Annotated in this window: 49 protein-coding genes (2 of these 49 running past the window's edge); 27 read left to right on the top strand and 22 right to left on the bottom strand. The window is 61.2% G+C overall.

Translation table 11 applies throughout. The features are described from left to right. A protein-coding gene (gene betT / locus PFLQ2_RS01230; protein WP_172680645.1) for a choline transporter BetT crosses the window boundary here: on the bottom strand, positions 1-365 show its 5' end (the start). It extends 1,597 nt beyond the left edge of the window; 365 of the gene's 1,962 nt are visible here — the first part of the coding sequence; it begins with the start codon at positions 363-365; its stop codon lies beyond the left edge, outside the window. 489 nt (positions 366-854) lie between these two features. On the opposite strand from betT, the gene PFLQ2_RS01225 reads away from it, so the two are divergent. From PFLQ2_RS01225 to PFLQ2_RS01170, 12 genes are all read left to right on the top strand, one after another. Next, positions 855-1,847 (top strand): D-cysteine desulfhydrase, encoded by a 993-nt coding sequence (locus PFLQ2_RS01225; RefSeq protein WP_003186840.1) that lies wholly within the window; start codon positions 855-857, stop codon positions 1,845-1,847. A 309-nt stretch (positions 1,848-2,156) separates the two neighbouring features. Continuing rightward, the gene (gene tcyJ / locus PFLQ2_RS01220; RefSeq protein ID WP_003186841.1) at positions 2,157-2,951 is read left to right on the top strand and encodes a cystine ABC transporter substrate-binding protein; all 795 of its coding nucleotides are present in this window, start codon (positions 2,157-2,159) and stop codon (positions 2,949-2,951) included. Next, positions 2,951-3,616, top strand: a complete 666-nt coding sequence (gene tcyL, locus PFLQ2_RS01215) for a cystine ABC transporter permease (RefSeq protein WP_003186842.1) — start codon at positions 2,951-2,953, stop codon at positions 3,614-3,616. Before tcyJ ends, tcyL begins: the two co-directional genes overlap by 1 nt. Before the next feature lie 3 nt (positions 3,617-3,619). After that, positions 3,620-4,378, top strand: a complete 759-nt coding sequence (tcyN, locus tag PFLQ2_RS01210) for an L-cystine ABC transporter ATP-binding protein TcyN (protein ID WP_003186843.1) — start codon at positions 3,620-3,622, stop codon at positions 4,376-4,378. Positions 4,379-4,878: 500 nt separating this feature from the next. Then, positions 4,879-5,649 carry a hypothetical protein gene (locus PFLQ2_RS01205; protein ID WP_003186845.1) on the top strand — a complete coding sequence of 257 codons (771 nt, stop codon included), beginning with the start codon at positions 4,879-4,881 and terminating at the stop codon, positions 5,647-5,649. Positions 5,650-6,025: 376 nt separating this feature from the next. Further along, positions 6,026-7,267, top strand: coding sequence for an SfnB family sulfur acquisition oxidoreductase (locus tag PFLQ2_RS01200; protein WP_003186846.1), 1,242 nt, complete (start codon positions 6,026-6,028; stop codon positions 7,265-7,267). A gap of 23 nt (positions 7,268-7,290) precedes the next feature. Further along, positions 7,291-8,484 (top strand): SfnB family sulfur acquisition oxidoreductase, encoded by a 1,194-nt coding sequence (locus tag PFLQ2_RS01195; protein WP_003186847.1) that lies wholly within the window; start codon positions 7,291-7,293, stop codon positions 8,482-8,484. Further along, positions 8,484-9,899, top strand: coding sequence for an LLM class flavin-dependent oxidoreductase (locus PFLQ2_RS01190; protein WP_003186848.1), 1,416 nt, complete (start codon positions 8,484-8,486; stop codon positions 9,897-9,899). Before PFLQ2_RS01195 ends, PFLQ2_RS01190 begins: the two co-directional genes overlap by 1 nt. A 29-nt stretch (positions 9,900-9,928) precedes the next feature. Beyond that, on the top strand, positions 9,929-10,738 hold the full coding sequence (locus PFLQ2_RS01185) for a MetQ/NlpA family ABC transporter substrate-binding protein (protein ID WP_003186850.1): 810 nt from the start codon (positions 9,929-9,931) through the stop codon (positions 10,736-10,738). A gap of 2 nt (positions 10,739-10,740) precedes the next feature. Continuing rightward, a complete protein-coding gene (locus PFLQ2_RS01180) occupies positions 10,741-11,865 on the top strand; it encodes a methionine ABC transporter ATP-binding protein (protein WP_003186851.1) in 1,125 nt (374 codons plus the stop codon). Then, on the top strand, positions 11,855-12,499 hold the full coding sequence (locus tag PFLQ2_RS01175) for a methionine ABC transporter permease (protein WP_003186852.1): 645 nt from the start codon (positions 11,855-11,857) through the stop codon (positions 12,497-12,499). The genes PFLQ2_RS01180 and PFLQ2_RS01175 overlap by 11 nt, the downstream gene beginning before the upstream one ends. A 100-nt stretch (positions 12,500-12,599) precedes the next feature. Next, positions 12,600-13,226: a class I SAM-dependent methyltransferase gene (locus tag PFLQ2_RS01170; protein ID WP_003186853.1), complete on the top strand. Its 627-nt coding sequence runs from the start codon at positions 12,600-12,602 to the stop codon at positions 13,224-13,226. Between the two features lie 192 nt (positions 13,227-13,418). On the opposite strand, the gene PFLQ2_RS01165 is transcribed toward PFLQ2_RS01170, so the two are convergent. Continuing rightward, positions 13,419-13,994: a transporter substrate-binding domain-containing protein gene (locus PFLQ2_RS01165; RefSeq protein ID WP_003186854.1), complete on the bottom strand. Its 576-nt coding sequence runs from the start codon at positions 13,992-13,994 to the stop codon at positions 13,419-13,421. 133 nt (positions 13,995-14,127) lie between these two features. Between PFLQ2_RS01165 and PFLQ2_RS01160 the strand changes: the two genes are divergently transcribed. Beyond that, the gene (locus PFLQ2_RS01160) at positions 14,128-14,553 is read left to right on the top strand and encodes a DUF4399 domain-containing protein (protein ID WP_003186855.1); all 426 of its coding nucleotides are present in this window, start codon (positions 14,128-14,130) and stop codon (positions 14,551-14,553) included. 180 nt (positions 14,554-14,733) lie between these two features. Here PFLQ2_RS01160 and serA read toward each other — a convergent pair whose 3' ends face one another. Continuing rightward, the gene (gene serA / locus PFLQ2_RS01155; RefSeq protein ID WP_003186856.1) at positions 14,734-15,963 is read right to left on the bottom strand and encodes a phosphoglycerate dehydrogenase; all 1,230 of its coding nucleotides are present in this window, start codon (positions 15,961-15,963) and stop codon (positions 14,734-14,736) included. 204 nt (positions 15,964-16,167) lie between these two features. Between serA and PFLQ2_RS01150 the strand changes: the two genes are divergently transcribed. The 4 genes from PFLQ2_RS01150 (at position 16,168) to PFLQ2_RS01135 (ending at position 20,459) form a co-directional block, all read left to right on the top strand. Continuing rightward, positions 16,168-17,562 carry an FAD-binding oxidoreductase gene (locus PFLQ2_RS01150; protein ID WP_003186858.1) on the top strand — a complete coding sequence of 465 codons (1,395 nt, stop codon included), beginning with the start codon at positions 16,168-16,170 and terminating at the stop codon, positions 17,560-17,562. A 23-nt stretch (positions 17,563-17,585) separates the two neighbouring features. Continuing rightward, positions 17,586-18,251 carry a fumarylacetoacetate hydrolase family protein gene (locus PFLQ2_RS01145; protein ID WP_003186859.1) on the top strand — a complete coding sequence of 222 codons (666 nt, stop codon included), beginning with the start codon at positions 17,586-17,588 and terminating at the stop codon, positions 18,249-18,251. A gap of 238 nt (positions 18,252-18,489) precedes the next feature. After that, a complete protein-coding gene (locus PFLQ2_RS01140) occupies positions 18,490-19,422 on the top strand; it encodes an SdiA-regulated domain-containing protein (RefSeq protein ID WP_003186860.1) in 933 nt (310 codons plus the stop codon). Between the two features lie 119 nt (positions 19,423-19,541). Further along, positions 19,542-20,459 (top strand): SdiA-regulated domain-containing protein, encoded by a 918-nt coding sequence (locus PFLQ2_RS01135; RefSeq protein WP_003186861.1) that lies wholly within the window; start codon positions 19,542-19,544, stop codon positions 20,457-20,459. A 168-nt stretch (positions 20,460-20,627) separates the two neighbouring features. On the opposite strand, the gene rpiA is transcribed toward PFLQ2_RS01135, so the two are convergent. Continuing rightward, positions 20,628-21,299: a ribose-5-phosphate isomerase RpiA gene (rpiA, locus tag PFLQ2_RS01130; protein WP_003186862.1), complete on the bottom strand. Its 672-nt coding sequence runs from the start codon at positions 21,297-21,299 to the stop codon at positions 20,628-20,630. Positions 21,300-21,436: 137 nt separating this feature from the next. On the opposite strand from rpiA, the gene ilvA reads away from it, so the two are divergent. Both ilvA and PFLQ2_RS01120 read left to right on the top strand, forming a co-directional pair. Further along, positions 21,437-22,951, top strand: a complete 1,515-nt coding sequence (ilvA, locus tag PFLQ2_RS01125; protein ID WP_003186864.1) for a threonine ammonia-lyase, biosynthetic — start codon at positions 21,437-21,439, stop codon at positions 22,949-22,951. Between the two features lie 178 nt (positions 22,952-23,129). Beyond that, positions 23,130-23,558 (top strand): DUF2269 family protein, encoded by a 429-nt coding sequence (locus tag PFLQ2_RS01120; protein WP_003186865.1) that lies wholly within the window; start codon positions 23,130-23,132, stop codon positions 23,556-23,558. A gap of 103 nt (positions 23,559-23,661) precedes the next feature. Here the strand turns inward: PFLQ2_RS01120 and PFLQ2_RS01115 are convergent, their stop codons facing one another. Continuing rightward, positions 23,662-24,318 carry an HAD family hydrolase gene (locus tag PFLQ2_RS01115; protein ID WP_003186866.1) on the bottom strand — a complete coding sequence of 219 codons (657 nt, stop codon included), beginning with the start codon at positions 24,316-24,318 and terminating at the stop codon, positions 23,662-23,664. 154 nt (positions 24,319-24,472) lie between these two features. Between PFLQ2_RS01115 and PFLQ2_RS01110 the strand changes: the two genes are divergently transcribed. Together PFLQ2_RS01110 and ptsP are read left to right on the top strand one after the other, a co-directional pair. Continuing rightward, positions 24,473-24,952 (top strand): RNA pyrophosphohydrolase, encoded by a 480-nt coding sequence (locus PFLQ2_RS01110; protein ID WP_003186867.1) that lies wholly within the window; start codon positions 24,473-24,475, stop codon positions 24,950-24,952. Between the two features lie 22 nt (positions 24,953-24,974). Further along, positions 24,975-27,254 (top strand): phosphoenolpyruvate--protein phosphotransferase, encoded by a 2,280-nt coding sequence (gene ptsP / locus PFLQ2_RS01105; RefSeq protein ID WP_003186868.1) that lies wholly within the window; start codon positions 24,975-24,977, stop codon positions 27,252-27,254. A 149-nt stretch (positions 27,255-27,403) separates the two neighbouring features. Here ptsP and PFLQ2_RS01100 read toward each other — a convergent pair whose 3' ends face one another. Continuing rightward, positions 27,404-28,150 carry an NRDE family protein gene (locus PFLQ2_RS01100; RefSeq protein ID WP_003186869.1) on the bottom strand — a complete coding sequence of 249 codons (747 nt, stop codon included), beginning with the start codon at positions 28,148-28,150 and terminating at the stop codon, positions 27,404-27,406. A 337-nt stretch (positions 28,151-28,487) separates the two neighbouring features. Here PFLQ2_RS01100 and PFLQ2_RS01095 point away from each other — a divergent pair, with 337 nt between their 5' ends. From PFLQ2_RS01095 to PFLQ2_RS01085, 3 genes are all read left to right on the top strand, one after another. After that, positions 28,488-29,270: a sulfite exporter TauE/SafE family protein gene (locus PFLQ2_RS01095; RefSeq protein WP_003186871.1), complete on the top strand. Its 783-nt coding sequence runs from the start codon at positions 28,488-28,490 to the stop codon at positions 29,268-29,270. Between the two features lie 68 nt (positions 29,271-29,338). After that, positions 29,339-30,148: a prolipoprotein diacylglyceryl transferase gene (lgt, locus tag PFLQ2_RS01090; RefSeq protein ID WP_003186874.1), complete on the top strand. Its 810-nt coding sequence runs from the start codon at positions 29,339-29,341 to the stop codon at positions 30,146-30,148. Between the two features lie 50 nt (positions 30,149-30,198). Then, positions 30,199-31,170, top strand: coding sequence for a thymidylate synthase (locus tag PFLQ2_RS01085; RefSeq protein WP_003186876.1), 972 nt, complete (start codon positions 30,199-30,201; stop codon positions 31,168-31,170). 150 nt (positions 31,171-31,320) lie between these two features. Here PFLQ2_RS01085 and cadR read toward each other — a convergent pair whose 3' ends face one another. Then, the gene (gene cadR, locus PFLQ2_RS01080; protein WP_003186877.1) at positions 31,321-31,767 is read right to left on the bottom strand and encodes a Cd(II)/Pb(II)-responsive transcriptional regulator; all 447 of its coding nucleotides are present in this window, start codon (positions 31,765-31,767) and stop codon (positions 31,321-31,323) included. 84 nt (positions 31,768-31,851) lie between these two features. Here cadR and PFLQ2_RS01075 point away from each other — a divergent pair, with 84 nt between their 5' ends. Further along, positions 31,852-34,071: a heavy metal translocating P-type ATPase gene (locus PFLQ2_RS01075; RefSeq protein ID WP_003186878.1), complete on the top strand. Its 2,220-nt coding sequence runs from the start codon at positions 31,852-31,854 to the stop codon at positions 34,069-34,071. A gap of 247 nt (positions 34,072-34,318) precedes the next feature. On the opposite strand, the gene PFLQ2_RS01070 is transcribed toward PFLQ2_RS01075, so the two are convergent. The 11 genes from PFLQ2_RS01070 to PFLQ2_RS01020 all read right to left on the bottom strand — a co-directional run bounded on the left by PFLQ2_RS01070 (position 34,319) and on the right by PFLQ2_RS01020 (position 46,241). After that, positions 34,319-37,366, bottom strand: coding sequence for an efflux RND transporter permease subunit (locus PFLQ2_RS01070; protein ID WP_003186879.1), 3,048 nt, complete (start codon positions 37,364-37,366; stop codon positions 34,319-34,321). Then, on the bottom strand, positions 37,363-38,427 hold the full coding sequence (locus tag PFLQ2_RS01065) for an efflux RND transporter periplasmic adaptor subunit (RefSeq protein ID WP_003186880.1): 1,065 nt from the start codon (positions 38,425-38,427) through the stop codon (positions 37,363-37,365). Before PFLQ2_RS01065 ends, PFLQ2_RS01070 begins: the two co-directional genes overlap by 4 nt. Beyond that, the gene (locus PFLQ2_RS01060) at positions 38,424-39,527 is read right to left on the bottom strand and encodes an efflux RND transporter periplasmic adaptor subunit (protein ID WP_003186881.1); all 1,104 of its coding nucleotides are present in this window, start codon (positions 39,525-39,527) and stop codon (positions 38,424-38,426) included. Before PFLQ2_RS01060 ends, PFLQ2_RS01065 begins: the two co-directional genes overlap by 4 nt. A gap of 219 nt (positions 39,528-39,746) precedes the next feature. Further along, positions 39,747-40,628, bottom strand: a complete 882-nt coding sequence (locus PFLQ2_RS01055) for a transporter substrate-binding domain-containing protein (protein WP_003186883.1) — start codon at positions 40,626-40,628, stop codon at positions 39,747-39,749. Next, positions 40,625-41,407 carry an amino acid ABC transporter ATP-binding protein gene (locus tag PFLQ2_RS01050; protein WP_003186884.1) on the bottom strand — a complete coding sequence of 261 codons (783 nt, stop codon included), beginning with the start codon at positions 41,405-41,407 and terminating at the stop codon, positions 40,625-40,627. The genes PFLQ2_RS01055 and PFLQ2_RS01050 overlap by 4 nt, the downstream gene beginning before the upstream one ends. Then, the gene (locus PFLQ2_RS01045) at positions 41,404-42,063 is read right to left on the bottom strand and encodes an amino acid ABC transporter permease (RefSeq protein ID WP_003186885.1); all 660 of its coding nucleotides are present in this window, start codon (positions 42,061-42,063) and stop codon (positions 41,404-41,406) included. Before PFLQ2_RS01045 ends, PFLQ2_RS01050 begins: the two co-directional genes overlap by 4 nt. Further along, complete coding sequence (locus PFLQ2_RS01040) at positions 42,044-42,709, bottom strand: amino acid ABC transporter permease (RefSeq protein ID WP_003186886.1); 666 nt, start codon at positions 42,707-42,709, stop codon at positions 42,044-42,046. The genes PFLQ2_RS01045 and PFLQ2_RS01040 overlap by 20 nt, the downstream gene beginning before the upstream one ends. Before the next feature lie 588 nt (positions 42,710-43,297). Further along, on the bottom strand, positions 43,298-44,080 hold the full coding sequence (locus tag PFLQ2_RS01035; RefSeq protein WP_003186887.1) for a MetQ/NlpA family ABC transporter substrate-binding protein: 783 nt from the start codon (positions 44,078-44,080) through the stop codon (positions 43,298-43,300). Positions 44,081-44,266: 186 nt separating this feature from the next. After that, positions 44,267-45,202 carry a sigma 54-interacting transcriptional regulator gene (locus PFLQ2_RS01030; protein WP_003186888.1) on the bottom strand — a complete coding sequence of 312 codons (936 nt, stop codon included), beginning with the start codon at positions 45,200-45,202 and terminating at the stop codon, positions 44,267-44,269. A gap of 59 nt (positions 45,203-45,261) precedes the next feature. Beyond that, positions 45,262-45,843, bottom strand: coding sequence for an alpha/beta hydrolase (locus PFLQ2_RS01025; RefSeq protein ID WP_003186889.1), 582 nt, complete (start codon positions 45,841-45,843; stop codon positions 45,262-45,264). Positions 45,844-45,995: 152 nt separating this feature from the next. Beyond that, positions 45,996-46,241, bottom strand: coding sequence for a DUF2789 domain-containing protein (locus PFLQ2_RS01020; RefSeq protein WP_003186890.1), 246 nt, complete (start codon positions 46,239-46,241; stop codon positions 45,996-45,998). 147 nt (positions 46,242-46,388) lie between these two features. On the opposite strand from PFLQ2_RS01020, the gene PFLQ2_RS01015 reads away from it, so the two are divergent. Continuing rightward, the gene (locus PFLQ2_RS01015) at positions 46,389-46,910 is read left to right on the top strand and encodes an NfeD family protein (protein ID WP_003186891.1); all 522 of its coding nucleotides are present in this window, start codon (positions 46,389-46,391) and stop codon (positions 46,908-46,910) included. A gap of 1 nt (position 46,911) precedes the next feature. Continuing rightward, complete coding sequence (locus PFLQ2_RS01010) at positions 46,912-47,673, top strand: slipin family protein (RefSeq protein ID WP_003186892.1); 762 nt, start codon at positions 46,912-46,914, stop codon at positions 47,671-47,673. A gap of 131 nt (positions 47,674-47,804) precedes the next feature. On the opposite strand, the gene PFLQ2_RS01005 is transcribed toward PFLQ2_RS01010, so the two are convergent. The 4 genes in view from PFLQ2_RS01005 to PFLQ2_RS00990 are tightly spaced (at most 39 nt apart) and all read right to left on the bottom strand, a layout consistent with a single transcriptional unit that may run on beyond the window. Beyond that, on the bottom strand, positions 47,805-48,749 hold the full coding sequence (locus PFLQ2_RS01005) for a sulfotransferase family protein (protein WP_003186893.1): 945 nt from the start codon (positions 48,747-48,749) through the stop codon (positions 47,805-47,807). Next, complete coding sequence (locus PFLQ2_RS01000) at positions 48,737-49,522, bottom strand: aspartyl/asparaginyl beta-hydroxylase domain-containing protein (protein WP_003186894.1); 786 nt, start codon at positions 49,520-49,522, stop codon at positions 48,737-48,739. Before PFLQ2_RS01000 ends, PFLQ2_RS01005 begins: the two co-directional genes overlap by 13 nt. A 12-nt stretch (positions 49,523-49,534) precedes the next feature. Continuing rightward, positions 49,535-51,049 carry a TolC family protein gene (locus PFLQ2_RS00995; RefSeq protein ID WP_003186895.1) on the bottom strand — a complete coding sequence of 505 codons (1,515 nt, stop codon included), beginning with the start codon at positions 51,047-51,049 and terminating at the stop codon, positions 49,535-49,537. Between the two features lie 39 nt (positions 51,050-51,088). After that, a protein-coding gene (locus PFLQ2_RS00990; RefSeq protein WP_003186897.1) for an Ig-like domain-containing protein crosses the window boundary here: on the bottom strand, positions 51,089-57,230 show its 3' portion. It continues 1,094 nt past the right edge of the window; only the last 6,142 of its 7,236 coding nucleotides appear in the window; its start codon lies off the right edge, out of view; the stop codon is at positions 51,089-51,091.

Consider the following 57,230-nt stretch of genomic DNA (forward strand, 5'->3'; position numbering starts at 1 on the left):
GCCTCGGCGGTGCCGGCCTCGCCCTGGGGCGGTTGCACCATGTGGGTCAACGGCTCGGAAACACAGAAGAAAAACAGGGTGATGCTGATCCCGGCGGCGAACAGCATGCCGGCCCAGGACAGATAGCTGAATTCGGGCTCGTCGTGGTCGGCACCGAGCTTGATCTTGCCGTAGCCGGACAAGGCGGTGACCACCACGAAGACCAGATACAGGGTCATCGCCAGCATGTAGTACCAGCCGACCGTATTGGCCGCCCAGTTCTGCGCCGCCAGCAGCCAGGCGCCGGCCTGCTCCGGCACGGCAATGACCACCAGGCCAAACAGCAGGATGAAGGTCGCGGCGAAGTAAAAGACCGGCGGGTTCATGCGGACCAGGCCGCTGGCGGGAAGAGACGAGGCACTCATGGGCAGTGCACTCGGGAAAACATAAAAATGACGATCGAAAACGGACTCGGCAAAAGCAAGCCTCCTGTTGTGAGCGGGCAGCAAACCGGCGGTTTAACTTGAATGAACGTTCAATTTAAACATAGATAGGCAGCTAAGGACTAATCGCAGGGCTCGACGGTACGTTTCCTACGCTAGTCCATGGGGAGGTATGACGTTGCCTGGAGCGTATTCGTTCATTAGCGACACGAACCCTGTGGGAGCGGGCTTGCTCGCGAAGAGGCCGTCACATTCACCATAGTGTCGATTGAAAGTCCGCTTTCGCGAGCAAGCCCGCTCCCACAGGTTTTTCGTGACGAGCTGGGTATCCAATCCTCTGTCCGGTTCACTGTCTCAACCAACGATTGGCGGTTGCCCACAAATAAGCGCATGCCTATAGTCCAGGCATCTCCTACAACCAGTACGGCCCCCATGATCAAACAACAACTGGCGCGTTTTAATCGTCTCGACTTGCTCGGCCACCCGACGCCGCTGGAAAAACTCGACCGCCTCTCTACCTGGCTCGGTCGTGACATCTATATCAAGCGCGACGACCTGACTCCGTTGGCCCTGGGTGGCAACAAACTGCGCAAGCTCGAATACCTCGCTGCCGATGCCCTGGCCCAGGGCGCCGACACACTCATCACCGCCGGCGCGATCCAGTCCAACCACGTGCGCCAGACCGCTGCATTGGCCGCGAAGCTGGGCCTGGGCTGCGTGGCGCTGCTGGAAAACCCCATCGGCACCCAGGACGGCAATTACCTGGGTAACGGCAACCGCCTGCTACTGGAACTGTTCGACGCCAAGGTCGAACTGGTCGAGAACCTGGACAATGCCGACGACCAACTCCAGGCCCTCGCCGATCGTCTGCGCAACAATGGTAAAAAACCTTATCTGGTGCCGATTGGCGGTTCGAACGCCTTGGGCGCGCTGGGCTATGTACGCGCCGGCCTGGAACTGGCCGAGCAGATCAAGGACACCGGGCTCGATTTTGCCGCCGTGGTGCTGGCTTCCGGCAGCGCCGGGACCCACAGTGGCCTGGCGCTGGCCTTGAGCGAAAGCCTGCCGACGCTTCCCGTGATCGGCGTGACGGTTTCGCGCAGCGAGGAAGACCAGTTTCCGAAGGTCCAGGGCCTGGCCGAGCGCACCGCGCAGTTGCTGGACATCGCCCTTCCGGAAGCCTTCAAGGTGAACCTGTGGGACGAATATTTCGCGCCCCGTTACGGCGAGCCCAACGCCGGGACGCTGGCAGCGGTCAAGCTGCTGGCGAGCCAGGAAGGCGTGTTGCTGGATCCGGTCTACACCGGCAAGGCCATGGCTGGCCTGCTCGACGGTATCGGTCGCGACCGCTTCGATGAAGGCCCGATCATTTTCCTGCACACCGGCGGCGCGCCGGCGTTGTTTGCCTATGACACAGCGTTTTAGGATGTTTAAAGATTCCCATGTGGGAGCGGGCTTGCTCGCGAAGGCGGCGGTACATTCAACATCGATGTGTCCGACAATACGCCTTCGCGAGCAAGCCCGCTCCCACAGAACCATCATTCCAATTAAGTATATGCAATTGATTTAATATTATTTTCCAATCTATAGACGCCGTCTTATAGTCTCGCCGCAGGCGCATTTGCCGCGAGACGTCCAGGCTGCTTTAAGGCAGGATGTTGCAGATTTTTCCAATCGCGGCTACGCCTTTCTCATCCAAAATAACGTCTTCATAAGAAAACACAGGGGCTTGTCATGAATTTTTCCGCATTACGTCGCAACCTGTTGGTGGGTTCGCTGGGCCTGGCATTGAGCGCCGGTCTGTTGGGGCAAGCGGTTGCCGGTGAGCAGCTGCAAAAAATCAAGGACGCGGGCGTGATCAACGTCGGCCTGGAAGGCACTTATCCGCCGTTCAGCTTCGTCGACGCCGACGGCAAGCTGGCTGGTTTCGAAGTGGAATTTTCCGAAGCCTTGGCCAAAGAGCTGGGGGTGAAGGTCAAACTGCAGCCGACCAAATGGGACGGCATCCTTGCAGCGCTGGAATCCAAGCGCCTGGACGCAGTGATCAACCAGGTGACCATCTCCGAAGAGCGCAAGAAGAAGTATGACTTCTCCCAGCCCTACACCGTTTCCGGTATCCAGGCGCTTGTGCTGACCAAGAACCAGGGCGCCATCAAGACCGCCGCCGACCTGGCCGGCAAGAAGGTCGGGGTAGGTTTGGGCACCAACTACGAGCAATGGGTCAAAGCCAACGTGCCCGGCGCTGACGTGCGCACTTACGAAGACGATCCGACCAAGTTCCAGGACCTGCGCGTCGGCCGCATCGATGCCATCCTGATCGACCGCCTCGCTGCGCTGGAATACGCCAAGAAAGCCAAGGATACGACGGCCGCTGGCGAAGCGTTTTCTCGCCAGGAATCGGGCATTGCCCTGCGCAAAGGCGAGCCAGAGCTGCTGGACGCGGTCAACAAGGCAATCGACAAACTGCGGGCCGACGGCACTCTCGCCAAGATCTCGCAGAAGTACTTCAACGCTGACGTCACTCAATAATGGAAGCAGCTTTTCAACTCGCGCTGGATTCCGCGCCCTTTTTGCTCAAGGGCGCGTACTACACGGTCATCCTCAGCCTCGGCGGCATGTTTTTCGGCTTGCTGCTGGGGTTCGGCCTGGCACTGATGCGCCTGTCGCGCTTCAAGCTGGTGAGCTGGATCGCCCGTATCTACGTGTCGTTCTTTCGCGGCACGCCGTTGCTGGTGCAGTTGTTCGTGATCTATTACGGCTTGCCGCAACTGGGCATCGAACTGGATCCACTGCCGGCGGCCCTGATCGGTTTTTCTCTGAACATGGCTGCCTATGCGTGTGAAATCCTGCGGGCCGCCATCAGCTCCATCGAGCGCGGTCAGTGGGAAGCAGCGGCCAGTATCGGCATGACCCGTGCCCAGACCCTGCGCCGGGCCATCCTGCCGCAAGCCGCACGCACGGCCCTGCCTCCGCTGGGTAACAGCTTCATTTCCCTGGTCAAGGACACCGCGCTGGCGGCGACCATCCAGGTACCGGAGCTGTTCCGTCAAGCGCAGTTGATCACCGCGCGCACCTTCGAAATCTTCACCATGTACCTTGCCGCCGCGCTGATCTATTGGGTTCTGGCCAGTGTGCTCTCGCACTTGCAGAACGTCCTGGAAGCTCGGGTCAATCGGCATGACCAGGAGGCCTGACCCATGATTGTCGTGGAAAAACTGACAAAACAGTTCAAGGGTCAGGTGGTCCTTAACGGCATCGACTTGAAGATTGAAGAAGGCGAAGTGGTTGCGATCATCGGCCCCAGCGGCTCGGGCAAGACCACCTTCCTGCGCTGCCTGAACTTCCTGGAGGAACCCACCAGCGGCCGGATCAAGGTCGGCGACATCGAGATCGATGGCAGTCGCCCGCTGAACCAGCAGCAGAACCTGGTGCGCCGTTTGCGCCAGCAGGTGGGCTTCGTGTTCCAGAACTTCAACCTGTTTCCCCATCGCACCGCATTGGAAAACGTCACCGAAGGCCCGTTGGTGGTGAAAAAAACACCGCGTGCCGAAGCCGAGGCTCTGGGCTGCAAGCTCCTGGCCAAGGTGGGGCTGGCCGGCAAGGAGGACGCCTACCCACGGCGGCTTTCCGGCGGTCAGCAACAGCGCGTGGCGATTGCCCGGGCGCTGGCGATGGAACCGGCGGTCATCCTGTTCGACGAGCCGACCTCGGCCCTCGATCCGGAACTGGTGGGCGAAGTACTGGCGACCATTCGTGGCCTGGCCGAAGAAAAACGCACCATGGTCATCGTGACCCATGAAATGGGCTTCGCCCGGGACGTGGCGAACCGCGTGGTGTTTTTCGACAAAGGCGTGATTGTTGAGCAAGGCGAAGCCAAGGCCTTGTTTGCAGCCCCTAAAGAAGAACGAACTCGGCAATTCCTCAGCAAGTTTCTCTCCGCTGGGCACGCTCAGTAAGTTATTCGCAGCACTGTCACTTCCAGGGATGGAAGTGCCGTTGTGATAACAAAGATCACCACACCGATCACTGAACTTTTAATATAGAAACAACTGGCAACTTCCCGCTGTCAATCTCTCGCAAACCTCCTCTAGCTCTATACATTTATTGCAACACTTCCCTCCGCGCCAAGCATGTATCAACCCTGGTCATCAGACCTCCTTAAAACCTGAGTCTCCCCGCATCCGAGCCGAGGAAAAAGGCGCTGAATGCCGCGCATTATTAACTTCAACATGTAGGAAATTTCTGAAGCCTTGCTTCAAGAATCAATAAGCAAGTAGCTCTATTGACACTGAAACTATTGAACCCTTATCTAGTGCCCAACAGGCGTCGCACATAAGTTTAATCCTGCGCTTTGATTCATCGTTATCCATTGCAACTGCGTAAGCGTATGTCGCGATTATCCAGCGCTTTGTTCTTCCCGAAACGGACTTCGTTTTCAAGCATCAAGGAGAGCACCATGACATGTATGTCGAATATTCCCGAACTGGCCGCGCCCACCCTGGTCAATGCCCACCCTACCGGCGTGAGCATCGCCAGCGCCGCTCACCTGGAAATCGCCATTACCCCCTACCCCGGCATGGACGCCGGCGATCTGATCGAGCTGTTCTGGGATGACTGCTACGCCGGCTCGCGCCAACTGTCCCAAGCGGACCTGCAAGGCCCCGTCACGCTGCGGGTTCCGGAGAGCTTCATTCTCAACGGCACCTCGCACATCCATTACCGCGTCATGCAGATTGGACGCGGGCCCGCGCTTTCGGCCAGCCAACAGGTTCAGGTGAAACTCGATTGCCCCGGCGGGCAGCCGTCAAGCCTGAGCGGCGATGAAAACCAGGGCCTGGCGCCGGTGGGCATTCCCGAGGCCATCCGCCGCCAAGGGGTGAACCCCAACCAGATCAAGCGCGGCGTGCCATTGACGATCGAACCCTACCTGAACATGGCTGCCGACGATGCAGTCACCCTACGCTGGGGCGATGTGCGCCTGGACCTGGCGCCGGTCAAACCGGAAGAAGTCGGCCAGCCGATCCATATCTGGGTGCCGCCGCACATCATTTTGGAAGCAGGGGAAGACCTGCGTTTGGAGGTGACCTATTGCATCCTTGACCGGGTGGGCAACAACTCCCTCTGGGCACCGCCACGAACGCTGAAGATCGGCTGCGCCAATCCCAATCTGAAAAAGCCTTCCATAGAACTGCCCATGGTCGCTGAACCGCGTCATCGAGTGTCTTGATACGCGAGACGCTATCGTGAGGATCGCTTTTGTGTGGCGAGGGAGCTTGCTCCCGCTTGGGTGCGTAGCGCCCACCGTCAAAAAAGAAGGGTCGCTGCGCAACCCAGCGGGAGCAAGCTCCCTCGCCACAAAAGCCGCCTTGTCCAAGAAGCCCAAGTCTCGGATTTAAATCCAACCTATGCATATTCCTAAAAGTTAGTTCATAAAAAATTTATACGCGTTTAGGGTATATACACCGGACCACCGGACATTCTTGATTTTCCTCGCCGCATTGCATCGCGGCGTTTTTCTTAAGATGTGAGGTGGGTATGGAACGCAACACAATCACCCCAGTGCAGTATGCCCAGGCACTGCCAGCCGCCACGGAGTGGCAGTAATGTCGGACCTGGCGCAAGCAAAGGTCCAGAGCGACCAGGACATCGCACCGCTGCTGCTACCTGCGCAGGTGCTGCGCAACGATGCCGAGGCGATCAAAGCCGCCCATGATCTGGCCCTAGTCGCCCGTCAGCAGGCGGCGCGGCGCGATCAACAGCGCAAGCTGCCTTGGTCGGAAATCGAGCAATTCACCCGCAGCGGATTGGGTAGCATCGCCGTCCCCCGGCAGTACGGCGGACCGCAGGTTTCGTTCGTCACCATCGCCGACGTGTTTGCAATCATTTCCGCTGCCGATCCAGCCCTCGGACAGATCCCGCAGAACCAGTTCGGCGTGCTCCAGCTTATCCTCGGCTGCGGCACCGAACGGCAAAAGAAAATTCTTTTACAGAGCGTGCTGGAAGGCTGGCGCATCGGCAATGCCGGGCCGGAACGTGGCGTTCGCAATACCCTTGAGCTCAAGGCCCGGATCACCTCCGATGGCGACAGGTATGTCATCAACGGTCAGAAGTTCTACTCCACCGGCGCGTTGTTCGCCCATTGGGTGGCGGTCAAGGCGCTGAATGACGACGGCCGGCAAGTGTTGGCGTTCGTTCGGCGCGGCACGCCGGGGCTGCGGATCGTCGACGACTGGTCCGGCTTTGGCCAGCGCACCACGGCCAGCGGTACCGTGCTGCTGAACAACGTGCGCGTCGACGCTGAACTGGTGCTGGATAACTGGCGCGTCAACGACACACCCGGTGTACAGGGTGCGATTTCACAACTGATCCAGGCCGCCATCGATGCAGGCATCGCCCGCGGCGCTATCGACGACGCCATCGCGTTTGTCCGCGAGCGGGCCCGGCCCTGGATCGACGCGAAAGTCGAGCGGGCCAGCGACGATCTCTACGTGATCGCCGACATCGGCAAGCTGAAAATCGAACTGCACGCCGCCGAGGCGCTGTTGCGCAAAGCCGGGCGGGTGCTGGACCAGGTCAGCGCTGCCCCCATTACCGCGCAGTCTGCCGCCCATGCCTCGATTGTCGTGGCCGAGGCCAAGGCGCTCACCACCGAGATCGCCCTGCAAGCCAGCGAAAAACTCTTCGAACTGGCCGGCAGCCGGGCCACCCTCGCCGAATTCAATCTCGATCGCCACTGGCGCAACGCGCGGGTCCACACCCTGCACGACCCGGTGCGCTGGAAGTACCACGCAATCGGCGCCTATCGCCTGAACGGCAGCCTGCCGGCCCGACATTCCTGGATCTGACGACCCGACCTCTGGAGCAGTACATGACGTTTTTCCAACACGTCGCGGTAATCACCAGCGATGAGCAAGCCCTGATCGTGGCCAGCGACCTGGCCGATGACTTCAAGCGCGACAGCGCCCTGCGCGACCGCGAACGCCGCCTGCCGCACCCCGAGCTGGAAGCCTTTTCCCGTTCCGGCCTGTGGGGTATCAGCGTGCCCAAGGCCTATGGCGGCGCGGGGGTTTCCAACATCACCCTGGCGAAAGTCATCGCCCTGATTTCCCAGGCCGACGGCTCGCTGGGGCAGATTCCGCAAAACCATTTCTACGCCCTGGAAGTGCTGCGAGTGAACGGCAGCGAAGCGCAAAAACAGCGCCTGTACGCCGAAGTGCTCGCCGGCCAACGCTTCGGCAATGCGCTGGCGGAACTGGGCACCAAGACCGCTCACGAGCGCACCACGCAATTGCGCCGCGACGGCGAGACTTATCGCATCAATGGGCGCAAGTTCTACGCCACGGGGGCGATTTATGCCCAACGCATTCCTACCTCGGTGGTGGATGAAAACGGCGTACAGCAGCTGGCGTTCGTCCCTCGCAAGAGCAAGGGGCTGACGGTGATCGACGATTGGAGCGGTTTCGGCCAGCGCACCACCGGCAGCGGCTCGGTGGTGTTCGAGGATGTCCAGGTCGCCGTCGAAGACATCGTGCCGTTCCAGAGCGCCTTCGAACGCCCGACCCCAGTGGGGCCGCTGGCACAGATTCTTCATGCGGCCATCGACACCGGCATCGCCCGCGCCGCCTATGAAGACACCTTGCATTTCGTGCGCAGCAAAACCCGGCCATGGATCGACGCCACCAGCGACGTCGCCGCCGAAGACCCGCACAGCCTCAAGAGTTTCGGTCAACTGAGCGTGCGCCTGCACGCCGCCGAAGCCCTGCTGGAACGCGCCGGCGAGTTTCTCGACCGGGCCCAGGCCGATACCAACGCCCAGACAGTCGCCGCCGCCTCGATTGCCGTAGCCGAAGCCCGGGCCATCAGCACTGAAATATCCCTGGCCGCCAGCAGCACTCTGTTCGAACTGGCCGGCAGCCAGGCGACCCTGGCCGAACATGGCCTCGATCGCCACTGGCGCAACGCCCGCGTGCACACCTTGCATGACCCGGTGCGCTGGAAGTACCACGCGGTGGGCAACTTCTACCTCAACGATGAAAAGCCGCCACTGCGGGGGACCCTCTGATGGCGTCCGACAAGAAAAAAATCCTGCTCAATGCGTTCAACATGAACTGCATCGGCCATATCAATCATGGCTTGTGGACCCATCCCCAGGACACGTCGACCCAATTCAATACGATCGAATACTGGACCGGCCTGGCGCAGTTGCTGGAGCGCGGACTGTTCGACGGGTTGTTCATCGCCGATATCGTCGGGGTCTACGACGTTTACCAACAATCAGTGGACGTCACCCTGAAAGAGTCGATCCAACTGCCGGTCAACGACCCGTTGCTGCTGGTTTCGGCGATGGCCGCCGTCACCCAAAACCTCGGGTTCGGCCTCACCGCCAACCTGACCTACGAACCGCCCTACCTGTTCGCCCGGCGCATGAGCACGCTCGACCATCTGAGTCGCGGCCGGGTTGGCTGGAACATCGTCACCGGCTACCTCGACAGCGCCGCCAAGGCCATGGGCCTGTCCGCTCAGGTGGAGCATGACCGTCGATATGACCAAGCCGACGAATACCTGCAAGTGCTCTACAAGCTCTGGGAAGGCAGTTGGGAAAACGACGCGGTGCTCAACGATCGCCAGCAGCGGATCTACGCGCAGCCAGAGAAAGTGCACAAGGTTCGGCACCAGGGCGAGTTCTACCAGGTCGAGGGTTATCACCTGTGCGAACCCTCACCCCAGCGCACACCGGTGCTGTTCCAGGCCGGCAGTTCGCAGCGCGGCCTGTTGTTCGCCGGGCGGCATGCCGAATGCGTGTTCATCAGCGGCCAGAACAAACCGGCTACCAGGGCCCAGGTGGACAAAGTGCGCGCCAGTGCCGTGGAAGCCGGGCGCAACCCTGCGGACATCAAGGTGTTCATGGGCCTGAACGTGATCGTCGGCGCGACCGAGGCCGACGCTTGGGCCAAGCATGCCGAGTACCGCAGCTACGCCAGCGCCGAGGCCGGAGTGGCGCATTTTTCCGCGTCGACGGGCATCGATTTTTCCCAGTACGAGCTGGATGAACCGATCCAATACGTGAAGAGCAACGCCATCCAGTCCGCGACCAAGACCTTGCAGAACAACGATTGGACCCGACGCAAATTGCTGGAGCAACACGCCCTGGGCGGACGCTACATCACCGTGGTCGGCTCGCCCGGGCAGGTGGCCGATGAGCTGGAGTCTTGGATCGCCGAAACCGGCCTCGATGGCTTCAACCTGACCCGCATCGTGACGCCGCAAAGCTACGTGGATTTCATCGACCTGGTGATTCCTGAATTGCAGCGACGCGGTTCGTACAAGACCGAATACGAAAACGGCACCCTGCGCGAAAAGCTGTTCCGCGAGGGGGCACATTTGCCCGAACAACACGCTGGTTCGAACTATCGACCGGGACAGAGGGACGCTTCGCGGCCCAGCGGGAGCAAGCTCCCTCACCACAAGAGCCTGTGACTCATCAATCAATGACTGGAATAACCGACATGACCCACCCACTCCTGACCCTGCCAGTCAAAGCCCTGGCCCTGGCCCTCGGCCTGTTCAGCTCGGCATTGTTCGCAGCCGATGCGCCGCTGAAAATCGGCACCACCGCCGCGTTCGCCATTCCCCTGGAAGCGGCCGTCGAAGAAGCCGGCAAGCAAGGCCTGAAGGTCGAATTGGTGGAGTTCACCGATTGGATCGCACCCAACGTCAGCCTGGCCTCCGGCGATATCGACGTGAATTACTTCCAGCACATCCCGTTCCTGGAAAACGCCAAGGCTGCCGCCGGGTTCGACCTGGTGCCCTTCGCTCCGGGGATCATCAACAACGTCGGGCTCTATTCGAAAAAGTACAAAAGCTTCGATGAACTGCCCGAAGGCGCGAGCGTCGCCATTGCCAACGATCCGATCAACAGCGGGCGCGGTTTGCAGCTGCTGGCCAAGGCCGGCCTGATCAGTCTCAAGCCGGGGGTAGGCTATAAGGCCACCGAGGAGGACATCATCGCCAACCCCAAGCACATCAAGATCCTGCAAGTCGAAGCCGTGCAGCTGGTACGCGCCTATGAAGACGCCGATCTGGTGCAGGGCTATCCCGCCTACATTCGCCTGGCCAAGACCTTCGACGCTTCGTCCGCCCTGCTGTTCGACGGCCTGGATCACAAGGAATACGTCATTCAGTTTGTGATCCAGCCCAAGAGCAAAAACGACCCGCGGCTGATCAAATTCGTCGATATCTATCAACACTCGCCAGTCGTGCGCGCGGCACTGGACAAGACGCACGGCAAACTCTACCAGGCTGGCTGGGAAGGCTGACCATGAACGCCGTCAACGCTCGTCTCCGACATGAAGTGCCCACGCCCCAGAGTGCCGACCACACCGAACTGCACCCGGAACTGAACCGCGCCCATGTGCGCTTCATCGGCCTGGGCAAGACCTACGACGGTGCCCAGGGTCCGGTGGACGCGTTGCAAGGCATTGATCTGGCGATCCAGCGCGGCGAAGTGTTTGGCATCATCGGCCGTAGCGGCGCCGGCAAGTCATCGTTGATCCGCACCATCAACCGCCTGGAACAACCCACCAGCGGGCGGGTGCTGATCGACCAAGTGGACATCGGCGAGTTCGATGAAGACCGCCTGGTGGAACTGCGCCGACGCATCGGCATGATCTTCCAGCACTTCAACCTGATGTCGGCCAAGACCGTTTGGCAAAACGTCGAGCTGCCGCTGAAAGTGGCCGGCGTACCCAAGGAGCAGCGCCAGCGCAAAGTCCGCGAGCTGTTGGAGCTGGTGGGCTTGCAAGGCAAGCACAAGGCCTACCCGGCGCAGCTTTCGGGCGGCCAGAAGCAGCGGGTCGGGATTGCCCGGGCGCTGGTCCATGACCCGCAGATTCTGCTGTGCGACGAGGCCACCTCGGCCCTGGACCCGGAGACCACGCAATCGATCCTCGGCCTGTTGCGCGAGATCAACCAGCGGCTGGGCCTGACCATCGTCCTGATCACCCATGAAATGGCGGTGATCCGCGAGGTTTGCGATCGCGTGGTGGTGCTTGAGCAAGGGCGAGTCGTCGAGCAGGGTCCGGTCTGGGAAGTGTTTGGCAATCCGCAACATGAAGTCAGCCGGACACTGCTGGCCCCCTTGCAACACGCCTTGCCGCAAGAATTGCAAAACCGCTTGCAGGCCGAGCCCCCATCGGCGGATGCCGCCACCGTACTGAGCCTGCAATTCACCGGCATCGGGCGGGACGAACCGGACCTCGTGGCCTTGTTCGGCGCTCTCGGTGGACGGGTGCGGCTGCTGCACGGCGGCATCGAACGGATCCAGGGTCACGGGCTGGGGCAATTGCTACTGGCGGTGAGCGACTCCTCATGGGGCGCCGAGGAATTGTGCCAGCGCGCGGGCAATTGGGCACAACGGGTGGAGGTGCTGGGCTATGTGGTTTGATCGTTTGTTGCAGGGTTTTATCGACACCTTCCTGATGGTCGGTGTGTCGTCGCTGATTGCGTTGCTGGCGGGTATTCCCCTGGCGGTGATCCTCGTCACCAGCGGCAAGGGCGGGATCTATGAAGCGCCCGCCTTGAACAAGGCGCTGGGTGCGTTCGTGAACCTGTTCCGCTCGATTCCCTTCCTGATTTTGATGGTGGCGTTGATTCCGTTCACGCGGCTGATCGTCGGCACCACCTATGGCGTTTGGGCGGCGGTGGTGCCGCTGACCATCGCCGCCACGCCGTTCTTCGCGCGCATCGCCGAAGTCAGCCTGCGGGAAGTCGACCACGGCCTGATCGAAGCCGCCCAAGCCATGGGCTGCCGCCGCTGGCATATCGTCTGGCATGTGCTGCTGCCCGAAGCACTGCCGGGCATCGTCGGCGGTTTCACCATCACCCTCGTGACCATGATCAACTCCTCGGCCATGGCTGGGGCAATCGGTGCCGGTGGCCTGGGGGACATCGCCTACCGTTATGGCTACCAGCGCTTCGACAGTCAAATCATGCTCACGGTGATCGTTTTGCTGGTGGCATTGGTGGCGGTGATTCAATTGGGTGGCGATCGCTTGGCCCGGGGATTGAACAAACGCTGACACGCTACCTGAGGGGGGTGAGCTTGCTCGCGATTGGCGGCGAAGGAGCCTGGCTGCTTGCGGTATAGTCAGCTCACGCTCCCCACCCAAGCCAGCAACCATGAAGCACACCCCCGAAGACCTGAAAACCATCACTGCAACGACCCTGGGCCATTACAACTCGGTCGCCGACAGCTTTCGCGAAGGCACCCGCGATCACGATGTCAGCCAGAATATCGATGCGCTGCTGAGGCATATCCAGGGCCAGGCACCGCTGCATATCCTCGATTTCGGCTGTGGTCCGGGGCGAGACCTGCGAACGTTCACCGGCATGGGCCATGTCGCGGTCGGCCTCGACGGTTCGCAAGAATTTGCGCGGATGGCGCGCCAGGACAGCGGGTGCGAAGTGTGGCAGCAGGACTTTCTGCAACTCGACCTGCCATCGGAACGTTTCGACGGGATCTTCGCCAACGCCGTGCTGTTTCATATTCCGGTCCAGGAACTGCCACGGGTGCTCAAGCAATTGCACGCCACGCTCAAACCCGGTGGCGTGTTGTTCAGCTCCAACCCTCGCGGCACGAATCAGGAAGGCTGGAACGGCCAGCGTTTCGGCGCCTACCACGACCTCGCGGCCTGGCGCACGTTACTTGGCGACGCAGGCTTCGTGGAGCTGGAGCATTACTACCGACCGGCGGGGCTGCCGCGGGAGCAACAGCCGTGGTTGGCGAGTGTTTGGCGCAAGCCTTGAGGACAGGTCCGTCTGGACTGGATAAAGAGTGCCCCCGTGGCGAGGGAGCTTGCTCCCGCTCGGCGGCGCAGCCGTCGTAAAACCGGCTGACCCGGTCTGACTGGAAAATGCGTTATGCCCACTGGGGACTGCTTCGCAGCCCAGCGGGAGCAAGCTCCCTCGCCACAGAAAGTCGCGCTTGATCCCGGATGTTCAATTGGCTGTCGCTGGCTTTTCCAACCACTTCTGCGACAACTGCTCCAACCGCCCGTCCTCCTTGATACGCGCCAAGGCGTTGTCCAGGCTGGCCTTGAACGCCGGGTTGCCCTTCTGGAACGGAATCACCAGGCTCGGAGCCGGGCCGCGCTTTTCTTCCGGCTGGAAAGACTGCGCCATGACCAGCGGACGCTGCGAGTCATCCTTGTTCGCCAGCAGTTGTGCATCCGGATGACTGTAAGCAGCGCTGATGTCGAAACGTTCCGCCAGTTCGGGGGTCATTGCTATGTGGTTGATGGCAACGTCGTACTTGCCGCTTTCCACACCGCTCAGCAAATCCACGGCATCGGTGACCACAAAGTCGGGGCGCACATCGAGCTCTTCGGCCAACATCTGGCCCAATTCCACTTCGAAGCCGGTGAGTTTGCCGTCTTCCTTGAAGTTGAACGGGGCGGTATTGGCTTCAAGAGCAATGCGCAGCTCACCACGGTCATTGATGTCATCGATCAGTTCGGCATGAGCCAGGGGGCTCAGAAGGGGTAGCAGGCAAATCAGGCCAGGCAGGAAACGCATGGTCACTCCTTGGTATTTATACAAGCGGCGCTCGTTTCGGGCTCGCTTTGCTATGGTTATTGCAGGCTTCGACAACGATTGGTCATGAAGTTGTCATGACCCAGCGGATTTCGTGAAAAAACTGGAGAAAAAAATGAAAAGCTTTATGTCTCGTGCCGCGTTGGCCGGCTTGTTGCTGGGTACCTCGATGCTGGCGAGCGCCGCGACCCCGGCCCCCAAGGGCGCAGAGGTGTTCATCGTCTCCCCGGAAGACGGCGCCACCGTCGCTCAGGAATTCAAGGTCAAGTTCGGCGTCAAGAATATCGCCCTGGCTCCAGCGGGGGATGTAACCAAAAACACCGGACACCATCATTTGCTGATCGATGTCGACAAACTGCCTGTCGCAGGCGCGCCGATTCCAAACGACCCCAATCACATGCATTTCGGCAAGGCACAGACCCAGGCCACCATCAAACTTGCACCGGGCAAGCATACGTTGCAGTTGGAACTGGGCGACAGCGGCCATATGCCGTTCGATCCGCCGATCGTCTCCGAGAAGATCACCGTAACCGTGAAGTAACGGCCCAGCCTGAAAAATGCGGTATCCCCTGCTCGCGATACCGGTCTGATCGACGCGTAAATGTTGGCTGTTACGCCGCTTTCGCGAGCAGGCTCGCTCCCACAGGGTTTCCAGGTTGTGTCAGATAAAAAAACGGGAGCCTTTCAAGGCTCCCGTTTTTTTATTACAAGCCTGGCCTGCTTAGAACAACACGCGGCAACGAATGGTGCCATTGATGTGTTGCAGCTTCTCTTGTGCCAGGTCCGAGTATTCGGCGTCGACGTCGATCACGACGTAGCCGACTTTCTCGTTGGTCTGCAGGAACTGACCGGAAATGTTGATGCCGTTTTCGGCGAAGACCTTGTTGATCTCGCTCATCACACCCGGGATGTTTTCGTGGATGTGCAGCAAGCGGTGCTTGCCTGGGTGTGCCGGCAAGGCCACTTCCGGGAAGTTCACGGACGATACCGACGTACCGTTGTCGCTGTACTTGACCAGCTTTTCCGCCACTTCCAGGCCGATGTTGGCCTGGGCTTCGGCAGTCGAGCCACCGATGTGCGGGGTCAGGATCACGTTATCCAGGCCACGCAGCGGGCTTTCGAAGATATCGTCGTTGGAGCGCGGCTCCACCGGGAATACGTCGATTGCCGCGCCGATCAAGTGCTTGTCCTTGATTGCGTCGGCCAGGGCGTCGAGCTTGACCACGGTGCCGCGCGCGGCGTTGATCAGGATCCCGCCCTTCTTGATGGCGCGGATTTCCTTCTCGCCGATCATCCACTGGGTGGCAGCGGTTTCCGGCACGTGCAGGGTCACGATGTCGGACATGCCGAGCAATTCGTGCAGGTTATTGACTTGGGTGGCGTTACCCAGGGGCAGTTTGGTCACGGTGTCATAAAAGAACACCTGCATGCCAAGGCCTTCGGCCAGCACCGACAACTGGGTACCAATCGAGCCATAGCCGACGATACCCAGCTTCTTGCCGCGGATTTCGAAGGAGTTGGCCGCGCTCTTGATCCAGCCGCCACGGTGGCAGGAAGCGTTTTTCTCAGGGATGCCACGCAGCAGCAGGATCGCTTCGGCCAGCACCAGTTCGGCAACCGAACGGGTGTTGGAGTACGGTGCGTTGAACACCGCGATACCGCGTTCGCGTGCTGCGTTGAGGTCAACCTGGTTGGTGCCGATGCAGAAGCAGCCGACCGCGACCAGTTTCTTGGCGTGATCGAATATCTCTTCGGTCAGTTGAGTACGGGAGCGGATGCCGATGAAGTGAGCATCGGCGATCTTTTCCTTGAGCTGGGCTTCCGGCAGAGAACTGGTGATGTACTCGATGCTGGTGTAGCCCGCCGACTTGAGGACGTCGACAGCCGATTGGTGGACGCCTTCGAGAAGAAGGAACTTGATCTTGCTCTTATCGAGAGAAGTCTTGCTCATCTGCGTAAACCTGTGTCCCGGAGAAAAATGGCAGGGAATCGGACAGCGCATGCTGGCCCGACCGGCGTGACAGCCGTCGCCGCAGAACAGCCGTTGGGCACTACGCTGCGGGGTCGGTATGCTAGCATATGCCCCCCGCAAACACTCATTCCTGCGACGTGAAGCGTTCTCAGGATGACCATGAATTGTTCGAGAGTTCTGTCGATGACCAATCCTGCCCTGATAGATGAGCTGAAGACCCTGGTTGAGCCTGGCAAGGTCCTGACCGATGCCGACTCCCTGAATGCTTACGGCAAGGATTGGACCAAACATTTCGCCCCCGCGCCTACGGCCATCGTTTTTCCCAAGACCACCGAGCAGGTCCAGGCCATCGTGCGCTGGGCCAACGAGCACAAGGTCGCGCTGGTGCCATCGGGCGGGCGCACCGGCCTTTCGGCGGCAGCCGTGGCGGCCAATGGCGAAGTGGTCGTGTCATTCGACTACATGAACCAGATCCTCAATGTGAACCTCACCGACCGCACCGCCGTGTGCCAGCCAGGCGTGGTCACCGAGCAATTGCAGAACAAGGCTGAGGAACACGGCCTGTACTACCCGGTAGATTTTGCCTCGGCCGGCTCCAGTCAGATTGGCGGCAATATCGGCACCAATGCCGGCGGGATCAAGGTCATTCGCTACGGCATGACCCGCAACTGGGTCGCGGGGATGAAGGTCGTCACCGGCAAGGGCGACCTGCTGGAACTGAACAAGGACCTGATCAAGAACGCCACTGGCTACGACCTGCGACAGTTGTTCATCGGCGCCGAAGGTACCCTGGGTTTCGTGGTCGAGGCCACCATGCGCCTGGACCGCGCGCCGAAGAACCTCACCGCGATGGTGCTCGGCACAGCGGATTTCGACTCGATCATGCCGGTGCTGCATGCCTTCCAAGGCAAGCTGGACCTGACCGCCTTCGAATTTTTCTCCGACAAGGCCCTGGCCAAGGTGCTCGGCCGTGGCGACGTGCCGGCCCCGTTCGAAACCGACTGCCCGTTCTATGCCCTGCTGGAATTTGAAGCCACCACCGAAGAAGTCGCCAACCATGCGCTGGAGACCTTCGAGCATTGCGTCGAGCAAGGCTGGGTACTGGACGGCGTGATGAGCCAAAGCGAAACCCAACTGCAGAACCTGTGGAAACTGCGCGAGTACATCTCAGAAACGATTTCCCACTGGACGCCATACAAGAACGACATTTCAGTCACCGTTTCGAAAGTGCCGGCCTTCTTGCAAGAAATCGACGCAATCGTCGGCGAACATTACCCGGATTTCGAAATCGTCTGGTTTGGCCACATCGGCGATGGCAACCTGCACTTGAATATTCTCAAACCGGAAAACCTGAGCAAGGACGAGTTCTTCGCCAAGTGCGCGACCGTGAACAAATGGGTGTTCGAAACCGTCGAGAAGTACAACGGCTCGATTTCCGCAGAACACGGCGTAGGCATGACCAAGCGCGACTACTTGACCTATAGCCGCTCGCCGGTTGAGATCGAATACATGAAAGCCGTCAAAGCGGTATTCGACCCGAACGGCATCATGAACCCGGGCAAGATTTTCGCTGTTTGAATCAACGAACCAGGAGTTGGTTAATGAGCTATCAGCATCAGTATGTCGACGGTACCCGTATTCATTTCCCGGTAGGGAAAGTGGTGTGCATTGGGCGTAACTACGCCGAACATGCAAAGGAACTGGATAACCCGGTGCCCACCGAACCCTTGCTGTTCATCAAGCCGGGCAGCTGCGTGGTGCCGCTGGAAGGCGGCTTCAGCATTCCGACCGATCGTGGTGCGGTGCATTACGAAGCGGAAATCGCCGTGCTCATCGGCAAGCCGCTGTCGACCCGGCCGAGTGTCGAAGAAGTCCTGGACGCCATCTCCGGCTTCGCCCCGGCCCTGGACCTGACCTTGCGCGACAAGCAGGCCGAGTTGAAATCCAAGGGCCTGCCGTGGGAGATCGCCAAATCCTTCGACGGCGCGGCGGTGATTGCACCGTTCGTGTCGAGCGGCACCTTCGCCGACCTGACGGACATCCCCGTGCGCCTGACCATCAACGGCGAAGTGCGTCAGGATGGCAACAGCAGCCTGATGCTCAACCCTATCGTGCCGATGATCCAGCACATGGCTGGCTGCTTCTCGCTGCAAGCGGGCGATGTAATCCTCACCGGGACACCGGCAGGCGTCGGGCCGCTGAACGTGGGCGATGAACTGATCGTGGAACTGCCAGGGGCGAGCCGCTTCGAAAGCAGCGTTCGCTAATTCGGTTTAGTGATCACTAAAGATCCTGTGGGAGCGGGCTTGCTCGCGAAGGCGATATAGCAATCGTCATAGATGTTGAAACTGACGGCCCCTTCGCGAGCAAGCCCGCTCCCACAGGTATCAAGCTTTCGGAGACCGAGGTTTTACCGTTTTTTTCACATGCCATCCGGATAATTCCGGGGATTGCGGCATCTGAGCCTGCCAATCCCCAGCTCGAATTCCCTGGAACGCGTCCCCGATGGCTAGAACCCAAGTACAGTCTTCCGCCAAATCCCCCCGCCGCTCACGTTTCGCCCTGCCCTGGTATGCCTGGTCGCTGCTGGCGGTGGCCGCTGCTTATGGCTTGGCGTTTGCGATGCATTGGGACGATCGAGGCCGGCTGTGGCTATCGGAGCACTTCCAGAGCCCTGCCCAGCGCCAGGAAAGCATCTGGCTTCCGGACTACCACGTCGTGATCGATGCCAAGCCGCTGCCGGGCATGGAGAAGGACGAAGCCTCCGATGTTACCTACAACCCGCAAACCAAGACCCTGTTCGCCGTAATGGGCAAGAACCCGTTTCTGGTGGAACTGACCCTGCAGGGCGACGTGCTGCGCAAGATGCCACTGGTGGGCTGGAGCAATCCGGAAGGCGTGACCTATATGGAAAACGGCCTGCTGGCCATTACCGACGAGCGCGATCACACCCTGTCGATCGTCCAGGTGGACGCCAATACCCGCGAGCTGAACGGCAAGGATTTCCCGAAATACGACCTCGGCCCATCGAAGAACCAGAACAAAGGCTTCGAAGCGATCGTCTGGGACCCACGCAACCAGCAACTGGTGCTGGGGGAAGAACGGCCACCGGCGCTGTTTACCTGGAAAAGCGACGGCAGCCAGTTGCTCAAGGGCGACAAGCAGATCCACGTGAGCAATGAGCTGGACCTGCGCAATCTATCGGCCCTGGCGATCGACCCTCGTACCGGCCACATGCTGGTGCTGTCGGCCGACTCCCACCTGCTGCTGGAGCTGGACGAAAAAGGCGAGCAGGTCAGCTTCATGACGCTGTTGGGCGGCTTCAACGGCCTGAAAAATACCATTCCCCGCGCCGAAGGCGTCACTATGGATGAGGCTGGAACCGTCTACGTGGTCAGCGAGCCGAATCTGTTCTATCGTCTCGAAAAACAACCCTGACGGCACTCGCTCTGTAAGACTATTCCTCTTTCGTTGTAGGGTGTGGCACACAGCCATTAAGCTTCAGTTCAGGCAGCCGTGATATTTCCGAGCACCTGTTTTCATCCGAGCCCACCCACATGCGTCGACTCGCCCGCCCCAAACCCTTGCTCCTGATGCTGCTGACCATCGCGCTCATCGCCATGATCGCAGTGGGGCAGTACCTGCGCCTGTTCGAGCGCGCCTGGTTCAACCTCAACACCGTGTTCAAACCCGCCAGCGAGCAGGCGATTGCATTGGACCAATACCGAGTCACAGTCGAGGCGCAGGTGATCGAAGGGCTGGACGATGACGTTTCCGCGCTGACGTTCGATCCAGTGCGCAAAAGCCTGTTCACCGTCACCAATCAAAATGCCGAACTGATCGAGTTATCCCTGGAGGGCAAGGTCCTGCGGCGCATCGCCCTGATCGGCTTCGGCGATCCGGAAGCAGTGGAATTCATCAGCGAAGACACCTACGTCGTCTCCGATGAGCGTCAGCAGCGGCTGATCAAGATTCACCTGGACGAGGACACTCAGTTCCTCGACGCGGCCGAGTCCGAGCAAATGAGCCTCGGGGTGCACATGAGCGGCAATAAAGGTTTCGAAGGGCTGGCTTACGATTCGGTGGGCAAGCGGCTGTTCGTGGCGAAGGAGCGCGACCCGATGCTGATCTATGAAGTGCACGGGTTTCCCCATCAGAATCCGGAAAAATCCTACTCGGTCCATGTGATCAACAACCCCAAGCGCGATGCCGGGCTGTTCGTGCGCGACCTTTCAAGCTTGCAATATGACGAGCGCAGCGGCCATTTGCTGGCGCTGTCTGACGAGTCACGGTTGATTATCGAGCTGGATATAAACGGTCGGCCAATAAGCACGCTTTCCTTGAGCAAAGGCCGCCAGGGCTTGCAGAAAACCGTGCCCCAGCCAGAAGGCCTCGCGATGGACGACGACGGCAACCTTTATCTGGTGAGCGAGCCGAATCTGTTCTATGTGTTCAAGAAGCCGCAGCCTGATTGAACAGAGGAAAAGATCCCGCGGTAAGCCCACCCGATCACTCAAGACCGACCTGAATCATTGTGGCGAGGGAGCTTGCTCCCGCTTGAGTGCGAAGCGCTCACCGCTTTTTTGGGGCCGCTTCGCGCCCCAGCGGGAGCAAGCTCCCTCGCCACAGTCACAACAGCGGATTCAAGCCTTGAGGGTCTTCACCCCTTCAGCAGTCCCCAGCAACAGCACATCCGCCGGACGCGCCGCGAACAGGCCATTGGTGACCACGCCGACGATGGCATTGATCTGGCTTTCCAGCTCCACCGGGTTGGTGATCTGCAGGTTGTGCACATCCAGGATGATATTGCCGTTATCAGTCAGTACGCCTTCGCGATACACCGGGTCGCCGCCCAGCTTCACCAACTGGCGAGCGACGTGGCTGCGAGCCATCGGGATGACTTCCACTGGCAGCGGGAACGCGCCGAGCACAGGCACCAACTTGCTGGCATCGGCGATGCAGATGAAGGTCTTGGCCACAGCCGCGACGATCTTTTCGCGCGTCAGGGCCGCGCCACCGCCCTTGATCAGGTTCAGGTGCGCATCGCTTTCGTCGGCGCCGTCGATGTAGAACTCCAGGTCACTCACGGTGTTGAGCTCGTACACCGGAATGCCATGACCCTTCAGGCGTGCGGCGGTGGCTTCGGAGCTGGCGACCGCGCCGTCGAACGCGCCCTTGTGCCGAGCCAATGCGTCGATGAAGCAGTTCGCCGTCGAGCCGGTGCCGACCCCGACGATGCTCTTGTCATCCAGCTTCGGGAGGATGAGGTCGACGGCGGCCTGGGCCACGGCCTGTTTGAGTTGATCCTGGGTCATGCGAGCTCCGAAAGCGGGCAGGGAGTAAAGAGGGCCGCGAGTATAACCCAACAAAACCTTGGGATTCGTGTGGTCGCCCAGCCAAAAGCCGGGTTAGACTCCTTGACCCTGCCCAACCCGCTCAGTGATGCTTTCCGATGCTTGAACAGTACGTCAAAAAGATCCTCACCTCGCGCGTTTACGACGTTGCCGTAGAAACCCCGCTGCAGACTGCTCGCCAGCTTTCCGAGCGACTGGGCAACACCATTTGGCTCAAGCGCGAAGACTTGCAGCCGGTGTTCTCGTTCAAGATTCGCGGGGCCTACAACAAGCTGACCCAGCTCAGCGACGAAGAGCGCGCGCGCGGCGTGGTCACGGCTTCGGCGGGCAATCATGCCCAGGGCCTGGCCCTGGCGGCCAAGGTGCTGGGCGTGAAAGCCACCATCGTGATGCCCAAGACCACCCCGGAAATCAAGGTCGAAGGGGTGCGTTCCCGTGGCGGCAAAGTAGTGCTGCATGGCGACTCGTTTCCCGAGGCCCTGGCCTATTCGCTGAAGCTGGTCGACGAAAAGGGCTACGTCTACATTCACCCCTATGACGATCCGCACACCATTGCCGGGCAGGGCACGGTGGCGATGGAAATCCTGCGCCAGCACCCGGGGCCACTGGATGCGATCTTCGTCCCGGTGGGCGGTGGCGGGCTGATCGCCGGGATCGCCGCCTACGTCAAATACCTGCGGCCAGACATCAAGGTCATCGGCGTCGAGCCGGACGACTCCAATTGCCTGCAAGCCGCCATGGCTGCCGGCGAGCGCGTGGTATTGCCGACGGTGGGGCTGTTTGCCGACGGTGTCGCCGTGGCGCAGATCGGTGAGCACACCTTCGATATCTGCAAGCACTACGTCGATGAAGTGATCACCGTCAGCACCGACGAAATCTGCGCAGCCATCAAGGACATCTACGACGATACCCGCTCGATCACCGAACCTGCCGGCGCCCTGGGCGTGGCCGGGATCAAGAAATACGTCGAGTCGCGAGGCGTCAGCGGCCAGACGCTGGTGGCGATCGACTCCGGCGCCAACGTCAACTTCGACCGCTTGCGCCACGTCGCCGAACGCGCCGAACTGGGTGAGGGCCGCGAAGCGATCATCGCCGTGACCATTCCGGAAAAGCCAGGCAGCTTCAAGGCGTTCTGCGAAGCCGTCGGCAAGCGCCAGATCACCGAATTCAACTATCGCTACAACACCGGCAGTGAAGCGCACATCTTCGTGGGCGTGCAGACACACCCGGAAAACGACCCGCGCAGTGCGCTGATCGCCAGCCTGACCGCGCAAGGCTTCCCGGTGCTGGACCTGACCGACAATGAACTGGCCAAGCTGCATATCCGTCACATGGTGGGTGGGCATGCGGCTCACGTCATCGACGAAGTCGTGCTGCGCTTCGAATTCCCGGAGCGCCCGGGCGCACTGTTCAATTTCCTCAATAAGCTGGGGGGGCGCTGGAACATTTCGATGTTCCACTACCGCAACCATGGCGCGGCGGATGGCCGTGTGGTCGCTGGGCTGCAAGTGCCGCACGACGAACGCCACCTGGTGCCGGCCGCCCTCGAAGAGATCGGCTACCCGTACTGGGATGAAAGCGATAACCCGGCGTATCAGTTGTTCCTGGGGTGAATCCCGCAATTGCGACTCTTTGGACTGGGGACTGGGTGGACCTGTGGTGAGGGAGCTTGCTCCCGCTTGAGTGCGAAGCGCTCACCGCTTCTGTTGGAGCCGCTTCGCGACCCAGCGGGAGCAAGCTCCCTCGCCACAGAGGTCTAAGCTGCTGAACAAGTCATAAGGAAATCGAACGATGGAAACGTTGACCGCGCTGAAAATTGCTCACGTTGTGGCCACGGTGTTGTTGCTGGCGGGCGCCCTCGGGCTGGCCATTTGGGTCTGGCGCACGCGCCGCAACGGCGACGCCACGGCGCCGGCGCGCACGCTGCAACGTCCTCGGCTGTTCATCTGGCTGGTGATGATCCTGGCACTGGCGAGCCTGCCATTTACCGGCTGGTGGATGGTGCATCAGGTCGGCTGGCCTTTGGGCCAGACTTGGTTGCTGGCTTCCAGTGTGCTCTACACCGTGGCGGCGCTGGCTGGGTTCTGGCTATTGGTGCGGTTGAACAAACTGCGCCAGCTGTCGGCGGCGGGCAGTGGCAAATTCACCTTGGCTTTGGCGCTCTTCAGCGTTGTCTGCTTTATCGCCATTGCGGGGTTGATGGGGGCCAAGCCGGTTTAAGGCTTTAGGCCGTGTCGCCCCTTTCGCGAGCAGGCTCGCTCCCACAGGGATTTGCGTCGCTCACAAAATCCTTGTGGGAGCGGGCTTGCTCGCGAAAGCGATTTCAGCCACGCAGACTGATCACCGGCCAGCCCCGCTTCTCGGCCTCAGCCCGAAGATTCGGATCCGGGTCCACCGCCACTGGGTGCGTCACCACCTCCAACAGCGACAGATCATTCATCGAATCGCTATAAAAATAGCTGCCGTCGAGCGAATGCCCGGTTTCTTCCAGCCAACGGTTCAGCCGGGTCACCTTGCCCTCGCGAAAGCACGGGATATCGGTGCTGCGCCCGCTGTAGCGACCGTCGATCATTTCGCATTCGGTAGCGATCAGGGTCTCGACCCCCAAGCGCTCGGCAATCGGCGCGGTGACGAAGCGGTTGGTGGCGGTGATGATCACCAGTTTGTCGCCAGCGTCACGGTGCTTTTTCAGCAGCTCGATAGCCTGGGGCAACACGATGGGCTCGATGCAGTCACGCATGTAGTCCTGGTGCCACTGTGCCAGCACCTCCATTTCGGTACGGCCAAGTATTTCCAGGCAAAAATTCAAGTACTCGGCGTTGTCGAGCTTGCCGGCCAGGTAATCCTGGTAGAACTCGTCGTTGCGCGCCTTGTACGTGACGGCATCGAGAAAGCCGCGTTCGCACAGGTAATCGCCCCAAGCGTGATCACTGTCGCCACCCAGCAAGGTGTTGTCCAAGTCGAATAAAGCCAGCCGCATTGCAGTTACTCGCTGAAAAATCTTGAGAAAGGCGTCCAGAATACGGACTTTTCACAAGAGTGCACATAAGGTGGTGGCCTGCGAGGTTAGTTCATTGCTGCCTTCACAACCTTTGTGGAACAATGCGGCGACATGCGTTTGCGAGGTTGTTGCCGTGATCGATCCCGATGGTTTCCGTCCCAATGTGGGGATCATTCTTACGAATGATGCTGGGCAGGTGCTATGGGCTCGCCGTATCAATCAAGACGCCTGGCAGTTTCCCCAGGGCGGGATTAACCCCCAGGAGACGCCGGAAGAGGCCTTGTACCGCGAGTTGAACGAAGAAGTGGGGCTTGAGCGAGAAGATGTCGAAATACTCGCCTGTACCCGAGGCTGGTTGCGCTATCGTTTGCCGCAACGCCTGGTCAGGACGCACAGTCAACCGCTGTGCATCGGCCAAAAGCAGAAATGGTTTCTCCTGCGCCTGATCTCCAACGAGCAGCGGGTGCGGATGGATTTGACCGGTAAACCGGAGTTCGATGGCTGGCGCTGGGTCAGCTATTGGTATCCGTTGGGCCAGGTGGTGACATTCAAGCGCGAGGTGTATCGACGCGCCCTAAAAGAGCTTGCCCCGCGCCTGCTGACGCGCGACTGACGACGGAGTTCGACCCCGAGCCATGCTCAATACGCTGCGCAAGATCGTCCAGGAAGTTAACTCCGCCAAGGATCTCAAGGCGGCGTTGGGGATTATTGTGTTGCGCGTCAAAGAGGCCATGGGCAGCCAGGTCTGCTCGGTCTACCTGCTGGACCCCGAGACCAACCGTTTTGTGTTGATGGCTACCGAGGGCTTGAACAAGCGCTCGATCGGCAAGGTCAGCATGGCGCCCAATGAAGGTCTGGTCGGCCTGGTCGGCACGCGCGAAGAACCCCTGAACCTCGAAAATGCCGCGGATCACCCGCGCTACCGTTACTTCGCCGAAACGGGCGAAGAGCGCTACGCGTCGTTCCTCGGCGCGCCAATCATCCACCACCGGCGCGTCGTCGGCGTGTTGGTCATCCAGCAAAAAGAACGCCGCCAGTTCGACGAAGGTGAAGAAGCCTTCCTCGTGACCATGAGCGCGCAACTGGCCGGGGTTATCGCCCACGCCGAGGCCACCGGTTCGATCAGCGGCCTGGGTCGCCAGGGCAAGGGCATCCAGGAAGCCAAGTTCGTCGGCGTACCGGGGTCACCGGGCGCGGCGGTAGGCACGGCGGTGGTCATGTTGCCACCGGCCGACCTCGATGTGGTGCCGGACAAGACCATCAGCGACATCAATGCCGAACTGGGGCTGTTCAAGACTGCCATCGAAGGCGTGCGCGCCGACATGCGCGCCCTGTCGGCCAAGCTGGCAACGCAGCTGCGCCCAGAAGAGCGGGCGCTGTTCGACGTCTACCTGATGATGCTTGACGATGCCTCCCTGGGCAGCGAAGTGACCACGATCATCAAGACCGGCCAATGGGCCCAGGGTGCCTTGCGCCAAGTGGTGACTGATCACGTCAATCGTTTCGAACTGATGGACGACGCCTACCTGCGTGAGCGCGCCTCCGACGTCAAGGACCTCGGTCGGCGCTTGCTGGCCTACCTGCAGCAGGAACGCCAGCAGACCCTGGTCTACCCGGACAACACCATCCTGGTCAGTGAAGAACTGACCCCGGCCATGCTCGGCGAAGTGCCTGAAGGCAAGCTGGCGGGATTGGTTTCGGTACTGGGCTCGGGCAACTCCCACGTGGCGATCCTGGCCCGGGCCATGGGCATCCCGACGGTGATGGGCCTGGTGGACCTGCCGTATTCCAAGGTCGACGGCATCCAGATGATCGTCGATGGCTATCACGGCGAGGTCTACACCAACCCCAGCGACGTGCTGCGCAAGCAGTTCGCCGATGTGGTGGAGGAAGAAAAGCAACTGTCCCTGGGCCTGGACGCGTTGCGAGATTTGCCTTGCGTGACGCTCGATGGCCACCGCATGCCGCTGTGGGTCAACACCGGCCTGCTGGCCGACGTGGCACGGGCGCAGAAGCGCGGTGCGGAAGGCGTCGGCCTATACCGCACCGAAGTGCCGTTCATGATCAACCAGCGCTTCCCCAGCGAAAAGGAACAGTTGGCGATCTACCGCGAACAACTGGCCGCGTTCCACCCGCAACCGGTGACCATGCGCAGCCTGGACATCGGCGGCGACAAATCCCTGTCTTACTTCCCGATCAAGGAAGACAACCCGTTCCTCGGCTGGCGCGGGATTCGCGTGACGCTCGACCACCCGGAAATCTTCCTGGTCCAGGCCCGCGCCATGCTCAAGGCCAGCGAAGGCCTGAACAACCTGCGCATCCTGTTGCCGATGATTTCCGGCACCCATGAGCTGGAAGAAGCCCTGCACCTGATCCACCGGGCCTGGGGTGAAGTGCGCGACGAAGGCACCGACGTGCCGATGCCGCCGATCGGCGTGATGATCGAGATCCCGGCAGCGGTGTACCAGACCAAAGAGCTGGCACGGCAAGTGGATTTCCTGTCGGTGGGCTCCAACGACCTGACGCAGTACCTGTTGGCCGTGGATCGCAACAACCCGCGGGTGGCCGACCTGTACGACTACCTGCATCCGGCTGTGCTGCAAGCCCTGCAGAACGTGGTGCGCGACGCCCATGCCGAAGGCAAGCCGGTGAGCATCTGTGGTGAAATGGCCGGTGACCCGGCAGCGGCGGTGCTGCTGATGGCGATGGGTTTCGACAGCCTGTCGATGAACGCCACCAACTTGCCGAAAGTGAAGTGGATGCTGCGCCAGATCAACCTCAGCAAGGCCCAGGAACTGCTGGCGGAAGTGATGACCATCGACAATCCGCAGGTGATCCACAGCTCCTTGCAACTGGCGCTGAAAAATCTCGGGTTGGCGCGGATGATCAACCCGGCTTCGAACAAAACCCTCTGAAGAGCACCCTGTGGCGAGGGAGCTTGCTCCCGCTGGAGTGCAAAGCACTCCCGATTGCGGTTATATCGTTAAGACCAGTGTCAGCAAAATTGCGACTGCTTCGCAGCCGAGCGGGAGCAAGCTCCCTCGCCACAGGTCATTGCTGCCCTTCAGACTTTTAGTTCAACCTCCCCCAAATGCCCCCCATGGGGCCCGAAGCTGCGCTCGACCAGGTGCCGCGTCCCATCGGCATGGACGATCAGCGCCGTGCTCGCCCGCGTCCCGTAGGCGGGGCTGGCAATGAACACACTCGACAACAGCGTCTCGGTCGCCAGGCCCACGCCCGTGTCCGGCAGCTCGGCCACCGGGGCGGGTTGCGGGTCGTTCAGCAGGGCCAATAGCGCCTCTGGCTGCGGTTCGTCCAGCACCTCGACCAGCGCCGCCCGGGCCTTGAGCAATTTGGGCCAGGGCGTGTTCAGTCCGGCGTTAGACAGGCCATAGACTCCTTCGGCCAACTGCTGCGGCCGGGTATCGCGAGCGTTGAAGTGCCACAGCTGCGTGCCGTCGCCGAGTAGCAGATTGAACCCGCCAAATTCGCCAGCCCGAGGCACCACTTCGCTGAGATACTCGGCAATGGGCAGGTTGCCGCTCAGAAAGCGCGCCACCAGCTCACCGCGCGACTTGAATGCCGGCAACTGGCCAGGGTCACGGATGTTGGTCAGCGCCGCAAAGCGACCGTCGGCGCCAACGCCCAGCCAAGTGCCGCCGGCCTCGAGATCGCGACCGGCGTGGACGTGAGGCGCATCAGGCCATTGGGCCAGTGGCGAGGTCGGGCGCGCGTAGAACTCGTCGCGGTTGGCCGCCACGATCAGCGGCTGGGCGTGGCCAGGCCGCCAGGCAAATACGATCAGGCACATCAAGTCGTCCCGTTAACAATGCCAATCCCGTTGAAAGGATAGAGCCAGACACACAGCTTTTGTGACGAGGGCGCTTGCTCCCGCTGGGCTACGAAGTAGACCCAAAATCCAGAGGCCAGTTAGTTCAGACAATTGATCTGGACTTTATTGGGAGGGCTTCGCCCTCCAGCGGGAGCAAGCTCCCTCGCCACAACAGCAATTCGCCATCCAATATATCCAGGGTCCTCAGGCCACTCTACCCACACATCGCCCCCACATCCATCGCCTTCAGTGGAGCGCGGGACCCAGGATCCGGTACCATGCCGCTCTTGTTTCGGGGATGGCTGGGGAGACGCTGGTGGAATTTGTGCTCTATCTGCTGCTCGGCGCCTGTGCCGGCGTGCTGGCCGGGCTGTTCGGCGTGGGTGGCGGGATGATCATCGTCCCGGTGCTGGTGTTCAGTTTCACCTTGCAGGGTTTCGACCCTCAGGTGTTGACGCACCTGGCCGTCGGCACGTCCCTGGCGTCGATCATCTTCACGTCAGTCAACGCCGTGCGCGAGCATCAGCGCAAAGGCGCGGTGCGCTGGCCAATTTTTGCCTGGATGACCGTCGGGATCCTGATCGGTGCAGGTTTTGGCGCGATCACCGCCGAAGCGATTTCCGGCCCGCTCCTGCAAAAGATCATCGGCGTGTTCGCCATGATCGTCGCCGCGCAACTGGCCCTGGATTTCAAGCCCAAGGCCAGTCGCACGGTACCGGGAAAGGTCGGGCTGTCCCTGGCCGGCATCGTGATCGGCTGGGCTTCGGCGATTTTCGGCATTGGCGGCGGTTCGCTGACCGTGCCGTTCCTGACCTGGCGCAGCGTGCCGATGCAGCAGGCAGTGGCGACCTCGTCGGCCTGCGGTTTGCCGATCGCCCTGGCCAGCGCGTTGAGTTTCATGATTCTAGGCTGGCACGATCCGCTGTTGCCGGCTCATAGTCTCGGTTTTGTGTATTTGCCGGCGTTGTTGGGCATTGCGCTGACGAGCATGGTCTTCGCCCGCTTCGGCGCGCGACTGGCCCATCGCTTGTCGCCGCGCTTGCTCAAACGGCTGTTCGCCGCTTTGCTGTTCTGCGTGGGACTGACTTTCCTGTTCTGACGCAATCCTGGCTTAATCCCGAGGTGGCAGCGTCGCCCGGGTATTTTTGACGTTTACGAGGAATATCAATGCTGCCTTACCCGCAGATCGATCCGGTGGCCCTGGCCATCGGCCCGCTGAAAATCCACTGGTACGGCCTGATGTACCTGATCGGCATCGGTGGCGCCTGGCTGCTGGCGTCGCGCCGACTCAACCGTTTCGATCCGACCTGGAACAAGGAAAAGCTCTCGGACCTGGTGTTCTGGCTGTCCATGGGTGTGATCGTCGGCGGACGCTTGGGGTATGTCTTGTTCTACGACCTGAGCGCCTACCTGGCCAACCCGACACTGATCTTCGAAGTCTGGAAAGGCGGCATGTCGTTCCACGGCGGGTTCATCGGCGTGATGCTGGCGGCGTTGTGGTTCGGCAAGCGCAACAACAAGTCCTTTTTCGAACTGATGGACTTCGTCGCGCCGATGGTGCCGATCGGCCTGGGTGCCGGGCGCATTGGCAACTTTATCAACGCCGAGTTGTGGGGCAAGCCGACCGATGTGCCGTGGGCAATGATCTTCCCACCGTTCAGCGATCCGGCGCAGTTGCCGCGCCACCCGTCGCAGCTGTACCAGTTCGCCCTTGAAGGCGTGGCATTGTTCCTGATTCTGTGGCTGTTCTCGCGCAAGCCGCGGCCGACCATGGCGGTGTCGGGTATGTTCGCGCTGTTCTACGGGACCTTCCGTTTTATCGTCGAGTTCGTCCGCGTACCGGACGCCCAGCTCGGTTATCTGGCGTGGAACTGGCTGACCATGGGCCAGGTGTTGTGCCTGCCGATGATCGTGGGTGGCCTGGCGCTGATCTGGCTGGCTTATCACCGTGCACCGGCTGCGGCGGCCAAGGTTTAAAAATTCGAGCCCCGAGGCGCTGGCCTCGGGTTCAAGGACACAGGTAACCCATGAAGCAATATCTCGATCTGGTGGCCCACGTCATCAAGAACGGCACCAAGCAAGCCAACCGCACCGGTGTGAACACCATCAGTTTCCCCGGCGCCATGCTGCGCTATGACTTGAAGGATGGCTTCCCGGCCATCACCACCCGCAAAATGGCCTTCAAATCGGCCATTGGCGAGATGTGCGGCTTTCTGCGTGGGGTCAACAACGCCGCCGAATTCCGTGCCCTGGGCTGTAAGGTCTGGGACCAGAACGCCAACGAAAATGCCCAATGGCTGGCCAACCCGTTCCGCCAGGGCGAAGACGACCTGGGCGAGATCTACGGCGTGCAGTGGCGCAAGTGGCCGGCCTACAAACAGATTCCCCTGAGCAACCCGGCGGCCATCGAGCAAACGCTGGCCCAGGGTTACCGGAAAATCGCCGAAGGTGAAGAAAACGGCCTGGCCTACGTGGTGCTGTATAAGGCCATCGATCAGGTGCGTCAGTGCGTCGACACCATCATCAAGGATCCGGGCAGCCGCCGTATCCTGTTCCACGGCTGGAACTGCGCCCAGCTCGATGAAATGGCCCTGCCGCCGTGCCATTTGCTCTACCAGTTCCACCCGAATGTCGAGACCAGGGAAATTTCCCTGACCCTCTACATCCGCTCCAACGACCTGGGCCTGGGCACGCCGTTCAACCTCACCGAAGGCGCTGCGTTGCTGAGCCTGATCGGTCGCCTGACCGGCTACACGCCACGCTGGTTCACCTATTTCATCGGTGATGCCCACGTCTACGAAAACCACCTGGACATGCTCAACGAACAGCTCACGCGCGAGCCGTTCCCGATGCCGAAACTGGTGATTTCCGAGCGTGTGCCGGCGTTTGCCAAGACCGGCGTGTACCAGCCGGAGTGGCTGGAATTGGTCGAACCGAGCGACTTCTCCCTCGAAGGCTACCAACACCACGCGCCGATGACCGCGCCGATGGCGGTCTAACCAACACCACCTCTCTGCTGTGGAAGTGGGCTTGTGTGGGAGCGGGCTTGCTCGCGAATGCGGTGTGTCAATTGGCAAATATGCAATCTGACACACCGCATTCGCGAGCAAGCCCGCTCCCACATTGGATTTCCTGGGGGTTCAAGGCACTCAATGCCCATGACTCCTCCCCACATGTGAATGCTCCACCTCCGGCGCCACCGCCCCGCTGATCTCCAACCGCTGCAAGATCCCGCATTGATCCAGGTCCGGTCCTTCGCCGCAGCGATGGCGCAGGTCGATCAGTTGCGTTTGCAAGGCCAACAGGCCGTCGATGCGAGCCTTGACGTGGAGGATGTGTTCGTCGATCAGCGCGTTGACGTTTTCACACTGGTCCTGGGGGCTGTCGCGCAGGGCCAGGAGGCTGCGGATTTCCTCCAGGGTCATGTCCAGGGTGCGGCAGTTACGGATGAACGTCAGCCGTTCGGCATGGGCCTGAGTGTAGACGCGGTAGTTCCCATCGCTGCGAGCCGGCTCCGGCAATAAGCCCTCACGCTCGTAATAACGGATGGTCTCGACCTGGCAGTCGGTGATCTTCGCCAGTTCTCCGATCTTCATGGTGTGCCTCGCAAATAGGTGCTTGACCCTATAGTGGCTACAGGGTCCTTACTGTGCAACAGGCACTTTTCACGGACGTCACCGATGAGCGATTCCCTTCATATCCACAAACCCGACCACGGCCATGACCATGGGCACTCATGCTGCTCGTCGAAAGCGGCACCGTCGGTGGTCAACCTTGGCAAAGCTCCGACGGACGGCGCGCGGCTGAGCAATTTTCGCATCGAAGCCATGGACTGCCCCACTGAACAGACGCTGATCCAGAACAAGCTCGGCAAGCTTCAAGGCGTGCAGCAATTGGAATTCAACCTGATCAACCGCGTGCTCGGCGTGACCCACGATTTGCCCAGCGACGCGCCAATCATCAAGGCCATCGAGTCCCTGGGCATGCAGGCCGAGCCGTTGATGCCCGGCCAGGAGCAAAAAACCAACGACTTGCCCGCTCCGGCCAAGCCTTGGTGGCCGCTGGCGCTGTCCGGCATTACCGCCCTTGGTGCCGAGGTCATCCACTTCACCAACGCCGCGCCGAACTGGGTGGTGGCCGTGATAGCGCTGGTTTCGATTCTCAGCGGCGGCCTCGGCACCTACAAGAAGGGTTGGATCGCCCTGAAGAACCGCAACCTGAACATCAATGCCTTAATGAGCATTGCCGTGACCGGCGCAGTGCTGATCGGTCAATGGCCGGAAGCGGCGATGGTGATGTTTCTGTTCACCGTCGCCGAGTTGATCGAAGCCAAATCCCTCGACCGGGCGCGCAACGCCATCAGCGGCCTGATGCAGATGGCCCCGGAACAGGCCACGGTGCAACAGGCCGACGGCAGTTGGCAATTGCGGGAGGTCAAGGCCATCGCCCTCGGTGCACGGGTGCGGGTACGCCCCGGTGAACGCGTGGGCCTGGACGGTGAGGTGGTCGCCGGACGCTCAACCATTGACCAGGCGCCGATTACCGGCGAAAGCCTGCCGGTGGAAAAAACCGTGGGCGACAAGGTGTTTGCCGGCACCATCAACCAGGCCGGCGAACTGGAATACACCGTCACCGCCGCCGCTGATCATTCCACCCTGGCGCGAATCATTCACGCAGTGGAACAGGCCCAGGGCTCCCGGGCGCCAACCCAGCGCTTCGTTGACCGATTTTCGACAATCTATACCCCAGCGGTATTTGCCCTGGCCTTGGCCGTGGCCGTCATTGCACCGCTATTCATGGGCGCGGCATGGTTCGACTGGATCTACCGGGCGCTGGTACTGCTGGTGGTCGCCTGCCCCTGTGCGCTGGTGATTTCCACGCCGGTAACCATCGTCAGCGGCCTCGCCGCCGCAGCGCGCAAGGGCATCCTGGTCAAGGGCGGCGTCTATCTGGAGGGTGGTTACAAGCTCGATTACCTGGCGCTGGACAAGACCGGCACGATCACCCACGGCAGACCGGTGCAAACCGACTTCGTAGCGCTGGACCCAGCGGTGGCAAGCAGCGCCCCGGCACTTGCCGCCAGCCTTGCTACCCGCTCCGACCACCCCGTATCTCGCGCCATTGCCTTGGCGGCTGTGGATAAGCAAACGGTAGCGCAGGCTGTGGATAACTTTGCAGCCCTGCCGGGACGCGGCGTGCGCGGCGACATCAACGGCCAGACCTATCACCTGGGCAATCATCGCCTGGTAGAAGACCTGGGCTTGTGCTCCCCAGAGCTGGAAGCAAAACTTTTCGCCTTGGAAAAACAGGGCAAGTCGGTGGTCCTGCTGCTCGACGGCACGGGGCCGCTGGCGCTGTTCGCCGTGGCCGATACAGTGAAGGACTCCAGCCGCGAGGCTATCCGGCAATTGCATGAGCTGGGCATCAAGACCTTGATGCTCACCGGCGACAATGCCCATACCGCCGAAGCGATCGCCGCCCAGGTGGGCATGGATCAGGCCCGGGGCGATTTGTTGCCGGAGGACAAGCTGCAAGCCATCGAAGCGCTCTATGCCCAGGGGCACCGCGTCGGCATGGTTGGCGACGGCATCAATGACGCCCCAGCGTTGGCCCGCTCGGAAATCGGCTTCGCCATGGCGGCGGCCGGTACTGATACGGCCATCGAGACCGCCGATGTCGCCCTGATGGACGATGATCTGCGCAAGATTCCGGCATTCATTCGCCTGTCGCGCCAGACTTCCAGCATCCTCAAGCAGAACATCGCCCTGGCGCTCGTCATCAAGGCGATCTTCCTCGGCGTGACCTTTGCCGGGTTCGCGACCATGTGGATGGCAGTGTTTGCCGACATGGGGGTGAGTTTGCTGGTGGTGTTCAATGGGTTGCGGTTGTTGCGTAAATAAGGATTCAGGGTGGCTGGACTGGCCTCATCGCGAGCAAGCTCCCACAAGGATCTTCAGTGAACACCTACTCTGTGAACAATGGAGACCCCTGTGGGAGCGGGCTTGCTCGCGAAAGCGGTGGGTCAATTGACGAAGATGTTGGCCGATACGACGCATTCGCGGGCAAGCCCGCTCCCACAGTTTTAAAGTCGTTCACAGAAAACGCGTCCGCCATGAGTTACAGCGGGAGCAACCTCCCTCGCCACCCTCAATCGCGCTTCGGCTCGCGGATCTTGTACCAGGCCACATAAAGCGCCGGCAGGAACAGCAGGGTCAGTAGCGTGGCGATGATGATGCCGCCGATCATCGCGTAGGCCATCGGCCCCCAGAACACCTCACGGGCAATCGGGATCATCCCCAGGCTCGCCGCGGCTGCGGTGAGCAGGATCGGCCGACGCCGGTGCTCGGTGGCCTCCACAACGGCATCCCAAGGTTCGTACCCGTCGCGCTCATATTCATCGATCTGGGTCACCAGGATCACCGAGTTGCGGATGATGATGCCGATCAGCGCGAGAATCCCGAGGATCGCCACGAAGCCCATGGGCGTGCCCGTCGGCACCAGCGCCAGCACCACGCCAATCAGGCCAAGGGGCGCGACGCTCGCCACCAGGAACAGCTTCTGCACGCTATGCAGCTGGATCATCAGGAAGGTCGCCATCAAAAACAGCATCAGCGGCACGACGCTGGCGATAGGCCCTTGGGCCTTGCTGCTCTCCTCCACCGTACCGCCGGTGGCGACCTTGTAGCCCACCGGCAGGCCGGCGGCGAACTTGTCGATATCAGGCTGCAATTGCTTGACCAGGTCGGTGGGCTGGATCTCATCGCGCACCGCTGCCTTGATGGTGATGGTCGGCTTGCGGTCGCGACGCCATACCAGCGGCTGCTCCAGCTCATAACCCACCGTGGCAAATGCCAGGAGCGGGATCGAGGTGCCGCTCGGCGTGACGATTTGCAGGTTTTGCAGGGTTTCCGGTGAACCACGCTCGGCATCTTCGGCCCGGCCAACCACGTTGATCAGGTAGATATCGTCGTCGACCTGGGTTACCGGCGAACCGCTGACAATGCTGTTCATCAGCCTGGCTACGTCATCGGAAGACAGACCCAATTGCCGCGCCTTGTCCTGGGCGATGTCGATGCGCAGCACTTTGCCCGGCTCGTTCCAGTCGTAAATGATCTCACCGATGTGCGAATTCTTGTCCAGCTCGGTGGCCAGTTCGATGGCGTGCTTGCGGACCTGGTCGATGTCCTTGCCACTGACCCGGTATTGGATCGGCCGGCCCACCGGCGGGCCCATTTCCAGCGCCTGCACGTAGCTGCCAATCCCGACAAAGTCGTCGCGCAAGCGTTTTTGCAAGCGCTCGGTCAGGGCCGTGCGCGACTCCAGGCCTTTACTGACGATGACCAGTTGCGCGTAGTACGGATTCTGCAATTGTTGATCCAGCGGCAGATAGAAACGAATCGCACCTTCGCCGATATAGGTGCTCCAGCGCTCGATATCCGGGTCCCCCTTGAGGGTCGCCTCCAGCCGGTCGACGACCCTGCGAGTCTCATCCATCGAGGCATTCTGCGGCAGGTTGAGGTCGACCAGGATTTCCGGCCGGTCCGAGGACGGAAAGAACTGGTTCTGCACGAAACGCATGCAAAACACCGCCAACACGAACAGCAGCACCGTGATGCCGATGGCCCACCAGCGATTGCGCATCGCCCACAGCAGGCCGCCGTTGAACGCCCGACCGATCCGCCCCGGTTCGGCGCTGTGGGGTTTGATGTTGGTGCTGAGGATGTGCACACCGATCACCGGCGCAAACAGCACCGCGACGATCCACGACACCAGCATCGCCACGGCAATCACCGCGAACAGCGTGAAGGTGTACTCGCCGGCGGAACTGGCATTCAGGCCGATGGGTACGAAACCGGCGACGGTCACCAGGGTCCCGGTGAGCATCGGGAACGCCGTCGAGGTATAGGCGAAGGTCGCGGCCTGGTCCTTGGAATCGCCTTTTTCCAGACGCGTGACCATCATCTCCACGGTGATCATCGCGTCGTCCACCAGCAGGCCAAGGGCGATGATCAACGCGCCAAGGGAGATCCGCTGCATGGTGATGCCGCTGTACTCCATGAAAAGGAAGACCATCGCCAACACCAGCGGAATCGAGCAGGCCACCACCAGCCCGGCGCGTATGCCGAGGCTGATGAAACTGACCACCAGCACGATGATCACCGCCTCGAACAAGGCGCTGGTGAAGCCGCCGACCGCTTCCTCCACCACTTCGGCCTGGTCCGATACGGTATGCACGCCAACACCCACGGGCAGGTCGGCGGTCAGGTCATTCATGCGCGCATGCAACGCCTTGCCGAATTCCTGGATATTGCCACCCTTCTTCATCGCGATAGCCAGGCCAATGGCCGGTGTACCGTTGAAACGGAACATCGGTGTGGCGGGGTCGACGTAACCACGCCGGATGTCGGCGATATCAGCCAGTCGATAGAACCGGTCGTTGAGTCGCAGGTTGACGTTGGCCAGGTCTTTTTCCGATTGGAACTGCCCGGACGTACGAACGGAAATCCGCTCGGGCCCGGCGTCGATGACACCGGCGGGCGTCACGGCATTCTGCGATTGCAGGCTCTGCACCACCTGGCGCTGATCGATGCCCAGGGCCGCGAGTTTGCGCGTGGAGAAGTTCAGGTACAGCACTTCATCCTGCTCGCCCACCATCTCGACCTTGCCCAGGCCCGGTACGTCGCGGATCTCGGCGCGCACCTGCTCCACGTAGTCGCGCAACTGGCGCATCGACAGGCCGTCGCCCGTGAAGGCATACACCGAACCGTACACATCGCCAAATTCATCGTTGAACCCCGGTCCCTGCAAGCCTTCGGGGAAATCGCCGCGAATGTCATTGATCTTCTTGCGCACCTGGTACCAGATCTCGGGGATTTCCTTGGCGCCGGTGGTATCGCGCAGGTACACGAAAACCGTTGATTCCCCTGGCCGGGTGTAGCTTTTGACGTAGTCGAGGGAATCGAGCTCCTCGAGTTTTTTCTCGATGCGGTCGGTGACCTGCTTGAGGGTTTCTTCCTGGGTCGCGCCGGGCCAGCGCGTCTGGATGACCATGGTCTTGATGGTGAACGATGGGTCTTCTTCGCGCCCCAGGTTCAGGTAAGAAAACACGCCCATCAGCAAGGCGACAAACATCAGGTACCAGACGAAAGACTGATGCCGCAGGGCCCACTCGGATAAGTTGAAAGGCCCTTTCATCGTGCTTCCTCGTCGAGTTTCACTTTCTGCCCCGGCTTGAGGCTGTTTACCCCCGCGCTGACGACACGATCGCCGGCCTTGATGCCGTCGGCCACCAACGCCGAGCTGGCCGAACGCTCGATAATGCGCACATCGCGGGGCGAGACAGTCTGGTTTTGCGGGTCGATCAGCCAGATCCGTGTCTTGCCGTCGATTTCCTGCAGGGCGCTGAGCGGTAGCTCGATACGCGGCTCGATGGCCGAGCTCAGGGTCACGCTGATTGCCGTGCCCAGGCGAAAACCGGGCGGCGTATCGGTGAGCGTCAAGCGTGCCCGGCGAGTGCGAGTGGCGCTTTGGGCCTGGGGCTCGATTTCCCGCACGATGGCGGTGGTGCGAGTTTGCGGATCCAGTTGCGCGGCGACTTCGAACACCACGTCCTCGGGCAGGCGCTCGGCGAGCCCGGCCGGCAGGTCGATCACCGCTTCCTTGATGTCCGGTCGGGCCAGGGTCACTACTTGCTGGCCAGCGGTGACAACCTGCCCGGCTTCGGCATTCCAGGCCGTGACGACCGCATCGTGGTCGGCGCGCAGTTCGCTGTAGTTGAGCTGATCGCGGGCCTGGTCCACCGAAGCACGGGCCTGTTCGAGGGCGGCGCCGGTGGTCTTCAGGTCGGTCTGGGCGATATCCAGTTGCGCCTGGGCGCCGACGCCGCGATCGAATAACTGCTGCTGACGCAAAGCATTGGCCTGGGCATTGATGTATTGGGCCTCGATCCGCGCCAGATCGCCCTGGGCGGCACGCAATTGGTTCTGTTGATCGGTAGGGTCGAGGGTGGCAAGCAGGTCCCCCTTCTTCACCTCGGCGCCGACATCGACGTTACGGCTGGCGATCCGTCCTGGTACGCGAAAACCTACATTGGTTTCGTAACGCGCCTGGATATTCCCGGCGAACCGGCCAAGGGCCTGCTGATCCAGAGCCTGGGCCTCGACGAACAATACTGGGCGCACCGGCTCAGGTGGCGCTTCTTCCTTCGAGCAGGCCGCCAGCAGCAAGCCGACCGGGACCATCCATGCACGGTTCATGGCTGGACTCCTGTCGAGGATTTTTCGGAGGTGTTTTCAGCGATCTCAACGCGCACGCCGGGATGCAGCAATTGCCCACCGGCGATCACTATTTTCTCCCCACCCTTGAGCCCGTCGCTGATGATGACCTTGCCGGTCAGGTAACGGCCGACGGTGACCGTGTGCAACTGCGCTCTGCCCTCGCCGTCCACCAGCCATACGGCCGGGTCACTGAGATTCTTGGTCAGTGCCGACCAAGGCAACTCGACAGCAGTCTTGCCAGCGGACTTGGCGGTGGCGCTGACCACCGACCCCAGGCGCATGCCTTCGGGTAAATCCTTGAGGGTGACCTTGACCTGCACCGTGCCGGTCTGCGCAGACACCGCCGGGGTGATCTCGCGCACCGTACCGGTGGTCTGGATGGCGGGGTTGTCCAACAAACTGATGACGATGGCCGGGTCCGATGGCGGTTCGCGCAGCAGCGACTCGTAGATATTGAATACCGCGTCGCGCTCGCCGTCCCGGGCCAGGCTGAAGATCGGCTCCGTGGCTTGCACAACCTGGCCGACCTCGGCCTGGCGCGCCGTGATGATGCCCGGCGCTTCGGCGATCAGCGCGGTGTAGCTCAGCTGTTCACGGGCGTTGGCCAACTGGGCCTGGGCGGCGGTCAGTGCGCTCTGGCTGCTGCGCAGTTGAGCCTGGGCCGCGTCGTATTCGCTCTGGCTGGTGTAGCCCTTGGGCAAGAGTTTCTGCTGGCGTACGAACGCCGCCGCACTCTGCTTGACCCGTGCCTGCTCGGCGGCCACCTGGGCCTCGGCGGAGTCGACATTGGTCTGCAAGTCCCGAGGATCGAGCCGGGCCAGCACCTGCCGGGCCGAGACTCGGTCACCGACATCGACCTTGCGCTCGATGATCTTGCCACCCACGCGAAACGACAAGTCGGCCTGTACCCGCGCCTGGACATCACCGGTGAGCGTCACCGAGGCGGCGTATTCGCTGGGCACGGCCTGCTGCACAAAAACCCGCGGCAAGGCTTTTTCCTCGGGCTTTTTATCGCCACAGCCCATCAACAACGCGCACAAGCCCAGGCCAACTGCCAGTTTGATTCGAGGACCAGCCATGCAGACTCCTTTGCGCTGTACGGACGTACCAGTGACGATACGACTGTGAGCTTAGAACAGGGTTCCTTCCATGGACAGGATCAACAAGGGCAAAGGCGATCGGCCAATCGCGAGCAAGCCCGCCGCCACAGTTGACCGAGTCGTCCAATGGACACGGTCTGATGTGGGGGCGGGCTCGCTCGCAAAGACAATCGGAGGATCAACGCATCCTGAAGGGAATCATCCCTGCCATTTGCCCCCTTCTACAATCACACTCTCAGGCCGGGTGTCATCGCTCAGTTCCTTGCGCACGTACTGGTCATACAGCTTGAGCAGATACTTCTCCTCGCCCAGCTTTGCCAACTCGGTGTTGACCCAATCCCGCAGCTCGATGTTGCCCTTCTTCACCGCCGGTGCAATCGGCGCTTCGGCGCCCAGCGTCTGGCTCAGTACACGGTAACCAGGGTTCTGCTTGGCCCAGCTGAACAGCACCAGATTGTCCTGGGCATAGGCGTCGCCACGGCCGTTGGCCAAGGCTTGCAAGGACTCTGAGTTTTTTTCGAACTTGAGCAGCTTCCAGTCCGGGTGATTCTTGGTCAGCCAGATGTCCGCCGTGGTGCCGGTGGTGACGATGGTGGTGCGGGTCGCCAGGTCATCCAGGTTCTTCACTTCACTGGCCTGGGGCACCAGCGCCTGTACCGCGACTTTCAGATTGGGGTTGGTGAACTCCACCGCCTCCTTGCGCTCCGGGGTCACAGTCATGTTGGCCAGGATCAGGTCGACCTTGTCGCTTTGCAGGAAGGGTATCCGGCTCGCCGGTTCAACCGCGACGAACTCGACCTTGTTTTCATCGCCGAGCAGGTCCTTGGCGAAACGGCGACCGATGTCGGTATCGAAGCCGACGTAACGCCCCGCTTCATCGACGAAGCCGAAGGGTGGCTTGTCGGTGAAAACGCCGACGATCAGCTTGTCCCGTGCCTTGATCTTTTCCAGGTAGCTGGCCGGCGCAGTGCTTTGGCTGGCGGTTTTCGGCTTCGGCGGTTCTTCGGTCTTGTTGCAGCCGGCCAGCAATGCGAGGCCGAGCAGCGGCAGTAGCAGCAGGGAAGACTTGGCAGTTTTCATAGCAGTTCCAGTTCCTTTGTTTGAGTCGTTTCAGGTAGTGCGGCGACGTAGGAGAACTTCTCCAGGAACTGCTGCGCTCGTGCGGTTTGCGGGTTCGTAAAGAAAATCTCGGGAGGGTTTTGTTCAAGGATCCGCCCGCCATCCATGAACACGATGCGGTCAGCCACGGCGCGGGCGAAGGCCATTTCGTGGGTAACGATCAGGAGCGTCATGCCTTCGCGGGCCAGGCCCTGGATGACTTCCAATACTTCCTTGACCATTTCCGGGTCGAGGGCAGCGGTGACCTCATCAAACAGAATGACCTTGGGATTCATGCACAGCGAACGAACGATGGCGATGCGTTGCTGCTGGCCGCCGGAGAGCTGGCGCGGGAACGCGTCGCGCTTGTCCAGCAAGCCCACGCGGGCCAACAACGCTTCGGCCTGGACGCGAGCCTCGCGGCGGTCGCGCTTTTGCACTTTGACCGGGCCGAGCAGCAGGTTATCGAGCACGCTCATGTGCGCGAACAGGTGATAGCTTTGGAACACCATGCCGATCTGCTGGCGTACTTCACGCCAATCGGTGCCCTTGTCCAGCAACTCGCGACCGGCGAACACCAGGCTGCCGCTGTGGGCGACTTCCAGGCCGTTGAGGCAGCGCAGCAAAGTACTTTTACCGCAACCGCTGGGTCCGAGTATGACGATCACTTCGCCGGCCTTCACTTGCAGGTCGATGCCGTCGAGCACTTGCTGCTCGCCGAAGAATTTGTTGAAGCCCTTGAACTCGATCAATGTGCTCATGCTTGCGTCCAGCGCCGTTCCAGCACACGGGACGCGGCCGAGAGCGGATAGCAGATAAAAAAGAAAAACAGGAACAGCGCGCCGTAGATCAGCACGGATTCATAAGTGCGCTCGATGATTTGCTGACCGACCTTGATCACATCCACCACACCGATCAGCACCGCCAGGGAGCTGGTCTTGATGATGCGCGTGTAGACATTGATGGTCGGCGGGGTCATGCGTTTAAGCGCCTGCGGCAGCAACACGTAGCCGTAGAGCTGCGGGTCGTTCAAGCCGATCGACAATCCTGCCTCGCGCTGGCCACGTGGCAGCGAATGCAACGCGCCGCGCACCACTTCGCCCACTTCGCTGGCGCCCCATAAAGACAGCACCAGTACCGCGCACCAGAAGCTTGGAATGCTCAAGCCGAAAAAAATCGGTAGCCCGAAGAACAGCAAATACAACCAGACCAGCACCGGGATCGCCCGGAACAGTTCCAGGTACACCCGCAAAATGGCGTTCAACCACTTCACGTTCAGCGTGCTCAAAATGCCGTAGAGCATGCCGCCCACGGTACTGATCGCGATGCTCAGAAAGGAAATCGACAAGGTTTGCGCAGCGCCTTTGCCCAATTGCGGCAACGACACCCAGAGCAACTCAAGACCCGAACTGGCCATGTTGGAGCCTCCTTTCCAGACGACGCAACAACAGCGAGAGCGGCAAAAACAGCAGCACGCAAATCAGCGTCAGCACGGCCAGCATTTCGTAGGTCTTGTAGTAGAGCGCGATGTAGCTCTTGGTGGTGTAGAGAATCTCCGGCACCGCCACGGCGGAAACCACGGTGGTTTCCTTGAGCAGAAAAATGAAATTGGCGAACAGCGACGGCAGGCTGAGAATTCCGGCTTGCGGCAGGATCACGTAGCGCAGCAATTGGCCACGAGACAACCCGATGGAGCGACCGGATTCCAGTTGCGCCGTCGGCACCGCTTCCACGCCGGCACGCAGCACTTCGGTGAGATAGGCACCGCCCAGGAACGTCATGGTGATGATCGCCGCCGCGAAGCCCGACACCTTGATGCCCAACGCGGGCAAGGCGAAGTAGACAAAGAACAACTGAATGAGCAGCGGTGTGTTGCGCGCCAGCTCCACATACAACCCGACCAGGCGGTGCAGGTAAGGCGTGCGGAACACCAGGATCGGCGCGTTGACCAGCGCCACCAGCAGCGACGTGGCGATGGCGATGAGGCCGACCTGCAGCGTCACTCCCACAGCCTTGAGAAACGCCGGGAGGGTGCTGAGGATGAAAGCGTAATCGAAGTTCATTGAACGTCCTGGACGCCGCGCGATAAGCGGCGGTGGTGCGGTCCATAGGCAACGGGTAGCCACCTGGCAGGCACCGACTCTAAAGGTATAAGAAGAGGAATTTAAATACCGTTAAAGCATATTGATATCACGCAAATATCTATTCCCCCGATTTGCCGCGACGGAGGAAGACGGCTATTTTTCCTCACGTCGTAGGAAAGATCTTTTTTTCGAAATACCCCTCCAAGGACGCACAGCTTTTGGCCAGACTCCCCGGCCAAACCATCACAAGGAAGAGAACATGGCTGACGTAAAGGTGCCGAAGCGACTGGATCCGCAGGAGATGTTGAAGTTGTTGGTGGCATTGCGCAGAGCGTTGAAGACCAGGGCGGTTTGACCTTGTGGCGAGGGAGCTTGCTCCCGCTGGGTCGCGAAGCGTCCCCAAGAGTATCCGTTGGCTGTTTTTTACGACTGCTGCGCAGCCGAGCGGGAGCAAGCTCCCTCGCCACTCAGGTAAACATGTCCCTGGTCCAATATCTTGAGCACAAAAAACGCCGACGCTGTATCAGCCGTCGGCGTTCGAAACCTTGAAGAGGTTTACTGCCAGAATCAGAACGCCGGCAGTACCGCGCCGCTGTACTTCTTCTCGATGAATGCCTTCACTTCCGGGCTGGTCAGGGCCTTGGCGAGTTTCTGCATGGCCGGGCTGTCCTTGTTGTCCGGACGGGCCACCAGGAAGTTCACGTAAGGCGAATCGGCGCCTTCGATCACCAGCGCATCCTTGGCTGGGTTAAGACCCGCTTCCAAGGCGTAGTTGGTGTTGATCATGTCCAGGTCGACCTGATCCAGAACACGCGGCAGCATGGCCGATTCCAGTTCCTTGAATTTGAAGTTCTTCGGGTTCTTGGCGATGTCTTTCGGCGTTGCCAGGGCGTTTTTCGGGTCCTTCAACTCGATCAAGCCAGCCTTCTGCAGCAGGATCAGGGCACGACCGCTGTTGCTGCCTTCGTTAGGAATGGCGATGGTTGCGCCGTCCTTCAACTCGGCCAGGCTTTTGACTTTCTTCGAGTAGCCGCCGAACGGTTCGACGTGGACGCCGATCACAGTAACCAGATTGGTACCTTTGCCTTCGTTGAAGCTCTTGAGGTACGGCAAGGTCTGGAAGTAGTTGGCGTCCAGGCGCTTCTGGTCAACTTGCACGTTGGGTTGGACGTAGTCGGTGAAGACCTTGATCTGCAGGTCCACGCCTTCCTTGGCCAGGGCTGGCTTGATCAGTTCAAGAATCTCGGCGTGAGGCACGGGCGTAGCTGCCACCACCAGTTTTTCCGCGGCCTGGGCCAGGCCCGAGGTCAGCGCTGCCGCCAATGCGGTGAACAACAGAACCTTTTTCATGCAGTGTCCTTATCGAAAAAATCACTGTCGTCATGGACGACGGCCAAATGTGGGAGGTGCCAGCGAAGTGCTATCGTTGGCGTGAAGCGGACGATACCGATAATTTTTATGCCTTAACAATATCTTTTATTCAAGTTCATATTCGTTTTGCTCATATAGCGAGGCCGGCTTTTTGGTGGCAGCCGCCTACAACGTCGAGCCCAATCGACTGAGCAGCGCTTTAAGGGCCGCACGCTCACCCTCCGATCCCGCTGCAATGACCTGCGCGACCTGCTGCTCGATCAGTTCCGACACCGAAGGCTGGAGCGGCAGATTCAAATGCTCCGGCAAAATCTCGTCACCGCTGCTTACCAGCAACGCGAAGTGGATGACATTTTCCAGCTCCCGGGTATTGCCCGGCCAACTGTGTCGTTCAAGGGCACGCTGGGCCGCCTCGCTGATCAACGGCACAGCCAGGCCGAGGCGCTGGCTATAGATGCCCAGGAAATATTCCGCCAGGGACAGGATATCGCCCACCCGCTCACGCAGGGCCGGCAACTCGAGGCGGCCTTCGCCGAGATAATGGAAGAGGCGCTCGTGAAATTTGCCGGCGGCCACCGCTTGCGCCAGATCGATGCTGGTGGCCGCGACCAGGCGGACGTCCACCGGGCTGGGCTGGTGGGCACCGACGCGGGTGACTTCATGGTTTTCCAGGGCCGCCAGCAATTTGATCTGGATCGGCAGCGGCAAGTCGCCGATTTCATCCAGATAAAGCGTGCCGCCGTTGGCGGAGCCGAACCAACCGGCACGGCTGCTGGCCGAGCCGCTGTAATTGCCGGCCGCGTAGCCGAACAGTTCGGCGTCGGCGTAGGTCGGACTGATCGCGCCGCAATTGACCGAGACAAACAGCCCACCGCGGTCACTTTCGCGGTGGATGTGCCGGGCAAGCAGCTCCTTGCCGCTGCCGGTTTCGCCGCGTATCAGCACCGAGACCGCGCGCGGCGCCAGTTGCTCCAGCTCTTGGCGCAGTTGCCGCGAGCGTGGGTCGACGAACACCAGCGCCTTGGCGCGAATGCTCAAAGGGCTTTTTTCCGCATCGGGAAAAGTCAGCAATGGCTGACCAAAGGTTTCATGCAAACTCATGGCAGACTCCCGCCCCAAACCGCCGGGTGACGGGAGGGCACTACATTCCAAGGGCGTATTCAGGCGCGTCGCAGAGCGTGATGCTCCATGCGATTTTGTAGACGATAGAGATAAGCGAAGCCTTGTTCCCAGCGCTGGTGGCCGGATTTCACATTGATATGTCCCGCCCCGGCCAGGATCCCCGCCTCGGCCCCCCAGTTGCGCGCCAATTCCAGGGCTCGCGGGGCGCTCACGGCGGCGTCGTTGTCGGAACTGACCACCTGGCTTGGGAACGGCAGCAAATTGGCCGGTATCGGCGCGAAGTTGCGCAACGCAGGCGCGCAGGCCGGCCGCTCGACATCGGCCGGCGCTACCAGCAACGCCCCACGCACCTGCCGCAAAAACTGCACGGGCGCCGTGGCGGCCCAATGGGCAACGGTGATGCAGCCCAGGCTATGGGCAATCAGGATCACTGGCGTGCTGTCGGCGGCAACGGCTTCGGCCAATGCCGCGACCCAATCCTCGCGCCGGGGCGTCAACCAGTCGGCCTGTTCGACCCTGGCACTGTTGGGCAGGCTGTTCTGCCAGTGGGTTTGCCAATGATTTTCCGGCGATCCTTGCCAGCCCGGCACAATCAGGTAGCGAATGGATTCGTTGCGCATGGGTGCTCTCCTGCGTGTCTGTTCCCGGACCAGTATAGGGAGGAGAGTTATATTGTTTAAGGAATAAGAAGCTATTTGTTAATACCTAAAACGAATAACAAGATATCTCTGTGGGAGTGTGCTTGCTCGCTCCCACTGGTATTGCACCGGTCTTACTCGCTGCGTCCCTTACGCAACAAAACATCCAACTGATCTATCACTTCCGCCCAGTCCGCATCTTCGAGGATTTCGTCCTGCAGCAATTGCCGCTGGCCCTCGCTCCAGAAAAACGCATCGGCCAAGTGAAGTTCAGGCTTGAGGGGGGAATGGACCGCGATGAATTTGTCGATATCAGCGGCATCATCAGACAAGCCCAATTGTTTGAACAGCGCGGGCAGGTTGTGAATCGGAGATTCCATGCGAGGCTCCTGAGTATAAGACGGGGGGTTGGGTTCTTTCCCGCAGTCTAGCCCTGAATGACCGCCAGACTGATCAAAATTCAATCAACCCATACCTCGACTAGACTTTGAATAACATCCCGACGAATACACGTTGCGGAGGGTCCTGTGAACATTCACTGGTTGACGGTTGCGCTGCTGGCGATCAGCGGACCTGTGCTCGGCGCCGATGGTTTCATGCTGCCAGGCACCGATCCCCTCGGGTTCTGGCTGATCGCCGTGGGCGCGACCCTACTGGTCTTCGAGGCGGCCCTGCCCAATTACGGGGTTGCGGGGCTGGGTGGCATTGTCCTGTGTGTGATTGGCGCGGTCATCCTGACCAACGCCGACGTACCGGTTCCCCTGATGATCGGCCTGGGCCTGATCAGCGCGTTGCTGCTGATTGTCCTGTTGGTCCGCGCGTTGAAAACCCGACCGCGCCAGTCCGTCAGCGGCGACGCCACGCTAGTGGGCAACGTCACGGCGGTCACCGCGTTGCAGGCGGACAATCATCACGGCTGGGTCCAGTTGGAAGGCGAGCGCTGGCAGGTGGCAAGCGCCACGCCGATGCGACCCGGGCAGGCGGTGCGGGTCATCGCCCGCAAGGGCTTGCTGCTGGAAGTGGCCCCCGCTGATTCGCAAGGAGTCTGAAATGGGTATGCAAATCGGTTTTACGATGCTGTTGCTGCTGGTGATCGCGCTGGCGGCATCGACGTTCCGGATCCTGCGCGAATACGAGCGCGCGGTGGTGTTCCAACTCGGCCGGTTCTGGCAGGTCAAGGGGCCAGGGCTGATCCTGTTGATTCCTGTGGTACAGCAGATGATCCGCGTCGACCTGCGCACCATTGTGCTCGACGTGCCGCCCCAGGACGTGATTACCCGGGACAACGTCTCGGTGAAGGTCAACGCAGTGCTGTATTTCCGCGTGCTCGACCCGCAGAAGGCAATCATCCAGGTGGAAAACTTCCTCATGGCCACCAGCCAACTGGCCCAGACCACTTTGCGCGCCGTGCTCGGTAAACACGACCTGGACCAACTGCTGGCCGAGCGCGAGCAACTGAACAGTGACATCCAGCAAGTGCTCGATGCCCAGACCGATGCCTGGGGCATCAAGGTGGCGAATGTCGAGATCAAGCATGTGGACCTCAACGAGTCGATGATCCGCGCCATCGCCCGACAAGCCGAAGCCGAGCGCGAACGCCGGGCCAAGGTGATCCATGCCGAAGGCGAGCTGCAAGCCTCGGAAAAACTCATGCAAGCCGCCGAAATGCTTGGCCGCCAGCCAGGCGCGATGCAGTTGCGCTACATGCAGACATTGGGGGCGATTGCCGGGGACAAGACTTCCACCATCGTCTTCCCGCTGCCGATCGAGCTCCTCAAGGGGATGGCGGAGTTGTCCGCCAACAAGTCGTGATGCCCACCAAAAAAACGACACCGCCGCCTGTGGCGAGGGAGCTTGCTCCCGCTGGGCTGCGCAGCAGCCCCAGATCTTGCGGTCGCTGCGCAACCGAGCGGGAGCAAGCTCCCTCGCCACAAAATGTGTGCTCAACAGATCCTCAGCGTTTCAAGCGCCTCGTAAGGCCCTTGCGCCCATTGCATGACCCGCTCGCGCAATAACGCCGAGGCCTCCCGGCGCTTGTCCTCGCTATCGCCAGCAAACACCTGCATCGGTTGCTTGGCATGGCGCTCCACCCTGGCGAACGCTTGTCGGGTTTGTTCGTCATCCAGGCCAAAAAAGGTCGCGAGCCTGCCCGCCATCGCCTCGGGCAGTTCGGTGTAGTTCACAGCAACCCCGGCAAAGGCCTGGCAATGCTCCAGCCCCGAGTGCAGCAGCCGGCCCAGGCGTCGCGGGATGAAGTCCTCCTGGCCGCTGAACGGCAACCCATCGTCCAGTACGCTCGCGCCAATCATTCCCGGCACCATGTGCATGCCGGGCCGGCGCAGATGGGAGACTGCGATTTCCAACGGGTCACGGTACAACAACAGCCAGGGCGTGTCGGGAAAGCACTCGCGCAACAGCGGCAGTTCACCGATGTTCCAGGCGTCGAGCTTGACCACCAACCGTTGCTCCGTGCCTCGACGGCGCTGCCCATAGGCGGATAGCAATCCCCTGAGCGCCAGGCAGCGTTCAGTGGCTGGAAGGTCGCCGCGCAGCAGCGTATCCAGCGGGGGCGGTTCGGACAAAACGATATGGTCGTCCAGTTGCGCCAGCATCTGGCTGATCAAAGTCGAGCCGCAACGCGAAGCATGAAAAATGAATGCGCTGGGTGTCAGGCCCGGGCTTCGTTGCTGCCAGCGGACAAGGTAGCTCAACGGCGTCTGGCGGCGAAACACCTGGTTGAAGGGCAGGCGCAGGGCGTCTTCCACGGCGTCGCCGAAGAACGGTTGCGACAATCGCGCCTGACCGAACCAGCACCAATCGACACGCCACTCTCCGGCCTCTTGCCAGACACGGATCGGCAGCCAGCCGTCCAGACTCAAGCCTTCCATTGGTCACTCCACTGGCGACGGCCGTTGCGCATGGCCGCCCGTAATTCTTCCCGAGTGAAGTGCAAGCCTTGTCCGGCACCCAGCGCGATGGCGCACTCAACGAACGCCTCCAGCTCGTGCAGGCTTTGCAGGGTCCGTGCGAGTGATGGATCGGCTTCTACGCGTTGCTGAAAACGGGCCAGGTCGCTTGGCCCGGCACCTGGGGTGGGCGTGGTCGGCAGCCCCTCGGCAATCTGCTGTTCCAGCCATGGTCCGGGACGGCAATCCAAGACCAGGTGAATCCGAGCCTGGGCACTGCGGTTAGCCACTCGATGAGGCCGCGACAGGTCGAGAAACCAGCACTCGCCCGCCGTCATCGGAATCCGTTGTCCGTCCAGCCAGAAATCCACATCCGGCGGGCTGAGCAGTGGAACGTGCAGGCGCAGGTCGGCGTCCGGCCCGCCGAGGTCATAATCGCGATGCTCATGAATGCAGCCGCCGGGCCCCAGCCGCAACAGCCGGGCCGAGACCACAGCCAGGGGCCAATCGCACAACGCCTCCTGCCAGCGACTATCTTGCAGCCAAGGCGCACGATGCACAGGCTGACCATTTCCCGGGGACAGTTCGGTCAAGGCGTCGGCCGCCGAGATCAGCGCCACGCCGCTCCAGTCGCCGCTGTAATAGGCGCTGTTGAAATGCCCCTGCCAGCGCTCGTCTTCAATGGCTGCCAATGCCTGCAACAGCAGCGGCAGGTTCACCGCCACCGGCAGCCGGGAACAGACCGGGCGCGTCATGCCTGCGCCCGGTTATTGAGTCACTGCGGCTGTCTTCGGCAACGTGATATCGCCCTGGGCCCAGGCTGCTTCACGGTTTGCCAGCGCCGTGGCGATCGACTGCACTTGGGTCGATTGCACTTCGTTTGGCAGCGGGTCGAGGCCGGCGCTGGCGAAGATCTGCCCGTAGGCATTGCGCAGGTCGGCGTAGGCCAGGTCGCGGCGCAGGTCAGCCTGCAACGTGTTCAACTCACCCTGGATCAAATCCAGTTCACCGATGCCCGCAGCCTGGTGACGGCTGCGCAGCTGACCCACAATCTGCCCATCGATGTCCGACAGCTGCTGGCTTGTCTTGAACTGGCGCAAGGCTTCACGGTAGTTGGCATTGGCGACATACAACTGCGCCAGCACCGCGATGGACATCGCCTGGCGCCGTGCCGTCGCCACTTCTTCACCGGCCTTGGCCACGTCGATGGCCGCCGGGGCAGAGATCACGTTGAACAGGTTCCAGGTGACTTTCACGCCGTAGTCGGCCCAGCCCTGCTCTACCAGGAACGAGTTGCTGTCGTAGTGTCCGCCAGCGGAAAACTCCAGGCCCGGCAGCAAACGCAGCATGGCCTTGCGGGTTTCAGCGGCAGTGATGCGCGTCTGGTAGTCCTGCTCGCGCAGCTCCGGACGGCTGGCCAAGGCTTCCTGTTCGAGGCGGGCCAGGTCGACTTTGAGTTCCGGGATTTCGTATTCATCCTGGGTCGCCAGGGTCAGATCGGTGCCCAGGGGCAGGTTGATCAGGGTCGCCAGTTCGGTCTTGGCCAGGGACAGCGCCCGGCGCTGTTCTTCGAGCTGGCGGGTGGCCTGGATCAGCGAACGCTGGTAACCCAGCGCCTGCACCGGGTCGCCGATGCGCTGCTCGCTCATGCTCTGGCTGTTGCCACGCGCCGTCTCGACCCGCGCCATCAGGCTGTCGATCTGCTTGAGCAGGCGCTCGGCGGCCATGGCTCGCCAGTACGCCGAACGCACGTCCTGAACGATGGTGTTGATGACCTTGCGCCGGCGCTCCTGCACGATCAGCCGTTGGTCACCGGCCTGTTTGGCACTGATATAACTCACGCCGAAGTCGAGGACGTTCCAGACCATGGTCAGGTCCGCCACCTCACGGTCGCGGTCTTGGGAAGTCGACGGCTCCAGGGACTGGGTGCCGGTTTCAACACTCTGGCTGCTGGAAGCATTGACGTTGTTGCGGCCCACATAGCCAGCATCCAAGGCCATGCGCGGCAGCATGTCGAAACTGGCCAGGTCCAGCTGACGCTTGGCCAGGGCCTCCTCCATGATCTTCAAGCGGCCTTCAAGGTTGTACTTCACCGCACGGGCCATGGCCTGGTGCAAGGTCAGCGGGCCGCTGAGAGGCTCCTGGCCCTTGTACATATTCTGCAGATCGGTTCGGCCGCGCTGTTCGCTGACGCTGCGATCGATCGGCTCGCTGGTGACCGCGCACCCACTGACCACCAACGCCAGCAGACTCATACCGAATAACTTCTGACTTCTATTCATTCCCTGTACTGCCCCTGGCTGCCCCAATATTTTTAGAATTCAGGCCTGCACTTGGCTGATGCCGACCTGTCGTAACGCGGTTGCCAGGCTGTCGACCTGACGCTGTTCAGTGTCCTTGAGGTGTTGCAGTTGCTGGCCCAGGGTTGGCGCGCCGAACATCCCGCGCAGCCCTTGGGAAACATCGCCGCTCTGGATCGACTGGTTGCCGAAGGCGTCCATCGATTCGCCCTCGGAAGCGGAGTCCTGGTTGAACAGCGTCGAAAGCGTGCTGCTGCCGAACACCCCTCCATCGCCCCCACCAAAGCCCAGGAACCCCTGGCCTGAACCATCGCCGGCGGCGTCGGTGCTGAACACCTGGGCGATATAGCTCGGCGCCAGTTGGCCGCGGTTGATGAAAATATCCCCTATCGGCTTCAGGCCACCGCCGACGTCCCGTTGTTCGAACAGCGGTGGGAAGCCCAACGGCGAGCCAAGGTTGCCCGTGGGAGGGGTGAAGACGACCGGTTGCAGCGGCACCTCGGACGGTGGAATGACCGTGATCGGGTCCGATGTGAGGAAGTCCGGCGGTGGTTTCACGTCGTTAGGCACGACGGTGTCGATTGCGTAATTGTTGGAGACCGCCACGCTGGCGCCGGCGTTGCCCGAAGCGTCACTGACGTTACGGGTGTCTAGGGCGATGAAGTTGCTCGGATCGGTGAGGTTTGCCGTTGGCGTGAACGTCGCAGTCCAGGTCTTGCCGCCGTCGCTGCTGGTCAGGTTGGTCAGTTCGCCGTTGGTGACGCTGAGGTCCGACAAGTCGAAATCCGTCACCGCTTCGCTGAAGGTGAAGGTCACCTGGGTCGACTGCCCTACGCTCAGACTCGGATTGGCAACCACGATGGTGGCGCTCGGCCGGGTGGCGTCGAGTGCGTAGTTGGCGGAGATCGCGATACCTGCGCCCGCATTGCCAGCCAGGTCCTGCACATTGCTGGCATCAAGCAGAATCAGGTTGGTGGCGTCGTTGACACCCGCCGTCGGTGTCAGCGTTGCCGTCCAGGTCAGCCCGCCGTCGCTGCTGGCAAGGTTGGACAGCACACCATTGGCGACGCTCAGATCCGACAGGTCGAAACCGGATACCGCCTCGGTGAAGCTGATGGTCACGGTAGTGCTCTGGCCGATGCCCAGGGTGGTGTCGCCAAGCGTAATAGTGGCGCCCGGGCGAATCGTGTCGATGGCGTAGTTATTGGAGTTCACCACACCGACACCGCTGTTGCCCGAGGCGTTGATAACACCGCTGGTGTCCAGGCTGATCAGGTTGCTGGTGTCGGTGATGCTGGCCGTCGGCGTGAAGGTGGCTGTCCAGGTGACCCCGCCATCGGTGCTGCTCACATTGCTCAGCGTGCCGTTGTTCACGCTCAGGTCGGTATTGTCAAAACCGCTGACCGCTTCGGAGAACGTGATGGTCACCAGCGAGGTTTCCCCTGCCTTGAGTGCGCTGTCGGCGACTAAGATGGTGGCCGTGGGCACCCGCGTCTCGACCGCGTAATTGGCCGAATCGGTTGTGCCTGCCCCGGTGTTGCCGGCTGCATCGCTCACCCCGGTATTGTCCAGGGTAATCAGGTTGGTCGCATCGGTTATCCCCAGGGTTGGCGTGAACGTTGCCGTCCAGGTCAAGCCGCCGTCGCTGCTGCTGACCGCGCTCAGGGTGCCGTTGGCAACACTCAAGTCGGCGTTGCTGAAGCCGGTCACCGCCTCGGAGAAGGTAATGGTGACCTGGGCGGTTTCACCCGGTTTCAACACCGAATCGCTCAGCACGATGGTGGCGGTCGGGCGTGCGGTATCGAGGGCGTAATTGTTGGAGTCGGTGGTGCCACTGCCGGCATTGCCCGCCAGGTCGGCGACACCGCCGTTGGCCAGGGTAATCACGTTGCTGGTGTCGCTGATACCTGCGGACGGCGTGAAGGTCGCGGTCCAGGTAATGCCCCCGTCGCTGCTGCTCAGCCCGCTGAGCGTACCGTTGGCGACAGTCAGGTCGGCATCGGTGAAACCTGTCACAGCTTCGTTGAACGTGATGGTCACCAGCGAGGTTTCGCCCGCGGCAATAGCCGTGTCAGCGACGACGATGGTCGCGGTGGGACGCACGGTGTCGATGGCATAGTTGTTGGAATCGGTGGTGCCGACGCCCGCGTTACCCGCGCCGTTGATCAAGCCGGTGTTGTCCAGGGTGATCAGGTTACTGGTATCGGAAATGCTGGCGCTCGGCGTGAACGTCGCCGTCCAGGTGACGCCGCCATCGGTGCTGCCCACGTTACTCAGCGTGCCGTTGCTGACGGTCAGGTCCGCATTGTCGAAACCACTCACCGCCTCGTTGAACGTGATGGTCACCAGCGAGGTTTCGCCGATGCTCAAGGCCGTATCAGCCACCACGATGGTAGCGGTCGGCACCTGGGTATCGACGGCATAGTTGAAGGAAGTGGTGGTACCGGTACCGGCGTTGCCCGCCGCGTCGCTCACGCCGGTGTTGTCCAGCACAATCAGGTTGGTCGCGTCTCGCACGCCGAGGGTCGGGGTAAAGACCGCCGTCCAGGTAATGCCGCCGTCACTGCTGCTGACGGCGCTCAGGGTACCGTTGACCACGCTCAGGTCAGCATTGGAAAAGCCCGTCACCGCCTCGCTGAAGGTGATGGTCACCAGTGAGGTTTCGCCAACACTGAGGCTGGTATCGGCCATCACAATGGTAGCGGTCGGCAGTTGGGTATCGACGGCGTAGTTGTTCGAGTCGGTGGTGCCGACGTTGGCGTTGCCGGCCGTATCGACCACCCCGCCACTATTGAGCGTGATCAGGTTGCTGCTGTCGACGATACCGGCGGCGGGGGTGAACGTTGCAGTGAAGGTGATGTTGTCGCTGGTGCTCAGCCCACTCAACACGCCATTGGCAACGGTCAGGTCGGCCAGGGTGAAGCCGGTCACAGGTTCTGCGAACGTAATGGTGACCAACGAGGTTTCGCCGGCGGCCATGGCCGTGTCCGCCACGACGATGGTCGCGGTGGGTCGCACGGTGTCGACCACGTAGTTGTTGGAATCGGTGGTGCCAACGCCTGCGTTGCCCGCGCCGTTGATCAGCCCGGTATTGTCCAGCGTGATCACATTGGTGGTATCGGAAATGCTGGCGCTCGGTGTGAACGTGGCCGTCCAGGTGACGCCGCCATCGGTGCTGCCCATGGTGCCGAGCGTGCCATTGCTGACGGTCAGGTCCGAATTGTCGAAACCGCTGACCGCCGAGTTGAAGGTCACGGTGACCACTGTCGTCTCGCCGATCCCCAACGTGCTATCGGCAATCACGATGGTCGCCGTTGGAACGTTGGTGTCGACTTGGTAGTTGTTGGAGCTGGTGGTGCCGGATCCTGTGTTGCCCGCCCCATCACTGACGCCGGTGTTGTTCAGGACGATGACGTTGGATGTGTCGCTGACGCCAAGCGCCGGGGTGAAGGTGGCGGTCCAGGTGATGCCGCCGTCGCTGCTGCTGACCGCGCTCAAGGTGCCGTTGGCGACGCTCAGGTCCGAGTTGTCGAAACCGCTCACCGCCTCGGAGAACGTGATGGTCACCAACGACGTTTCGCCGACGCTCAGCGCGGTGTCGGCAATCACGATGGTAGCGGTCGGCCGCTGTGTGTCGACACCGTAGTTGTTCGAATCGGTGGTGCCGCTGCCGGCATTGCCCGCCCCATCCACAACCCCACCGTTGTTCAGGGTGATCAAGTTGGAGGCGTCGGTAACCCCAATGCTCGGGGTGAACGTCGCAGTGTAGGTAATGTTGTCGCTGGTGCTGAGCCCGCTCAGGCTGCCATTGGCAACCGTCAGGTCCGCCAGGGTGAAGCCGGTTACCGCCTCGTTGAACGTGATGGTCACCAACGACGTTTCGCCGATGGCGACTGCCGTGTCGGCGACGACGACGGTCGCGGTTGGGCGCGCGGTGTCGATGGCGTAGTTGTTGGAGTCGGTGGTTCCGGCGCCGGCGTTGCCTGCCGCGTCATTCACGCCGGTGTTATCCAGGGTGATGAGGTTGGTGGTGTCGCTGGTGCTGGCGCTCGGGGTGAGCGTCGCGGTCCAGGTGATGCCGCCATCGCCGCTGCTTAGGCCGGTGAGCGTGCCGTTGGCGACCGTCAGGTCGGCGCTGGTGAAGCTGGTCACCGCCTCGTTGAAGGTGATGGTCACCAGCGACGTTTCACCGATACTCAGGGCGTTATCGGCCACGACAATACTGGCGGTCGGACGTTGGGTATCAACGGCATAATTGTTGGAACTGGTGGTGCCCGTACCGGTGTTACCCGCTGCATCCAGCACGCCGGTGTTGGCCAGGACGATGAGGTTGGTGGCATCGCTGATGCTGGCGCTTGGCGTCAGCGTCGCGGTCCAGGTGATGCCGCCGTCGCTGCTGCTCAGACCGCTCAAGGAGCCGTTCGCAACGGTGAGGTCGGCCAGGGTGAAACCGGTCACGGCCTCACTGAAGGTAATCGTCACCAAGGAGGTTTCGCCGATGCTCAGCGCGGTATCGGCCACCACGATCGTGGCGGTCGGACGTTGCGTATCGATGGCGTAGTTGTTCGAGTCGGTGGTGCCGGTGCCAGCGTTGCCGGAAGCGTCGGCGATGCCGCTGTTGTTCAGCGTGATCAGGTTGGTGGCATCGTTGGTGCTGGCGCTCGGCGTCAGCGTCGCGGTCCAGGTAATGCCGCCGTCGCTGCTGCTCAGACCGGTGACCGTGCCGTTGGCGACCGTCAGGTCGGCGGTGGTGAAGCCGGTCACCGCCTCGTTGAACGTGATGGTCACCTGCGAGGTTTCGCCGGCACTCAAGGCCGTGTCGGTCACGACGATCGTGGCCGTCGGGCGCAAGGTGTCGATGGCATAGTTGTTGGAATTGGTGGTGCCAACACCGGCGTTGCCGCTCAAGTCCGAGATACCGGTGTTGCTCAGTGTCACCAGGTTGGTGCTGTCGGTGACGCCCGCGTCCGGTGTCAACGTCGCGGTCCAGGTGATGCCGCCGTCGCTGGTACTCAGTCCGGTGAGCGTACCGTTGGCCACCGTCAGGTCGGCGGTGGTGAAGCCGGTCACCGCCTCGGAGAACGTGATGGTCACCAGCGACGTTTCGCCACTTTTGAGGGCTGTGTCGGTCACCACGATCGTCGCCGTCGGCGCCACAGTGTCGTTGACGACGTAGTTGTTCGAGTCAGTGGTGCCCACGCCAGCGTTGCCGGCCAGGTCCGCAACTCCGGTGTTGTTCAAGGTGATGATGTTAGTGGTATCGGAGATGTTGCTTGCCGCTGTCAGGGTACCGGTCCAGGTGATACCGCCATCGCCGGTGGTCAACGTACCGATTGTGCCGTTCTGCACCGTCAGGTCCGCTGCGGTGAGTCCGGTCACGGCTTCGGAGAAGGTGATGGTCACCGCCGACGTGCCGCCGGAGTTCAGGCTGGTATTGGCCACCACGACCGTCGCGGTGGGAGGTGTCTCGTCCGGTACATAGTTGGTGTTAATGGTGCCACCGTCACCATAGACGTTGGCCACCGACCCCGGCGTAACACCCGCGGTGCCGGCACTCGTTCCGCCCACGCCGCTGCCGCCGACGTTGCCGGCCAGGGCCGCAAAGTTGGCGGCGGTCATCAGGATCGAACCCTTGTTCCAGATGGCGCCGACACCGACACCGCCCGCGCCGCCCGCTTGGATGTAACCGCCACCGGCACCGCCACCGCCACCGCCGCCACCCGCACCGACGTTGCTGGAAATGACCGAATTGCCAATGACTCGCAGCGTCGCGCCAGTGTCGTTGTAGATACCGCCGACAGCCCCGCCCCCGGCGCCGCCGATGTCGTTGTAACCGTCGCCACCGCCACCGCCACCAATGGACAGACCTCCACTGTTGGCGGTGCCGCCGGCCGAACCGGTGCTGTAGCCTGGGTAAGCCGCACCACCAGCACCGCCGGTGGCAGAACCACCTCGGCCGCCGATATTGAAGAAGCCGCCACCGGCGCCGCCCTGGCCAGCCGAGCCGGCGTTACCCGTGGAGTTGAGCGTGTCACCGCCGCGCCCACCGATACCGACGCCAATGGCACCGCCGCCACCACCGGCGCCGCCGGCGTATTGCGGCGTCACACCGCCGCCGCCACCACCGCCCGAAGCGGCGTTCGCGGTGACGGTGACATTCTTC

Origin of the sequence: Pseudomonas fluorescens Q2-87 (genome assembly GCF_000281895.1) — a bacterium.
GTDB classification, from domain to species: domain Bacteria; phylum Pseudomonadota; class Gammaproteobacteria; order Pseudomonadales; family Pseudomonadaceae; genus Aquipseudomonas; species Aquipseudomonas fluorescens_S.

Excerpts from the sequence above, each read along its gene's own strand:
- PFLQ2_RS01225 (WP_003186840.1), top strand. The coding sequence starts at position 855 with ATGATCAAACAACAACTGGCGCGTTTTAATCGTCTCGACTTGCTCGGC.
- tcyJ (WP_003186841.1), top strand. The coding sequence starts at position 2,157 with ATGAATTTTTCCGCATTACGTCGCAACCTGTTGGTGGGTTCGCTGGGC.
- tcyL (WP_003186842.1), top strand. The coding sequence starts at position 2,951 with ATGGAAGCAGCTTTTCAACTCGCGCTGGATTCCGCGCCCTTTTTGCTC.
- tcyN (WP_003186843.1), top strand. The coding sequence starts at position 3,620 with ATGATTGTCGTGGAAAAACTGACAAAACAGTTCAAGGGTCAGGTGGTC.
- PFLQ2_RS01205 (WP_003186845.1), top strand. The coding sequence starts at position 4,879 with ATGACATGTATGTCGAATATTCCCGAACTGGCCGCGCCCACCCTGGTC.
- PFLQ2_RS01200 (WP_003186846.1), top strand. The coding sequence starts at position 6,026 with ATGTCGGACCTGGCGCAAGCAAAGGTCCAGAGCGACCAGGACATCGCA.
- PFLQ2_RS01195 (WP_003186847.1), top strand. The coding sequence starts at position 7,291 with ATGACGTTTTTCCAACACGTCGCGGTAATCACCAGCGATGAGCAAGCC.
- PFLQ2_RS01190 (WP_003186848.1), top strand. The coding sequence starts at position 8,484 with ATGGCGTCCGACAAGAAAAAAATCCTGCTCAATGCGTTCAACATGAAC.
- PFLQ2_RS01185 (WP_003186850.1), top strand. The coding sequence starts at position 9,929 with ATGACCCACCCACTCCTGACCCTGCCAGTCAAAGCCCTGGCCCTGGCC.
- PFLQ2_RS01180 (WP_003186851.1), top strand. The coding sequence starts at position 10,741 with ATGAACGCCGTCAACGCTCGTCTCCGACATGAAGTGCCCACGCCCCAG.
- PFLQ2_RS01175 (WP_003186852.1), top strand. The coding sequence starts at position 11,855 with ATGTGGTTTGATCGTTTGTTGCAGGGTTTTATCGACACCTTCCTGATG.
- PFLQ2_RS01170 (WP_003186853.1), top strand. The coding sequence starts at position 12,600 with ATGAAGCACACCCCCGAAGACCTGAAAACCATCACTGCAACGACCCTG.
- PFLQ2_RS01165 (WP_003186854.1), bottom strand. The coding sequence starts at position 13,994 with ATGCGTTTCCTGCCTGGCCTGATTTGCCTGCTACCCCTTCTGAGCCCC.
- PFLQ2_RS01160 (WP_003186855.1), top strand. The coding sequence starts at position 14,128 with ATGAAAAGCTTTATGTCTCGTGCCGCGTTGGCCGGCTTGTTGCTGGGT.
- serA (WP_003186856.1), bottom strand. The coding sequence starts at position 15,963 with ATGAGCAAGACTTCTCTCGATAAGAGCAAGATCAAGTTCCTTCTTCTC.
- PFLQ2_RS01150 (WP_003186858.1), top strand. The coding sequence starts at position 16,168 with ATGACCAATCCTGCCCTGATAGATGAGCTGAAGACCCTGGTTGAGCCT.
- PFLQ2_RS01145 (WP_003186859.1), top strand. The coding sequence starts at position 17,586 with ATGAGCTATCAGCATCAGTATGTCGACGGTACCCGTATTCATTTCCCG.
- PFLQ2_RS01140 (WP_003186860.1), top strand. The coding sequence starts at position 18,490 with ATGGCTAGAACCCAAGTACAGTCTTCCGCCAAATCCCCCCGCCGCTCA.
- PFLQ2_RS01135 (WP_003186861.1), top strand. The coding sequence starts at position 19,542 with ATGCGTCGACTCGCCCGCCCCAAACCCTTGCTCCTGATGCTGCTGACC.
- rpiA (WP_003186862.1), bottom strand. The coding sequence starts at position 21,299 with ATGACCCAGGATCAACTCAAACAGGCCGTGGCCCAGGCCGCCGTCGAC.
- ilvA (WP_003186864.1), top strand. The coding sequence starts at position 21,437 with ATGCTTGAACAGTACGTCAAAAAGATCCTCACCTCGCGCGTTTACGAC.
- PFLQ2_RS01120 (WP_003186865.1), top strand. The coding sequence starts at position 23,130 with ATGGAAACGTTGACCGCGCTGAAAATTGCTCACGTTGTGGCCACGGTG.
- PFLQ2_RS01115 (WP_003186866.1), bottom strand. The coding sequence starts at position 24,318 with ATGCGGCTGGCTTTATTCGACTTGGACAACACCTTGCTGGGTGGCGAC.
- ptsP (WP_003186868.1), top strand. The coding sequence starts at position 24,975 with ATGCTCAATACGCTGCGCAAGATCGTCCAGGAAGTTAACTCCGCCAAG.
- PFLQ2_RS01100 (WP_003186869.1), bottom strand. The coding sequence starts at position 28,150 with ATGTGCCTGATCGTATTTGCCTGGCGGCCTGGCCACGCCCAGCCGCTG.
- lgt (WP_003186874.1), top strand. The coding sequence starts at position 29,339 with ATGCTGCCTTACCCGCAGATCGATCCGGTGGCCCTGGCCATCGGCCCG.
- PFLQ2_RS01085 (WP_003186876.1), top strand. The coding sequence starts at position 30,199 with ATGAAGCAATATCTCGATCTGGTGGCCCACGTCATCAAGAACGGCACC.
- cadR (WP_003186877.1), bottom strand. The coding sequence starts at position 31,767 with ATGAAGATCGGAGAACTGGCGAAGATCACCGACTGCCAGGTCGAGACC.
- PFLQ2_RS01075 (WP_003186878.1), top strand. The coding sequence starts at position 31,852 with ATGAGCGATTCCCTTCATATCCACAAACCCGACCACGGCCATGACCAT.
- PFLQ2_RS01070 (WP_003186879.1), bottom strand. The coding sequence starts at position 37,366 with ATGAAAGGGCCTTTCAACTTATCCGAGTGGGCCCTGCGGCATCAGTCT.
- PFLQ2_RS01065 (WP_003186880.1), bottom strand. The coding sequence starts at position 38,427 with ATGAACCGTGCATGGATGGTCCCGGTCGGCTTGCTGCTGGCGGCCTGC.
- PFLQ2_RS01060 (WP_003186881.1), bottom strand. The coding sequence starts at position 39,527 with ATGGCTGGTCCTCGAATCAAACTGGCAGTTGGCCTGGGCTTGTGCGCG.
- PFLQ2_RS01055 (WP_003186883.1), bottom strand. The coding sequence starts at position 40,628 with ATGAAAACTGCCAAGTCTTCCCTGCTGCTACTGCCGCTGCTCGGCCTC.
- PFLQ2_RS01050 (WP_003186884.1), bottom strand. The coding sequence starts at position 41,407 with ATGAGCACATTGATCGAGTTCAAGGGCTTCAACAAATTCTTCGGCGAG.
- PFLQ2_RS01045 (WP_003186885.1), bottom strand. The coding sequence starts at position 42,063 with ATGGCCAGTTCGGGTCTTGAGTTGCTCTGGGTGTCGTTGCCGCAATTG.
- PFLQ2_RS01040 (WP_003186886.1), bottom strand. The coding sequence starts at position 42,709 with ATGAACTTCGATTACGCTTTCATCCTCAGCACCCTCCCGGCGTTTCTC.
- PFLQ2_RS01035 (WP_003186887.1), bottom strand. The coding sequence starts at position 44,080 with ATGAAAAAGGTTCTGTTGTTCACCGCATTGGCGGCAGCGCTGACCTCG.
- PFLQ2_RS01030 (WP_003186888.1), bottom strand. The coding sequence starts at position 45,202 with ATGAGTTTGCATGAAACCTTTGGTCAGCCATTGCTGACTTTTCCCGAT.
- PFLQ2_RS01025 (WP_003186889.1), bottom strand. The coding sequence starts at position 45,843 with ATGCGCAACGAATCCATTCGCTACCTGATTGTGCCGGGCTGGCAAGGA.
- PFLQ2_RS01020 (WP_003186890.1), bottom strand. The coding sequence starts at position 46,241 with ATGGAATCTCCGATTCACAACCTGCCCGCGCTGTTCAAACAATTGGGC.
- PFLQ2_RS01010 (WP_003186892.1), top strand. The coding sequence starts at position 46,912 with ATGGGTATGCAAATCGGTTTTACGATGCTGTTGCTGCTGGTGATCGCG.
- PFLQ2_RS01005 (WP_003186893.1), bottom strand. The coding sequence starts at position 48,749 with ATGGAAGGCTTGAGTCTGGACGGCTGGCTGCCGATCCGTGTCTGGCAA.
- PFLQ2_RS01000 (WP_003186894.1), bottom strand. The coding sequence starts at position 49,522 with ATGACGCGCCCGGTCTGTTCCCGGCTGCCGGTGGCGGTGAACCTGCCG.
- PFLQ2_RS00995 (WP_003186895.1), bottom strand. The coding sequence starts at position 51,049 with ATGAATAGAAGTCAGAAGTTATTCGGTATGAGTCTGCTGGCGTTGGTG.